At 40.6% G+C, this 55,089-nt stretch carries 46 protein-coding genes and 2 riboswitches (1 of these 48 cut by a window edge); of the genes, 6 read left to right on the top strand and 40 right to left on the bottom strand.

What is annotated here, in order from left to right:
- Nucleotides 1-399: 399 nt before the first annotated feature.
- The 10 genes from ACGTN9_RS11095 to ACGTN9_RS11050 form a co-directional block, all read right to left on the bottom strand.
- Entirely contained in the window at nt 400-1,209 is an 810-nt protein-coding gene (locus ACGTN9_RS11095) for a hypothetical protein (protein WP_499592746.1), read from the bottom strand.
- A 15-nt stretch (nt 1,210-1,224) separates the two neighbouring features.
- Entirely contained in the window at nt 1,225-4,623 is a 3,399-nt protein-coding gene (locus tag ACGTN9_RS11090) for a hypothetical protein (protein ID WP_499592744.1), read from the bottom strand.
- Nucleotides 4,620-5,498, bottom strand: a complete 879-nt coding sequence (locus ACGTN9_RS11085) for a DUF4007 family protein (RefSeq protein ID WP_499592742.1) — start codon at nt 5,496-5,498, stop codon at nt 4,620-4,622. The genes ACGTN9_RS11090 and ACGTN9_RS11085 overlap by 4 nt, the downstream gene beginning before the upstream one ends.
- An 89-nt stretch (nt 5,499-5,587) precedes the next feature.
- Nucleotides 5,588-10,699, bottom strand: a complete 5,112-nt coding sequence (locus ACGTN9_RS11080; protein ID WP_499592740.1) for an FtsK/SpoIIIE domain-containing protein — start codon at nt 10,697-10,699, stop codon at nt 5,588-5,590.
- Nucleotides 10,699-12,294 (bottom strand): hypothetical protein, encoded by a 1,596-nt coding sequence (locus tag ACGTN9_RS11075; RefSeq protein ID WP_499592739.1) that lies wholly within the window; start codon nt 12,292-12,294, stop codon nt 10,699-10,701. Before ACGTN9_RS11075 ends, ACGTN9_RS11080 begins: the two co-directional genes overlap by 1 nt.
- 11 nt (nt 12,295-12,305) lie before the next feature.
- Nucleotides 12,306-14,003: an ATP-binding protein gene (locus ACGTN9_RS11070; protein ID WP_499592737.1), complete on the bottom strand. Its 1,698-nt coding sequence runs from the start codon at nt 14,001-14,003 to the stop codon at nt 12,306-12,308.
- A gap of 484 nt (nt 14,004-14,487) precedes the next feature.
- Nucleotides 14,488-15,723: a cytosine deaminase gene (gene codA / locus ACGTN9_RS11065; RefSeq protein WP_499592735.1), complete on the bottom strand. Its 1,236-nt coding sequence runs from the start codon at nt 15,721-15,723 to the stop codon at nt 14,488-14,490.
- On the bottom strand, nt 15,720-16,976 hold the full coding sequence (codB, locus tag ACGTN9_RS11060; RefSeq protein ID WP_499592733.1) for a cytosine permease: 1,257 nt from the start codon (nt 16,974-16,976) through the stop codon (nt 15,720-15,722). Before codB ends, codA begins: the two co-directional genes overlap by 4 nt.
- Before the next feature lie 455 nt (nt 16,977-17,431).
- On the bottom strand, nt 17,432-18,691 hold the full coding sequence (locus tag ACGTN9_RS11055) for a GntP family permease (RefSeq protein WP_499592758.1): 1,260 nt from the start codon (nt 18,689-18,691) through the stop codon (nt 17,432-17,434).
- A gap of 60 nt (nt 18,692-18,751) precedes the next feature.
- Complete coding sequence (locus ACGTN9_RS11050) at nt 18,752-18,898, bottom strand: hypothetical protein (RefSeq protein ID WP_499592731.1); 147 nt, start codon at nt 18,896-18,898, stop codon at nt 18,752-18,754.
- Between the two features lie 239 nt (nt 18,899-19,137).
- Here ACGTN9_RS11050 and ACGTN9_RS11045 point away from each other — a divergent pair, with 239 nt between their 5' ends.
- Entirely contained in the window at nt 19,138-19,650 is a 513-nt protein-coding gene (locus ACGTN9_RS11045; RefSeq protein ID WP_499592729.1) for a GNAT family N-acetyltransferase, read from the top strand.
- Nucleotides 19,651-19,795: 145 nt separating this feature from the next.
- Here ACGTN9_RS11045 and ACGTN9_RS11040 read toward each other — a convergent pair whose 3' ends face one another.
- Both ACGTN9_RS11040 and ACGTN9_RS11035 read right to left on the bottom strand, forming a co-directional pair.
- A complete protein-coding gene (locus tag ACGTN9_RS11040; RefSeq protein WP_499592727.1) occupies nt 19,796-20,113 on the bottom strand; it encodes an ArsR/SmtB family transcription factor in 318 nt (105 codons plus the stop codon).
- Entirely contained in the window at nt 20,113-20,556 is a 444-nt protein-coding gene (locus tag ACGTN9_RS11035; protein ID WP_499592725.1) for an SRPBCC family protein, read from the bottom strand. Before ACGTN9_RS11035 ends, ACGTN9_RS11040 begins: the two co-directional genes overlap by 1 nt.
- Before the next feature lie 160 nt (nt 20,557-20,716).
- On the opposite strand from ACGTN9_RS11035, the gene ACGTN9_RS11030 reads away from it, so the two are divergent.
- Genes ACGTN9_RS11030 through tatC form a run of 4 tightly spaced genes read left to right on the top strand, consistent with a single transcriptional unit; the run spans nt 20,717 to nt 24,213 of the window.
- Nucleotides 20,717-21,469, top strand: coding sequence for a gluconate 2-dehydrogenase subunit 3 family protein (locus ACGTN9_RS11030; protein ID WP_499592723.1), 753 nt, complete (start codon nt 20,717-20,719; stop codon nt 21,467-21,469).
- A 19-nt stretch (nt 21,470-21,488) separates the two neighbouring features.
- Nucleotides 21,489-23,228: a GMC family oxidoreductase gene (locus ACGTN9_RS11025; protein WP_499592721.1), complete on the top strand. Its 1,740-nt coding sequence runs from the start codon at nt 21,489-21,491 to the stop codon at nt 23,226-23,228.
- A 27-nt stretch (nt 23,229-23,255) separates the two neighbouring features.
- Entirely contained in the window at nt 23,256-23,450 is a 195-nt protein-coding gene (tatA, locus tag ACGTN9_RS11020; RefSeq protein WP_499592719.1) for a twin-arginine translocase TatA/TatE family subunit, read from the top strand.
- A 22-nt stretch (nt 23,451-23,472) separates the two neighbouring features.
- Nucleotides 23,473-24,213, top strand: coding sequence for a twin-arginine translocase subunit TatC (tatC, locus tag ACGTN9_RS11015; protein WP_499592717.1), 741 nt, complete (start codon nt 23,473-23,475; stop codon nt 24,211-24,213).
- 82 nt (nt 24,214-24,295) lie between these two features.
- Here the strand turns inward: tatC and ACGTN9_RS11010 are convergent, their stop codons facing one another.
- The 28 genes from ACGTN9_RS11010 to ACGTN9_RS10875 form a co-directional block, all read right to left on the bottom strand.
- On the bottom strand, nt 24,296-24,997 hold the full coding sequence (locus tag ACGTN9_RS11010; protein ID WP_499592715.1) for an aspartate/glutamate racemase family protein: 702 nt from the start codon (nt 24,995-24,997) through the stop codon (nt 24,296-24,298).
- Nucleotides 24,998-25,153: 156 nt separating this feature from the next.
- Entirely contained in the window at nt 25,154-25,795 is a 642-nt protein-coding gene (locus ACGTN9_RS11005; RefSeq protein WP_499592714.1) for a hypothetical protein, read from the bottom strand.
- Between the two features lie 21 nt (nt 25,796-25,816).
- Entirely contained in the window at nt 25,817-27,196 is a 1,380-nt protein-coding gene (locus ACGTN9_RS11000; protein WP_499592712.1) for a selenium-binding protein SBP56-related protein, read from the bottom strand.
- Nucleotides 27,197-27,576: 380 nt separating this feature from the next.
- A complete protein-coding gene (locus ACGTN9_RS10995) occupies nt 27,577-29,136 on the bottom strand; it encodes a sodium:solute symporter family protein (RefSeq protein ID WP_499592710.1) in 1,560 nt (519 codons plus the stop codon).
- A gap of 292 nt (nt 29,137-29,428) precedes the next feature.
- A riboswitch (SAM riboswitch) is annotated at nt 29,429-29,536 on the bottom strand.
- Between the two features lie 356 nt (nt 29,537-29,892).
- Entirely contained in the window at nt 29,893-30,504 is a 612-nt protein-coding gene (locus tag ACGTN9_RS10990) for a hypothetical protein (RefSeq protein WP_499592708.1), read from the bottom strand.
- 342 nt (nt 30,505-30,846) lie between these two features.
- Nucleotides 30,847-31,203 (bottom strand): nuclear transport factor 2 family protein, encoded by a 357-nt coding sequence (locus ACGTN9_RS10985; RefSeq protein WP_499592706.1) that lies wholly within the window; start codon nt 31,201-31,203, stop codon nt 30,847-30,849.
- A 254-nt stretch (nt 31,204-31,457) separates the two neighbouring features.
- Nucleotides 31,458-32,051, bottom strand: coding sequence for a hypothetical protein (locus tag ACGTN9_RS10980; RefSeq protein ID WP_499592704.1), 594 nt, complete (start codon nt 32,049-32,051; stop codon nt 31,458-31,460).
- 257 nt (nt 32,052-32,308) lie between these two features.
- The gene (locus ACGTN9_RS10975; RefSeq protein WP_499592702.1) at nt 32,309-33,598 is read right to left on the bottom strand and encodes a TRAP transporter large permease; all 1,290 of its coding nucleotides are present in this window, start codon (nt 33,596-33,598) and stop codon (nt 32,309-32,311) included.
- Nucleotides 33,595-34,074: a TRAP transporter small permease gene (locus tag ACGTN9_RS10970; protein WP_499592700.1), complete on the bottom strand. Its 480-nt coding sequence runs from the start codon at nt 34,072-34,074 to the stop codon at nt 33,595-33,597. The genes ACGTN9_RS10975 and ACGTN9_RS10970 overlap by 4 nt, the downstream gene beginning before the upstream one ends.
- An 82-nt stretch (nt 34,075-34,156) precedes the next feature.
- A complete protein-coding gene (locus ACGTN9_RS10965) occupies nt 34,157-35,179 on the bottom strand; it encodes a TRAP transporter substrate-binding protein (RefSeq protein ID WP_499592698.1) in 1,023 nt (340 codons plus the stop codon).
- Between the two features lie 45 nt (nt 35,180-35,224).
- Nucleotides 35,225-35,863, bottom strand: coding sequence for a bifunctional 4-hydroxy-2-oxoglutarate aldolase/2-dehydro-3-deoxy-phosphogluconate aldolase (locus ACGTN9_RS10960; RefSeq protein ID WP_499592696.1), 639 nt, complete (start codon nt 35,861-35,863; stop codon nt 35,225-35,227).
- A gap of 17 nt (nt 35,864-35,880) precedes the next feature.
- Nucleotides 35,881-36,423: a 6-phospho-3-hexuloisomerase gene (gene hxlB, locus ACGTN9_RS10955; protein WP_499592694.1), complete on the bottom strand. Its 543-nt coding sequence runs from the start codon at nt 36,421-36,423 to the stop codon at nt 35,881-35,883.
- Nucleotides 36,404-37,045 carry a 3-hexulose-6-phosphate synthase gene (gene hxlA / locus ACGTN9_RS10950; protein ID WP_499592693.1) on the bottom strand — a complete coding sequence of 214 codons (642 nt, stop codon included), beginning with the start codon at nt 37,043-37,045 and terminating at the stop codon, nt 36,404-36,406. The genes hxlB and hxlA overlap by 20 nt, the downstream gene beginning before the upstream one ends.
- Nucleotides 37,046-37,061: 16 nt before the next feature.
- A complete protein-coding gene (locus ACGTN9_RS10945; protein WP_499592691.1) occupies nt 37,062-38,015 on the bottom strand; it encodes a sugar kinase in 954 nt (317 codons plus the stop codon).
- Nucleotides 38,012-39,052, bottom strand: a complete 1,041-nt coding sequence (locus ACGTN9_RS10940) for a LacI family DNA-binding transcriptional regulator (RefSeq protein ID WP_499592689.1) — start codon at nt 39,050-39,052, stop codon at nt 38,012-38,014. The genes ACGTN9_RS10945 and ACGTN9_RS10940 overlap by 4 nt, the downstream gene beginning before the upstream one ends.
- A gap of 249 nt (nt 39,053-39,301) precedes the next feature.
- A complete protein-coding gene (locus tag ACGTN9_RS10935; protein ID WP_499592687.1) occupies nt 39,302-40,315 on the bottom strand; it encodes a ThiF family adenylyltransferase in 1,014 nt (337 codons plus the stop codon).
- Nucleotides 40,315-41,085, bottom strand: a complete 771-nt coding sequence (locus ACGTN9_RS10930; RefSeq protein ID WP_499592685.1) for a thiazole synthase — start codon at nt 41,083-41,085, stop codon at nt 40,315-40,317. The genes ACGTN9_RS10935 and ACGTN9_RS10930 overlap by 1 nt, the downstream gene beginning before the upstream one ends.
- On the bottom strand, nt 41,082-41,285 hold the full coding sequence (gene thiS / locus ACGTN9_RS10925; RefSeq protein WP_093041247.1) for a sulfur carrier protein ThiS: 204 nt from the start codon (nt 41,283-41,285) through the stop codon (nt 41,082-41,084). Before thiS ends, ACGTN9_RS10930 begins: the two co-directional genes overlap by 4 nt.
- Nucleotides 41,269-42,402 (bottom strand): glycine oxidase ThiO, encoded by a 1,134-nt coding sequence (gene thiO, locus ACGTN9_RS10920; RefSeq protein ID WP_499592683.1) that lies wholly within the window; start codon nt 42,400-42,402, stop codon nt 41,269-41,271. Before thiO ends, thiS begins: the two co-directional genes overlap by 17 nt.
- Complete coding sequence (locus ACGTN9_RS10915; protein ID WP_499592681.1) at nt 42,386-42,997, bottom strand: thiamine phosphate synthase; 612 nt, start codon at nt 42,995-42,997, stop codon at nt 42,386-42,388. Before ACGTN9_RS10915 ends, thiO begins: the two co-directional genes overlap by 17 nt.
- 114 nt (nt 42,998-43,111) lie before the next feature.
- A riboswitch (TPP riboswitch) is annotated at nt 43,112-43,224 on the bottom strand.
- A gap of 149 nt (nt 43,225-43,373) precedes the next feature.
- Nucleotides 43,374-44,333 (bottom strand): 3-hydroxyacyl-CoA dehydrogenase family protein, encoded by a 960-nt coding sequence (locus ACGTN9_RS10910; RefSeq protein ID WP_499592679.1) that lies wholly within the window; start codon nt 44,331-44,333, stop codon nt 43,374-43,376.
- Nucleotides 44,334-44,354: 21 nt separating this feature from the next.
- On the bottom strand, nt 44,355-47,798 hold the full coding sequence (gene pyc / locus ACGTN9_RS10905) for a pyruvate carboxylase (RefSeq protein WP_499592677.1): 3,444 nt from the start codon (nt 47,796-47,798) through the stop codon (nt 44,355-44,357).
- 148 nt (nt 47,799-47,946) lie between these two features.
- A complete protein-coding gene (locus ACGTN9_RS10900) occupies nt 47,947-48,180 on the bottom strand; it encodes a ferredoxin family protein (protein WP_499592675.1) in 234 nt (77 codons plus the stop codon).
- A 63-nt stretch (nt 48,181-48,243) separates the two neighbouring features.
- Nucleotides 48,244-49,278 carry an amidohydrolase family protein gene (locus tag ACGTN9_RS10895; RefSeq protein WP_499592756.1) on the bottom strand — a complete coding sequence of 345 codons (1,035 nt, stop codon included), beginning with the start codon at nt 49,276-49,278 and terminating at the stop codon, nt 48,244-48,246.
- Nucleotides 49,279-49,357: 79 nt separating this feature from the next.
- Nucleotides 49,358-50,368 (bottom strand): VOC family protein, encoded by a 1,011-nt coding sequence (locus tag ACGTN9_RS10890; protein ID WP_499592673.1) that lies wholly within the window; start codon nt 50,366-50,368, stop codon nt 49,358-49,360.
- Nucleotides 50,369-50,412: 44 nt separating this feature from the next.
- A complete protein-coding gene (locus ACGTN9_RS10885; protein WP_499592671.1) occupies nt 50,413-51,438 on the bottom strand; it encodes an NAD(P)/FAD-dependent oxidoreductase in 1,026 nt (341 codons plus the stop codon).
- Nucleotides 51,439-51,468: 30 nt separating this feature from the next.
- Nucleotides 51,469-51,957 (bottom strand): aromatic-ring-hydroxylating dioxygenase subunit beta, encoded by a 489-nt coding sequence (locus ACGTN9_RS10880; RefSeq protein ID WP_499592670.1) that lies wholly within the window; start codon nt 51,955-51,957, stop codon nt 51,469-51,471.
- Nucleotides 51,954-53,231 carry an aromatic ring-hydroxylating oxygenase subunit alpha gene (locus ACGTN9_RS10875; RefSeq protein WP_499592668.1) on the bottom strand — a complete coding sequence of 426 codons (1,278 nt, stop codon included), beginning with the start codon at nt 53,229-53,231 and terminating at the stop codon, nt 51,954-51,956. The genes ACGTN9_RS10880 and ACGTN9_RS10875 overlap by 4 nt, the downstream gene beginning before the upstream one ends.
- 1,108 nt (nt 53,232-54,339) lie before the next feature.
- Here ACGTN9_RS10875 and ACGTN9_RS10870 point away from each other — a divergent pair.
- Nucleotides 54,340-55,089, top strand: the 5' portion of a protein-coding gene (locus ACGTN9_RS10870; protein WP_499592666.1) for a LysR family transcriptional regulator. Its footprint extends 132 nt past the window's final position; the window shows 750 of its 882 coding nt (coding positions 1-750); its start codon is at nt 54,340-54,342; the stop codon falls past the right edge of the window.

Raw genomic sequence — 55,089 nt, 5'->3', positions numbered from 1 at the left:
TAATTATACAGGAGGCCTTTCTCTATTCTATTTATAGTGGCAATGCATTCCGCAAAGGGTGGCTCTTTTCTCCGCAAAGACTGGCTCAAAACTCCGCATAAGTGGCTCATTTCAACTGCAATAATCATAAATTAGATAAAGGCCAGAATCGCCTTATTATTATTGATGAATTTGGTAATCAAACAAAAGAGTTACTTGACGAGTTTATAAAATCTCCTGTTCCTGTTTATAAAAAAATACAAAAAATAATAGAAGGATAAATTCTAAACAAAAATGGAGGTGTTTTTCAGTTATTAACCCAGTTAAATAAATATAAGCACTCTCCTCAAATACCGCTTAGAGGAAAGTGCTTATAATTTAAATCAAATTAAAGTAATTTCTAACATCAAAAATTATGGATTAAGAGAAAGAACACACACAAGGAATAGTGTCGTCTTGAATATCTAGATAATTTTCTACACCTTCAGCATCCATAATTTCCCGATATTCTTTTAAAGTGAACCTTTTACCTTTTCTTTTTAAAATTGATACATCTTTATCAAAGTATTTTCTAAAGCGTTCTTCCATTTCCTCTTGTTCTTTATATCTCTCAGGCCACACCTTGTAAAGCCGCGCATAATGCCCTAATCCACCTCGAACACAACGCCCTCCACAGTTAGCATGAGAAAAACCTAAGTCATACATTCTTGGTAACTTAATATTCCATTCATTTTCAATAATACTTTTTACATCGATATCTTCTCTATACGTATCGACCATCGGGAAGCGAGTTTCTACTGGCTCTAGTGGATGGTGAGCATAAAAGTTTTGTAAGTTTTCCATTCTATGTTTTTCATGCGGTCCAATTCCAAAATAAAGAATAGGTTCTAAGTTTTGCTCATCCCTTAAATCCTCTAAAAAGGTAAGTGTCTGGTACACTTTAAGCTCTTCGGAACATTTAGCCACTCTAGAATTACCTAAAAATTGATAATCATAAAAGACTTCCTCTGGTGTTCTTCCATCTATAACCTCTGTCATCTCTACTCCAATAAATTCAGAGACTTCATCCATGAATCTATAATTATCTTCATCTTCCCATAAAGTATTGGTAAAGAATAACATACTATTTTCTTTCCCGTGTGCCTGGACCATCTTGTACGCTACATATGCGCTCGAGGCGCCACCGCTAAACATAGCAATATGGACTGGCTTTCTATTTGTCTGTGTCATGCATTCCCCTCCTAGTTACTCTACAAATTCCTCCATCAATTGAAATACTAACGTTTCAATTTCATCATTAGAGACTGTCCGACCACCGTTCTTCAAAATACGATGAACATTTTTGTATAAGGTTTGCGTTTTCGGAGACATTTCAACTTGTCTGATAGTCTTTATTTTACCATTATAAGAAACCTCTATGCCCTCTTTTTGATAATCATAAATACTCTCTACATACCTGGTTACTTGTTCATAAAAAGCTTTAGCTGTGACATCGGACCAGTTTTTATATGAAACTCCAATCACTTCATTCGAAGCCATTTCAGCTAGTTCTGAATCGGTATTAGAGTTAATAATGGAGTAAATCAAAGGATTAGTCTTTTGTTGGAAACTATATTCCTTTTTAATCCATCTTAATAAAGAAGAGAAACTATCACAACTTAACTGTTTAAGTATATAAGTAACAATTTGATTAGCTTGTTCATCAGTAAAGGCTTCTAATTCTTTCTTATATAAATTAATGAAAGAACTATTCTCTAACCATTTTTCCTTTAGATAATCTAACGATTTATTAGGATCAATTTCTGCATAACGTATCGTTTCTTTAAACTCTACTACTGAAGGATTTATTTTTTCGGTAAGCTGTGCATATTTTGGTAAACTTCTCAACCATTCTAATAACGCACTTGTAACTTGAAGAAAGCGCGGCTTATTCTTCATCGATTCATGTATATAATATGAGAATAAATCAGAGATATACTCAAAGAATTCTTTAGACGTTTCGTCAAAACTATAATATTTTACATATATAGCTTCTGGTTCATCCTCTATCATTTCATATATAATCTCACCATTTAAACCTGCTATAAACATATCATTTTTATAAAAGACCAAATACTCCCATTTATCGCGAAGTAACCCTGTTAGCAAAACAGGAACAATAGGCTTTCTTATCCCATAAGGAGGTTTTGTCATCACATCAATTAGGTCTTTTAAGGTAGCGTCCTCTCTTTTTTCAATAATAGCACTTAGATTCTCTCGAATATCTTTCAAGCTATTATTCTTAATGTTAGTTAAGTCATCTACTTTCACACCATTATTTTTAAATATTGTGGCATATATAAGATAATCTGGACCGGTCCCTTGTATTCCTACATTTTCATATTCAGGTGTATTTAAGACTGCGTTAATTACATCGATAGCAGCTTTTTTCTGAACCCTATTTATTGTCCTACGATTAAAAGAATCATTTAATATTTCTGGAGTATCAGGATATAAGGCAAACATTAATTTGGAGAGGTTATTCTCTAACTGCAATTGATCAGTTATGGTGAAGACTTCGCCTTCTCTTACCCAAATTAATTCTTTAGCTAAGTTATCAAATTGTTTGATGTTCTTATATAATTTGTTTTTTAGCTCCTCGATCTCATATTCTAATTCTTCAATTACACCTGGATCCTCTCTAATTAAACTTTCTTCTTCAAGTAAGAGCTCACAAGCTTTCCAAAGCTTAACTTCTTTTTCTAATTTATAAAATGCGAGTTGGTTATCAATCACATAATACGTAGAGGGATCAGAAAAATCTTTAGCTTTATTTATTAAGTCTTCTGTAGAAGAAATAATAGGTATAAGATAGTTTATTGTCATATCTGAACTATATGGATCATTTACTATCTTATTTTTGCTATCGCTGGTAATTTCTGTTTCAACAATAAAATTAACTTTAGCAAACCTCGTCATGCTTTTTTCATGGTTGTATTCACTTGGTAAGAAAAATTTCTTTTTCAGTAAAGATAACAAACGTTCTTGTAACTCTGTATATGAGAGTCTTATTTCACTGTACTTTTCATCAATGGCCTGCTCTAAGTTAATACTACTGCCATCGTATATTTCCCAGTATCCTTGCACATAGTTAAAACGAATGACTTTTTTATCTCCGAGACTCCTTAACTCAGTTTGCACATCTTCACTAAATGCAAAAGACAGAAACTCAGTTGATACTTTAACTTTAGAATAACTCCCTGTTATCTTTAAAATAGACAATAACTTCAGTAAGTTATCTTCTTTAGATGATAAAGTGGTCTTATTTCTTACCCTATTATATAAGGTTAAATATTCACTAGAACTATCTTCTTGAGTTGCAAGCTTATCTATATCTTGAAAAAAATAATCAAATAATTGATAAGGCAAATAAATATTACTATTACTTTTAATGTGATTTCTAAGTCCACCACTAACATCACTTTCTAAGAAAGTAAATAAGGTTCTTTCATTCTGCCCAAAAACCTTTGAAAGCTCTGGTAATAAGAACGTTGCTACCGGATGCATGGGGTAAAAACCTTTTACAACTAGCCGCTCGATTTCTGTATTATTTAATTCTTTAAATAAAGGGTACTTCCGTACGTCCTCCTTTATCTCTTTGGTAGTATTAGCAGGTGGGCTCACTTTATATTGTTGAATAACTTGCTGACCAAGTCTTAAAAAGGTAGAACGATCATTGTCAATATAATAAACACCATATCTTTTTTCGATACGTTGAAATTCTTGTTGAAACTCTCTTGATAAATGAGCAAAGTATTGACGCAAATTTTTATGGGCGATAAATACATTATGTAAGTTCCCATTATGATCATTTGATAGCTCTGCTATATCCTGCAAGTCTTGCATCGTCTCGTTTATTGAGTCTGTATTTAAACTTTGAAGAAACCTACCAAACTCGTCATATACGACAATCAAACCTAAATTATTTCTTTTTAATTCATCTAATACATATTTAACCTGTCCCGTGAAGTCTTCTGTCTCATAACTTAAGAAAGAAGTACCAGCAGTTAACATAGGAAATACATTTTTAAACCAGTCAATTTCTTTAGAATTATAGCTCAATACTTCTAAGCGCCATAATTCAAAATCCTTATTATCCTCTTTTAACTTCTTTTTAAATTCTTTAAAAGTCTTTGGAAATTCATCTTCCCACATTTCAACAGTAGAGATTATCCTTGAAACAACTCCAGGTACAGTGATTGATATATTATTCTGCTTTAAGGTATTAAGAATGCTAGATAATATAGCATCTCTAAACCTACCCTCGTTACCATTTAGAAATACTGGTAATAACTTTTGCTTATTTTCCTTGATTTTAATTAATTGGGTATAGATAGATTCATCTACATTATCAAACTTATTAATTAATGTTTGATAAGCATCTTCCTCAATTTGTTTGGAGGCCATACCAGCAATAAGCGTACCTAATAATGACTTACCTGTACCATATGGCCCTAAGATAATATGAGATTTTTGACCCCCACCATTTATCCCCCGTAATAGTGCATTCATCGCTTCGGCATGAGAAGGTGTAGGGAGATAAGTATCAAATAACTCACTCTTAGCAAAATCAAATTTTACATTAATGCTTGTTTTTATGGTCATACCACAACTTCCACCTTTCTTTCATACTCGAACTTAAGAAATTCAAGTGCAGATATCTCTGGAAGCCTGATAGTATCCAAATTATTTGTGCGAGTGAATGTAATTGGATATTTTGGATGCTCAGCCAGTTTATTTAAGGAGTCTATAACACTTGCACGTGACATATTAAATACTTTCCCCCATAAGCCGTCATTTACCATTAGTTCATCAACCATAAGGGTATCTGTCCCTGCTTTTTGGGCATGATCTAAAAGAACATACATCAAAGCAGCATAACCTATGTCCTCCCCTACTTTAAAGTTTTTTCTTATTTTATTATTATTTAGTTCTACTAACTCTAGGGTATGAAGGGGGCTCTGGTTTACTTCTTCAGGATCTTGTGTATCTTGACCAGCAGTATAAAGTTTAATCATACAGTCAACATCTCTTTTTAGTGAATTCTCTGATACATTCAAGTCATTCTCAACGTTAACCCAAGTTGTTAAATCTTCTGTTATTTTTTCCTTATTCATTAATGTTTCATTATATAAATTAAAGAACCAGTACCATGTCGTTGCAGGTTCACTCCTACTTACAATATGATAATGAAGTAAAGATAAGGTATCTGTTAATTGTATATACGGATCATTTTTATTTATAAATTGTGCAAAGTCTGTTATGAAATGCCCCTTTTTCCTATCCTCTCTAATTCTTTCTTCTACTAGATTAGTAGCTATAGCCCAAAACCTTAAAGATTTTACCATATTTTTCCCTAAACCAACTTTCTCAAAAGCATTCTTCCTATAGAAAAACCGGTCATCTTGAGGTAAATTTTTAAAAACTTTATTAATCCATCTATCCCTAAGGTAAAAGCTTTGATGTTGTCCGAACGCCATGATTAGCAACCCTTTCTTGTTGGAGACTAGGCTCCAATAGTAAACTACCGCGGAAAAAGTGCACCTATTCATGAATAGGTGCACTCACCTTAACTTTTTGCTAAATATTTAAAGATAGCACCTTGAACTTTTGGTTCTAAGAATGGACTTTTCCCTCTAATTGAGGCACCGCTACTTCCTTTTAGTAAGAAGTCACCTTTTCCTGCTAGTTTTTCAGCCCCTGTTTCATCAAGTATTATCTTTGACGAAGAACCATCTGTTACTTTCAAGGCTAGACGTGCAGGTAAGTTGCTTCGTATCGTTGTATTTATAACTTCAGCTTTAGGATTTTGCGTACAAATGATCAAGTGCATCCCTGCCGCTCTTCCTTTTTGTCCTAAACGCTTGATTGATTCTTCTACACGTTTCGCCATTTGCTTGTCCTGTGATTGAAAGTCCGCAAATTCATCAAATACAATCACTTTATGAGCCATTCTATTATCTTCATTTACTTGCTCATTATAATCCTTAATATCACTCATATATTCTTTTTGCATTAATGAATATCTTTCATCCATTTCTGTACACAATTCTTCTAACCTTATAACAGATTGGTCTAATTCATATATGACCTCATTTGTATAAGGTATATTTTCATATTTGGCAAATTCAACTTTTTTAGGATCAATAAAAGTAAAAGTCACGTGTTCTTTTGGATAAAGGAGCATTAAGCCGATAATGATGGAATTTAATGTAACACTTTTACCACTACCTGTAGTACCCCCAACGAGTAGATGAGGAGTCATAGAATCAGCCATATCAATTTTTAAGACATTATTTAATGGATCAATCCCGATTGGAACTACCAAGTTCTTTTCAATATTATTATTTAAAGTCCCTCTGACTTTTTTCATAAATTGATCAAAATATACAATAGAAGGGGTTACGCGGTTTATATCGATGTAGAGCCCTTGCCTATGAACACCTACCGTAGGCTCCGTATCAAGTCTTAACCACAACTGTAAACTCTGCGCCTTCTTTTGAATAGTGGCAGGAGCTAGATTTGCTGGTATTTCCAAGTATATCCTTATTACACTAGATCCAATAACTGTATCTTTAATTTTAGCCGGTATACTATTCTTATTCAAATTTCTTACCAAAATTCTTTGATACTCATTTACTAATTCATCTAAATCTTCATCCTGATTATTTCTATCTAAAATAATATTTTTTAACGCCTCTTCTTCAGGATAACCCTTGTCTTCAGCAGCTATCACGTCAAGTTGACTTCTATCGCCTTTTACTTCTATTACGTCTTCTACCTCTTCATTGCTCTTTTGACCGCTTTCCTCATACTTTTCTTTTTCTTCATCTTCACGGTCTACTTTTTCGTCCAAAGTGTTACCTGATTTACCATTTGAATTATTACTATAACCTTTGTCCCCATCATTTTTCACATCTTGATCAGAATCTTCGTCTTCGTGTTCTTTATTTTTTAATTCGCCATAATTAGCTTCTTCTAATAAATCAGGAACCCCATATTTATCAAGAATATATTTTCGATTAAAGATGTTAAGGGTTACATCTTCTTCAACTTGGTCAGTAAACACGCCATCATCACTCATTTTTCCATCATAATTCTCAAGGAAAGAATCATATGAATATATGTTTATTTGAGAAGTGATAACAGTTTGAATATCTCCCATATTTGCTCTTTGGAGATCTTTAATCAGGTCTACTTCGAACTGCATATAGTCTTTATTTTCTATTAGATAATTAATGAATTCTTCTTTCCAGAACTCACTATCTGCGTTCGTTTCCTCAAAAGAAAACAAATCTTTATAAAGACTCATGCCCGCTTTTACTTGTTTTATCGCATCGATTTTTTCTCTATCGACTAGGGATTCACGAATAAATTTTAGCTCAACAAGATTAAAGTCCACGTTGATTTTATCATTGTTTTTATAAATGTTAGTAACGACTAGGTCTGGACGCCGCTTGTTAGACCCTCTGTTTCTCGAAAACCACGGCAGTTCATCACATGTAGAGACTATTTGAAGTTTCTGTTCGTCGGCTGAACTTTCAGCATACAAATTATCTTTAAGAAATATATAAGTAGCCATTAATTCATGCGAAAACTTACCAGGCCCTAATGCTTTTAGTACTAGTGAACCGGAAATTTCTTTCACTTCATCCACCGTTTGTTGAACCTCTCCATGTGCTGAAATTTGTTTTACTCTTAACAGCTGCTTAAGTTTCCTCTCCAAACGTCCATAGTATTCCGTTTCACTTTTGGCAGTATTTAATCGCTTTATATTTCGCGAAGATGAAACTAGTAATTTAAATTGCTTACTAGTACCTGCTTTAGATTTATAATGAATAATTTGTGCTTTTCCAGAAGCCTTTTGTAATAAAGATCTATCCAGGAACCTATCCATGATCATATTCCAGTTATAATTCTCATGCATGTAATCTATTAATGATCCTTCATTGAATTTATTAGCAGAAATAGTTTGACTTAGTATATAGAGGTCATCCTCTTCCGGTATTGCATTGGTATGTGCAATATATTGCATTTGATAAAAGTCAATTAATACCTTAGGTAAATGTTCGCTCTCTAAAGGTAATCGTTTAATTGCTTCCATTTCTTTCAATGGTTCAACAGTAGGTTTATTAAACCAGTTATCCTCAAGATTTATTTGTTTCCGATTAAATTCGAACTCTATTTGACCAGACTTTGAAAAGTAGTCAGCCAGGATTACTAGATCAGCATCCACCATATGATAATTTAATTCTTTTTCTATTTTGGATATACTATCTCCATTTATTACATTGACTTCTACTTTTGGAAATTTATTTTCATAAGTAGGCAATACAAATTCTTCATTATGCTCAATCCATGAATTAATTTCATCATGCAAAATTGCAGAATTTGTACTGTGTGCTGTAATTTTTAGTTTGTTTATACCAAGTTTACTTTTGAATAAATTCTTTATGGACTCCGTAATAATGTCTGAGTGATCTACATGCAAGAATAAAACATCTAGGCCATCTTTTGCGTATGGAAATACTTCTAGATAATTCTTCGTAACATTGACTAATTCATTTGAAATTTCTTTCGTATCATTTGCACTATAGGTAGACCGTTTATTATCCAATGAGAACAGTCCATTTCCCATCTCCTCAAAGACTTCAATAAAGTAATGACTATTGTCCCCTCTATTAAAGTAACGAGGAGCAAGCTTATGATATTTTTCTGTTGAAAACTCAAGAAATTCTTCTCGTTGTTTAACGTTCAATTCACCTTTTGAAGCTTGCTCCATCCAAACGTTAATATCGTTGCCCATTTGTTTGGTTTTATGAATATAACTCAGTAGACGAACTGGGTTGAATACAGTTACTAACCTTTCAACCGGATGTATAAATTGAGACGGTTTTTCTTCATAATAATCTAGTACACCTATAGTATTAATATAACTGAATAAATTCTGAACATTAGAAACTGATTCGTATATATTTGACAAAAGATCTTCTAATGAACTCTCTAATATTGAGTCATCGATATCATAAATACCACCTGCTATCATGGTACTCATAATTGAAGAATAGTCACTTAGGAAACGCAGGAATTTCTCATACGCATTAACAGTCTTTGTATCGAACTGGTTTAAGGTAGGGCTTACCTCCTTCTCGATAACCTGGACTAAGTCTTCTACTACCATATCTTCTTCAAGGAATTGCTTAATATGTGGAACCTTGTATTCGCTAATCAGGTCAAAAAACTGTAAGGCACTGCTTTTATTTAAATCATTGACAGTAAAGAGATTACTATCAATTTGTTGAGAGCCTTTATTCAAACAAACTCTAAAGGAAATATTCTCAACATTTTTTTCATTTCCAACTTTGTTACTCTCTTCATCAAATTTTAAGAAGGGAATTTTGTTATTGATATTTTTCAAATAAAAGTTTATTAAGCTAGAGCTATTCTCATCAACTTGTTTTGAATTAACTCTTACTAAAAAATTCAAGTTTTCTTCAGATGCCTCAAAAGCCTCCGAGTTATCTTCAATTAAAGTATATATTTCATAAAAGAGTCCATCCAATATATCATTATACTCAGAAGAGTGACGCTGTTTTTCCACATAACGTTTTAAGGATTTTAAAAGCTTCCCGTCAGATTCTAATATTTCTTGATAATCATCTATAAAACCCTCAACAAAATCAGGATCATTTTCATAATCGACCACCTGAGAAGCACGTTCAATTCTCTCTTTATCTTCTTTAGATAGATCTTCATCATCAAACTGATTTCTAACTTTTTCTCCTAAGGATTGTTTAACTGGCTTGAAGGCAAAGATTTGATTGATCACTTCATATTCATGATGCAGGAGGTTATCACTTTCAGAACTAATAAACTCAAAAACTTCTTGTCTTAAGTCATTTACATTAATTTCATTCCATATCTCATGCGGCCAATTTTTCTTTTCTTCATAATCTAAGAAGGTGTAAAACTTTTCCTGCAGTTTCTCTAAATCAATAGAGGAACCTTCATTTTTTTGTAAATGAGATAAAAAATAGTTACTTTTAAGACGTTTTATATGTTTCTTATCCACTTGAAGGTTACTATCTTTAAAGCAATTAAGATGAGGTAAATTTGATTGTACTTTGTTAATCATAGATACCTGTTTATCGTTTAATATAGCTGAGACAAAATTAGTTAAGCTCTGCAACTGAGGCTCAGAAACTTTTTTGTACATTTCAAGGAATGTTTCTAAAATTTTAATTTCTTCGCTAGCTATTTTATATTCCATTTGTATTAAGAAGAATAAGCTTTTTATACCTTCGTCACTAAGTAGAACGGATTCATCTAAGGAGAATAGGTTTTCTAAGCTTTGCGCTTCACTAGTAACATTATTTATTATTAAGAGTAAAGCTTCTCCACTTTTAGTATTGTTTCGTAACCATATACTAGTCTCATGTTCTTTATATGAGTACTGCGAAAAACCTTCTACGGGGGTAATAGTTCTTATAATGGGAGTATAGTAGTTACTAAGTTCATTGAAATTATCATTTAAATAATCTAATACTGCCTCTATGTTTTTTTCAGTTAAACCATTTATTTTTAAAAATAGTTTTTCACTATTATTTCGCGATTGTTCTTTAAAGTATTCTTGGAGTATAGTTTGGACCCATTGGCCAGTTAATTGCTGAGGTGTGACCATTATAATACCTCCTCGCTATGTGTTCCCTGCTTTATTGAATTATAAGGATTATGAATTAAAGCGGTAGCATCTGAATACTCCACTAATAAACCATTTTGTTTCAGTTTTTGGCGAAGTGCTTTCTCATTTTTCTTAAAATAACTAATATTTAATTTAGATTTTTCATAGATTCCTGAATCTTTAGCTTGTTGCTCTCCAATGATAAATCCATATTTTTCATAAAGTTCTTGCAGGAAAAAGCTGAACTCTTTGTCTTCATTTGGCAGTACGTTTATATAGACTAAAGTTTGTAAAAATGTATCTGACATAAAGTATCTATATTTAGACCCAGCCCTAAAGCCTCCAATACCACCGTCTCTGAGAAGAATTTTAATAATACTTGATTGATCTTTCTTTAAGCGGTCGGATACCATATCTTTCACTACTGGATACAACTGACCGTAAATGTCACTTTTATTATTACACTTTTTTAGCGAACTGAGTATTTGAGAGCGTTTAGGCTGACTAAGTTTACTCACCCCAAGTAGCTTTAGTAACTCGTTGCCATTTTGAGTTTTCCAGTATTCTAATTTTTCATCACTGTAATTTTCTCCCATAATTGCTTGGAAAGATTCATTAAACTTTTCATCAAATTTATGCTTAATCATTAATTCATTTTGAGCAAAAGTATCAGATGACTGCCTCAATAATTGTGGAAGTTGTCCATCCATACAGTCAAAGAAAAAATGTATATTAGTATTTTCTTTTATTTTAGCCCTATCATACATATAACGAGTTAATTGAAAACTTACTAAACTTGTAAGTAACTGAAACATCTCATACATATCCACCTTGATTGAAAGTAAGTTTTCTAGTTCATTAGCAAACTCTTTATATAAAGGATGGTCAATCACAGGCAGATAAGGATACTCACGGGTAGAAGAGGTCTTCACTAAGTAAGCTCCTTTATTCTCTTCTACATAGTCCTCTTCTAGGATTTGTTTGACATTCTCTACAATATGTTCTATTGATTTGTTTTGATTAAGTAGAGTTTTAAATCTTTCCGTAATAAAATGACGTTGTCTTAAATTGTTCTCTGTTCCATACTTGAGCATAAGAAAATATAGTTCCCCACCACGCGCAAAAAAGTTACGTTCAAAGTCTACAGCTTTATTTTTTTTACGTAATTCAAAAAATAGCAATGACTCGTGTAATGGAAATAAAGAACGAGCATACCATGATCTATCAGCTTTTTTACCATTGTTATTATAAAGTGGGACCTCGAGATTTCTAAAGAACTCTTGGATATAAGAGACTTTTTCAGGGTCATCTACTTCTCTCTTTAATTTTTCTTTTTTTTCTTGATCCACTTTCGCTATATCTCGTTTACTGCCTTCTTTAACTCCCTCAAAAACAAACTTTCTAAATTCCTCACTTTTATATCTATTATAAGATTCCTTTTCAAATTGATAACTAGTGCCCTTCATCACATTCAAAAATTCTAAAATATATTCTGGGCCCCGCTGACCATCAGTAAATCGATGCCCCCATATTTGAGCAGACAATTTACTAGAGAATTCTTTAACATCTTTAATATTATTAGAGTTGCTCTCCATAATGTTCACTCCTATTCAAAACTAATGGCATCAACAATGTAAAGTCCGGCTTCTTTATCTAAACGAAGTATTTCAAGTTCATCCTCTTCTGGGTCACTTGAATTAATTAATTCATTTTTAAAGGTATCGAGCAATATTTCTACGTCTTGCCTTAAAATATTATGAGTACCTCCACCTGCAATCCTCATTAAATACTCAAAAACTAGTAAATTAATTTCTAATGGTACATCATCTTCTTTTAGCTCTACATTTAAGTTCAGTTTAGAGGGGAGATGATCAATATCATTCCTCGTTTTCTCTAACTCTATAGAAATATATTTTTTATTATATTCTCCACTCACTAAAGCATTTTCACTAGTAGCCAATAAATGTTTTTGTTTTGGTGAAATTAACTTTTTAGAAAAGGTACGGTTTAATCCTGCAATTAATTTATTTTTTATTCCTGACGAAATTTCCTTATTCTCAAAAACCTCAAAATACTCAGGCAGGTATTCAAAAGCCAATAATTCTTTCACATCAAATAAATCATTCTTTTCTAGTTCAAAAAAAGTCTTTCTCCGCAACTTGCTTATCCATTCTTCTATAAAAGTTTTATTATCAATTTCATCATGATAGCGGTAAGTATGAAGTTGATTTACAAAGTAATTAAACTTCATATCTAACTGATTGCTAAAGAGTTTGTTATGCGAATTTTCTAAATAGTCATCCCCACTAATATCTCCATTTACAATAAAATCATCTATAACTGAGTGGGAATATTTCCCTGGATCCAGAATTTTTAACACTTTCAATGCTCGCATCTCATCAAAAGCGTCTTGTCTAGCATGTGCTCCATAGAAATTATCATAGTAAGCACTTAATCTTTGCTGATTTATTTCTTCACTATCTGATGTGAAGATATCTTCGCATACATAACCACCTGTTATTGTATAGGCAATGTGAATTAACATCTCTCGCATGGTAATATGTTCATTTAGAAAATCTAATGTTCTGTACTGAGAACTAATTTGATCTTTAATATGCTGTTGGGAGGTCTTAGTGTGGTTGTGAAATATAATGCACTTGTCTTTCATAGGACAAACTGCACAGCTTTCCCAATTCTCGTCCGAGTTCCAATCATCTAGTACACGTCTAACATACTCCGAAGAAGTAACATCTAATAAATTTATAACATCTAATTCAAAGTTATTATTCTTATAGTCGTTAAAACGATTTTTAACTTCTTTATATAATCTACCTAAAGAATTTCTTTGAGAAAGAAATTTATTGAGCTTACCCTCATTAGCAGCAATCAAATAATATGTAGGATCTTCGTAATTACTAATCATCTGATTTTGAAGGTTTGTTAAAATATCCTCAATTACTTCATCTTTTAATTCTGATAAGTCTTTCACAAAAATTAATTTTCCATGCGGAAAGTTAATTTCTATGAGCCCATCTGTAGGCCAGGACTTTAATTCTTCTTCACTAAAATGATTGTACACCGTTCTGCAAAGTCTAGTTTTTCCGTCTCCAGCATTACCAGTCAGAATAATACTTCTTGGCTCATTTGAGAATACATTTAACAAATAATTTTCCACTTTTGTTTCTATGGTGAAATTATAATTCACTGTATTTTCATCGTTTGTATACTCATCATAGATTTTGGAATGATTAGGTGAAAGAACATTGTATTGGTCCAAATAATACACAAAATCATTTTTATGCATAGATTTCACTCCTTCATATTTAACGGAAATATGTATATTAATTCTTAGAATAATTTAAATATTTAACACCATTCTAGCAAAAATTTGGTTATTTTGTAATTTATCAGCAAAAGTAGGGCTGAAATTAAGTAACCTTTAAAGATAACATTAACTCATACTCTTTATTTTTATTTTAGATTTATATAGATTTATACCTTAAAGAAAACATGTATCCTATTCACTATTTTAAACCAGTAATTGGGAAACACTCAAGGGTATATTTTACTTACATTACAGTTAAGTTACAACAATATTTCACGAGAAAAGAGTGGTAATAATTTCTATAAGAACGTTCTATAAAATTGATCGTCCCAGGTATTATAGAGGGGATTACTGAAATAAAGTCGTTTTCCGCCCCTGCTTTGCAATATATTAGGGCTCCGTCACTATCCCGCCATACAAAAAGACCGGCAGTCAGCCGGTCTTTCCTTATGCCATGATTCTATTAAAAATGTACCGTCGTTTCAGCTGGTTTTGTTTCCGATAAAACTTTTCCGTGGCGGATCGAGTAACGGACAGCCGCCTGCTTTCTTACCGCTTCGTATTCATCTTCAGCATCGAGAACAATCAAGTTTGCTGGTCGACCTTCGTCTAAGCCATACGCTTCGTTCAGGTTTAAAATCCTGGCACTATTTTCAGTAATGAAATCCATGCCCTGTTTGATTTGTTCATATCCCATCAGGTGGGAGAGGTGGAGCCCCATATGAAGGACCTGCAGCATATTGCCTGTTCCGAGCGGATACCACGGATCGAAGATGTCATCGTGACCAAAACCAACGTTGATGCCGGCTTCCTTTAATTCTTTTACCCTCGTTAAACCTCTCCGCTTTGGATAGCTGTCGAACCTGCCCTGCAGATGGATGTTGACGAGGGGGTTAGCGATAATATGAATGCCGGACATCTTCAACAGACGGAACAACTTCGATGTGTAGGCATCGTTATACGAGCCCATGGCGGTCGTATGACTCGCAGTCACCTTCTCCCCCATACCTCTTTCTAATGCCTCTGTTGCGACGACTTCCACAAACCGGGATTGTTCATCATCAATTTCATCACAGTGCACATCGACAAACCGGTCATATTCTTGAGCGAGATCAAAAGCAATTTTCAAAGATTCCACCCCATACTCGCGGGTGAACTCAAAGTGTGGAATAGCTCCAACCACATCTGCTCCAAGCTTCAAAGCTTCTTCCAGCAATTCTTTTCCATTCGGGTAGGAAAGAATGCCTTCTTGTGGAAAAGCAACGAGCTGAAGATCGACCGCTTCTTTCATTTCTTCTTTTACTTCTAACAGAGCTTTCAAGGCGGTCAGCTCAGGATCTGTGACATCGACATGGGTACGCACGTGCTGGATGCCGTTTGCGATTTGCATTGCCAGAGCCTGCTTTGCTCTTTCTTTTACATCCGCTGCAGTCAGCTTATCTTTCCGTTCTGACCAGCGCTGAATTCCCTCAAAAAGAGTACCGCTTTTGTTCCACTCCGGATCGCCAGCAGTCAGGGTCGTATCCAGATGAATATGCGGTTCGACGAATGGAGGGATGACAAGCGACCCTCCTGCATCGATGGTGGTTTCATCTTCCTGGTTTATTTGGTCTTGCGTAATCTTCTGGATGACTCCATTATCTATCTGGATCGACCAAAGGCCTTCTTTTCTCCGGAGTTTCGCTTGTTTAATAATCATACAACTTCTCCTTCTTCAACTTGGTGGTGTACGGTCTGTTCGGCGAACTTAGACAGGACGGTATAGACAAGTATGGAAGCAATCAAGGCATTCACTGGTGCAATGCCCGGTACCCATTGGGCGGCCGCGACACCTGCTGCCCAGGCGATGATTCCGGTCCATTTGACTTTTTTGAATGTCTGGTGTTCAAATGCAGCCATGTCTTTACGACGGTATAAATAATAATCGATTAAAATAATCGCTCCAATCGGCGGTAGAGCAGAACCGAGCATCGTCAGCCAACCGACGAAATTGTTATACAGCCACATCGCGGCCACTGTACCGACAATCCCGTTAAAAATGACCACTTTGTTTTTAGTGATTTTCGTAATGCTTGAGAAACCGAGTCCAGAAGCATAGAGTGCATTATCATTCGTTGTCCAGATGTTCATACCGAGTACGAGAATGGCTGGAATAATCAGACCTTGTGTGAACATCACTTCGGATATATCCGCTTTTCCTGTCGCCATCGCACCTACTGCACCGAATAGGAACATAAGCGAATTCCCGATGAAAAAGGCAATGACCGTGCTTGTGACGGCAGATTTTTTCGTTTTGGAGAAACGGGTGAAATCAGGGGTTAACGTACCAGCACTAATAAAGGAACCGATACAAATTGTCAGTGCAGCCGCTAGTCCAAGTGATTCAGACGGGCTGTGCGCCATCAGCTGCTCAAAGCCACCCATGCTTCCAGCCGCTTGAAAAACGGAAAAACTTCCAAGAATCGTAATCAGGGGAACTGCGATAAAGCTGAGCCACATCAGCGCCTTCATCCCGAAGAAAGCCGTAGCTGTCATTAATACGCCAGAACCAGCGATCAGCCAGATCATATCGATGCCGGTCACTTTCTGAACAGGAAGAGCGAACATGACCACTCCGACACCAAACCATCCGACCTGCGTTCCTCCAAGAAGCAAAGAAGCAAGGTAGGATCCTTTTTCACCGAAAGCATAACGACTGAGCAAGTGAGTAGAAAGGCCTGTTTTTGCAGAAATATAAGCAAGAGCACCTGTATAAGCGCCAAGAATTAGATTACCGAGCAGGACAATCGCCATAAACTGAACAAACGTTAAACCTGTACCAAGTGTTCCGCCTGACCACATGCTCGCTGAGAAGAAAGTGAGTCCCATCATAACCATCAGCATCTTCCAGAATCCGTGCCGTTCTGACTGAGGTACAGCCTTTAATGCAAAATCGCTATCTGTCATTTTCATATTCCATTCCTCCAGTATCTGTAATAGATACCGGTACCGGGAGCGGGAAAGATTGGGCATAAAAAAAACTTCCTGCCGTTTCCGACAAGAAGCCTTAAGATGCTGCATGAAAAAGGTACAACTCTCTCGGAATTGTATGTTTTTCACAGATCTTTCTTAAAACGCCGTCCTTGTCAGCCTCACGGGACTGAATTAAAGGTACCAGTATGTTGTTAGTCAACATTATGACAAAATACAGGGGAAGTTGTCAAACTGTTTTTTGCCTAACTCCCCTTCTTCTGCCACTAGAAGAATAGTTTTTCATAAATATTTGCTTCCTTAATGCACTGCTCCAAAATCCAATCAGAACATGGTTTAATCATCCGAAACGAATCAATATATTATCCCCCAACCTTAATATCGAAATGTTGGAGGATTTTCAGTTTTAAGTAAGAACTTTCCAGGTACTCCAGCTTTTAAAGTAAACCTCCATAAATAATCGTAGAAACAATCACGATTACAATCCCAATTAACGTTTCATATGGCAGTGCTTTCAGTCGTTCTTTCATATGCATGAAGAAACTATCCCGTGAAATGTGAAAGAGGGGACCATGCGGTAAATGATCAAAAGAAACGGCACCAGCATTGATCATCGTTGCAGCAGCTAAAGCGCTGACTCCATTATCTAACAATATTTCACCAAACACATTACTGGAAATTGCCGCAGAAGATGTTGCGGATGCTGTCGCTAACGCCATAAACGAACCTGATAGAGGTGCTATGAAAGAGATGGGCAAATCAAATGCATTCAAGCCGCTCATAATCATACTATTGAGTGAGGAATTCACGATAATGCCGGCTAATGTCCCCGTTGCTAGTATTAAAATGGATATACCAGCCATTTTTTGAAGCCCACTTGACATAAAAGACTTTAAATCTGTTGTTTTTCTCATCACGACCGCCCCAAAGAACCCTCCAGCTGGCAATGCAAGTAATGAATCAATTTTAATATCGAATAACGGTTGCAAGGATAGGAGAAAAATCGCAAACAATGGCCCTGAAATGGCTGCAAAAAAAGGAGGCTTATTCCTCTCATCTGTCTTTTCTTCCCTGTTTTTAGTGACCATTGAACCTTTATTATTTATTTTTTTGGCAATAAAATATGTAAACGCCGCTCCGACGACAGCTGGCACTAGTCCAGCAAACATGACGCTCGTTAACGGTAAGGAAAAGCTTTCAGCCGCTGCAATGGTATTCGGGTTAGGTGACATTACATTCCCTGCTCTCGCCCCACATACGACAGCGATTAAAACACTTAGCCTTGAAACTCCGGTTCGTTTGGCAATCATTAAAGCAATCGGGGCAACTGTAATAACAGCTGCTGCGATAAACACACCTACTGCCGTTAAAACTAATGTGGATACCGTAATCGCTAATAAAGCTCTTGTTTCTCCCATTTTTGTAACAATCGTATTCGCAATGACGTTGGCCGCGCCTGATTCTATTAAAACCCCAACCAAGACTCCTGCTGCTAAAATCCGTAATACGGCTGGTGTCAGTAATTGAGCACCTTCGATCATGAAGTCGAGGGTAGTTGTTATATGAAGGCCACCGACGATTCCGCCAGCTAAAGCACCTGCCATCATGGCATATGGAGGGTTAATTCTCCTTAATATCAAGATTATCGTTAACGCCATTGCTACTAACACACCTAAAATACTAACCTCTGAATTGATTAGCCTCACCTCTCTTTCCTAGTTCTTAATTAATGCCTGACCCCAAAAGATCAGACGCTTTTAAGTAGCCTCTACCCTTTTTTGATTTTTGGTGTATAAGTTTTTTTCCGGGCCATCATCAAAAGTGATAGCAATTTGCTTTTTATCTGCCTTTCCCTTGTAAATCATCTCTTTAGTTACCATACCAGTTATTTGTTTCGGATTCACTATCGAAGCAAGACCTAATAATAACGTTTCTTCCGAGCAAAAGTGCCTTACCCCACTGCAGTAAAGCGTCAACTCACTGGGGGTCAGGCACTTTAAAATAATTAAGTTTCAAACAACCTTTTGCAGCGGGACGATAGACCTCTTTTTTCCATTGTGATCCGATCCACACGTTTGTTACGAAATTCCGTTTTTTTGATGTCTTTAACGAAAATTCGTTATAATTGGAGGAAAGAAAAGGAGTGGATAATTTGCATATACGACCAATGAAACAGGAGGAACTCCCATTTGTCCGAAACCAACGGATCGGCTGCTACGAGGAATACAAACCGCTTGTGTCCGAAGAACACTGGAACGCCTTGAAAGGAACGCTTTCTTCCGAAAATGACTTGAAAGAAGGCGTGAATATCTATGTTATGGAAGAAAGTAGAAGCATCATCGGAAGCATTGTACTTTTTCCTGCTAATACGGAAGCTTATGAGTGGCTGGAAGAAGGAGCAGATTATCCAGAAATACGGATGCTTGCGGTCGATCCCGCGTCACGGAAAAAAGGAATCGGTAAATCCCTGGTGCTTCACTGTATCGAAACAGCAAAAAAAGAAGGTCATACCCATATTGGTCTACATACCGGTGATTTTATGAAAAATGCCATGGCACTTTATTCAAATATGGGGTTTGAACGTATCCCTTCCCAGGATTTCGAACCTGCTGACGACGGTGTTATCGTCAAAGCTTTTAAAAAACCACTCCAATAACCTGAGTCCAACTGGCTAGAAAGAAAGTGCCTGACCCCCAGTCTAGTAAAGCATTACCGCATTGGGGGTCAGGCACATTTTTATAGGCACTTTTTTATAAATGTTAACGAAATTATTTATAGAAAAAGAGCTGCTCAACAGCTCTTTAGTCCTCTTCAACCAAGGGTTTCAAATTAGCAAGTTTGTTATCCCAATACTGTTCAAAGAAGGAGACCCATTCCTTTACTTCCATCAGCTGGGCTGGCTGAAGAGAATAAATTTTTGCTCGTCCTTTTTTCTTGCTCTTTACCAGCTCTGCCTCTGAAAGCACATGTAAATGCTTCACAATTGCCGTCCTGCTTACAGAAAAACTGTCCGCAATTTCTTTGATGGAGGCATCTTTTTCTGCCAACTGCTTCAGCATCTGCCGTCTGGTAGGATCAGCGATCGCCTGGTAAACATCATGCCTGGCAGTAGCAGCCATTAGCCCTCGACCACTTTTCTTAATCTGTCATCCACAATTTTGTCCCAGCCATTATTCATCGTATTACGAATATCCATTTGCGGCCGATTGGCTGGAGCCATTACGTCATCAGCCGCCCCCCAGCCAGAATGAACTAAGGTAAATGCGGTTTTCCCATCAACTTCTTCCAGGTAAAAGGTGATTACCCAGCCTTGCTCTCCCCAAGTGAAGGAGACCTCATTCGGTTTGTCTACTTTCAGCACCTTACAATTTGATGTTTCAAACTGAGACTTGATGTAAAACTCATGTCCCTCCACTGGTTTAAAGTTATTGGGCATGAACCACTCTTCTATTGCTTCCGCGGTAGTGACTGCGTTCCAGACTTTGTCCACAGGAGCATCAAACGGAGCATCAAACACGACATTCTTTCTGATTTCAGGCACTGTCTTCCTTTGATTACTCATCTAACCTCTCCTTTATGTAACACCTTTTGGTTATGTGTTTAATATAACACTAATTGGTGTTATGTCAATTCCATTCAGAAAAAGTATAGATTCTTCCTCTGATGGTTACATTGGTAAAAACACATGCATAATTATCGCTTTTTTGGAAAGGGGCAGCAGTATGGCGGATGAAAATACAAAATCGACGATGTCGCGACGACGATTTATCAAAAATTCAAGTTATGTCGCAGGAGGCGCTATCGGTGGTGGATTTCTTGGCACCATCCTTGGCAGAAATGTCTTCACCGATAACCAGCAGGCATCTCCTGAGAAAAACCAGGATGCGAATGACTACAACCGGGCATTGATGTATTTCACCAGGCAAAAGGACTTCGATATTCTCAGTGCGGCAACTGAGCGTATTTTCCCGGAGGATGAAAACGGGCCAGGGGCAATCAAATTGGGGGTTCCCTACTTTATTGACCATCAATTAGCTGGAGCCTATGGCCATAACGACCGTGAATATATGCAGCGTCCATTCTATCCGGGTTCCGACTTCCAGGGTTACCAAACGCGGTTGAAACGGCATGAGGTGTTCATGGTAGGGATCCAGGCGATTGAAAAAGAAAGCCAGAATGGATTTGATTCGTCCTTTGTGGATCTCGAAGATAAACAAAAGGATGAAATACTGCAGAAATTCCAGGATGGTGAGGTAGATTTAAAAGGTGTCACCCCTACTACGTTTTTCGAATTGTTACGTTCGGCTACGCTGGAAGGCGCATATTCCGACCCGCTCTATGGAGGGAATGGCAATATGGAAGGCTGGCTGATGAAAGAGTACCCGGGCAACTACATGAGCTACATCAATGATATTGAAAAAGAAAAATTTATCAAAAAGGAACCAAAACCATTACGGGCGCATTTCGCTTCGTAACCATATGGGAGGGAATTAAATGGCTGAGAAGCTGAAGAAAGTAGATGTGGTCACTGTAGGAGTCGGCTGGACTGGCGGGATTATCGCAGCAGAACTGACCAAGCAGGGTGTCCAGGTCGTCGGGCTTGAACGGGGAAAGGCCCGTTCGACCGAGGATTTCCAGCATGTCCATGATGAGTACCGGTATGCGATCCGCTACGAATTGATGCAGGATTTATCGAGAGAAACTATCACTTTCCGTAATCATCGAGATGAACGGGCCCTGCCGATGCGCCAGCTCGGATCATTTTTGCTTGGAGAAGGGCTTGGCGGAGCAGGAGTTCACTGGAATGGGCAGACATGGCGATTTTTGCCTTATGATTTTGAAATAAAATCAAAGACCGAGGAGAAGTACGGACCAAATAAACTCGGGGATGATTACATCTTGCAGGACTGGGGCATCACTTATGATGAATTGGATCCTTATTTTTACAAATTCGAACAGATGGCAGGGATCAGCGGGGAAGAAAATCCGAAAGGTGCACCAAGAAATAACCCTTACCCTACCCCGCCGATGAAAGAAACGCCGATAACGAAAATGTTCAAGGATGCGGCTAAGAATAAAAATTTTCATCCTATCCATATTCCGTCCGGAAACCTGTCAGAACGATACGAAAATCCTGATGGACAAACGATAAATCAGTGTCAGTATTGTGGCTATTGCGAGCGCTTCGGGTGTGAATACGGCGCCAAAACATCTCCGAATGTCACGGTTATTCCGACCGCTAAAAAAACTGGGAATTTCGAACTTCGCACCCATGCGAATGTGACGGAAATCCTGTATGACGGAAGTAAAGCAACAGGCGTCAAATATGTCGACCTGCAAACGGGAGAGGAATTCATCCAGCCGGCAGATGTCGTGGTCCTGACAAGCTACGTCATGAATAATACCCGGCTGCTACTGCAGGCAGGCATTGGTAAGCCTTATGACCCTGAAACACGTGCTGGTGTGATTGGGAAAAACTATTGTTATCAAATCTTGCCGGGGGCAACCGGATTTTTTGAAAACAAGAAGTTCAACACCTATATGGGAGCGGGGTCTCTTGGGGCAGCCGTCGATGACTATAATGGCGATAATTTCGATCATTCCAAGCTTGATTTCATTCATGGCGGTGTGCTGGCCATTACACAGACCGGACAGCGGCCGATCAATAACAACGTGGTACCGAATGATACACCGAACTGGGGCAAAGAATTCAAAGCCCAGTCCATCAAGTATTATCACAGAAACCTTGCAATTGGGGCACAGGGAGCATCGATTCCCCATCGGAACAACTATCTGAGCCTGGACCCGGATTATAAGGATGTGTTCGGCTTTCCGCTGTTGCGCATGACATACGATTTCACGGAACAGGACAGGAAACTTCACGATTATTTGAGCGGTAAATGCGCCGATATTATGAAAGAAATGGGCGCTGACATTGTGGAGCCAAGAGAGATCAAGGACCATTACAGCATTGTTCCTTATCAGACCACTCACAATACCGGAGGCGTGATTATGGGGGCTGATCCTGAAAACTCAGCCGTCAATAACTACCTGCAAATGTGGGATGCGGATAACCTGTTCGTGATCGGTGCTTCCGCTTTTGCCCATAATGGCGGCTACAACCCTACCGGAACCGTGGGCGCTTTAGCATACCGGGCAGCGGAAGGCATCATGAAATACAGGGAAAATAAAGGCCAATTAGTCAAAGCAAAAGCAGCCAGCAAACGAGCGTAATCATTTTCTATAAAAGGAGAGACGACCATGGGACTGACTAACATAGGAATTCCGGGGCTGATCATCATACTTGTCGTGACACTTATCATTTTCGGACCAAAGAAACTGCCAGAGATCGGAGCCGCTTTCGGACAAACCTTATCGGAATTCAAAAAATCAGCCAACAGCCTGATGAATGACGAACCTGACGAAAAAAATGAGGATAAATCCCCGAAAGAATAACCAGGCATAAGGGGGAATGAGAATGCGGGAAGTCGAAGCCAAAATCGAAAACCACCCGACGGAAGAACAGACACTGGTCGAACACCTTTCTGATTTACGGAAAGCGGTCCTCTATTCTGCCATCTTCTTTGTCGTTTGCTTTGTAGGATTTCTGCTATCTGTTAATCATGTGATTCCACTGTTGACAGACGAACATAAATTAGTGATGCTCGGACCGCTGGATGTCATCCGATTCTATACCGGGATAGCCGCTAGTCTGAGCCTCGGGGTATCCGCCCCCTTTATCGGCTATCAAATCTGGAGGTTTGTCAAACCAGCACTCTCTGATAAAGAAAGCCGGACAGCTCTAACGTTCATCCCAGGGATTTTCTTCAGTTTCCTTGCTGGAATTGCGTTCGGTTTTTGGGTGATTTTCCCGACCGTATATGGATTTCTCCTGAATATCGGAACCACTAATTTCAGCATGATGATCACGGCAAAAGAATACTTTTCTTTCCTGTTGATGACTACGATACCTATCGGATTTCTTTTTGAAATCCCGCTCGTATTGATGTTCTTGACAGCCGTGGGAGTAGTAACTCCAGAAAAACTCGGCAAAGTGAGAAAATACGGTTACCTGTTGATGGCTGTAGTGTCCGCCCTGATTACACCGCCAGATATTATATCGCAGTTGATCGTATTGGGGCCCCTATTTGCCCTCTATGAGCTGGGTGTGTTACTTTCCAAGCTTATGGAACGCGAAAGAAAAGAAACAAATGTATGATTTATCGAATATATAAAAGACAGCCGCGCTTTCCGGCTGTCCTTTTTTGATAAGCAACGATGTGCATTTTATTTTACAAGTATCACTCATCACTAAACATATGCTCTACCATTTTATCGACATGGATCTCCATCGTATTGATAAGCGGAATAGCTACGTCCCCTTCTTTAAGAATCATTGGAAGCTCGGTACATCCAAGAATCAGTCCATCAATACCAAATTCCTCAATCATCTGATTAATCACCCGGATGAACTCCTCTTTTGTATCTTCCTTCACGATTCCATTTTCCAATTCATCTACGATTTTTTCATGCAGATATTCCTGCTGCTGTTCAGATGGGACGGTGATTTTTTTATTATGCTTCCAAAATTGCTCTTTGAAAAAGTCATGCTCCATCGTAAATTTAGTACCCAGGAGGCCTGCATTTTTTATTCCAAGTTCCTTAGTCTCCTCATACGTTGCTTCGACAATACTGATCATCGGAACATTTACCTGCTTGCTGATTTTATCAAAAACAATATGCGGCGTATTGGCAGCAATCACGATAAAGTCGGCACCAATAGCTTCCAGTTGTTTGGCAGCACTTCCAACATACTCAATCAGCTCATCCATTTGATTTTCAGAAATGAAATGGAAAATGTTATACATATTGATGCTGTTGATATAGAGTTCCGGGAGCTTCTGCCTGCTGTTCACACGCTGCTGGTACTTTTCAATGAAAAGTTTATAATAATCCACCGTCGACTCCGGACCTAAACCACCTATGATACCTGCACGTTTCATACTCACATCCCCTTCTTTTTTACTTGATTATTTTTATTGTCGCACGAACCATTGGCATGTACAATAAGCGAGTAATCTATTCATGCAAATAAGTGCCTGCCCCCACTATAGTAAAGCATAAACTCACTGGGGGGCAGGCACTTTAAATTTTAGGATTCAATGCATGTGACCAGGCATCTCTCCACCAACATCCACATTCATCAAGAAGAGAATCAGTCCAACAACGATTAACAAAACAGCCCATATCAGATCAAAATTAACGATATATTTTCGTATTTTCATCATTCCAATACGGTACACAATAAAGGCAACCACTGTCATTGAAGTAAGCATCGCAAGTTCATGAAATAAATAGAGCGGCAGAATATCAGCAATATGATCCGCACCTAAGATGAACGGAGAGAGCAGCAGTCCGGAACCATGGGTAGAGGCAGCGAGAAACGACCAAAGCAGCAGCTGTCCGTACCCTACCTTCAATCCCCCCGTCCATTTCACATGTCGAAAATAGCGAAACAAACGATAAATGCCATAGCCAAGCACGATGGAAGCGATGCTCAAATGGACGATATGCAACGGGAATTGAAATCGAGCGATCGTCTGCAGGAGGACGACCGCTCCATCCCCTAGCATTTGCCCCATGCCAATCGGAATAATCGCATAAATGAGCACCCGCCAGTCGTCTTTTTGAACAGCAAGGAAAACAGCGAAGAGCCAGCCCATCGCAGGATTCAGTCCGTGAAAGGCACCAAGCAGGGCAGCAATGGCAATCTGACTGCCCTCAGAAACCAGCATATCCATTTTATTTTCCTCCAATCAGGATCAAGGGTAACAGAACGTATCCGTGGAGCAGTCTCCACCATCGAGACGGATTTGGTGGGCCCTGCCTTTCTCTAACTGAATCAGGAAGTCTGGATCGATTTCCATTCCTCCTTCAGCAAGAATATCTACTTTTACCACCGCTCCTTGAATGCCTTCCGGATAAAATTGATCGTCCCAGGAACTATAGAGGGAGTTACTGAAATAAAGCCGTTTTCCGTCCCGGCTTAATTCCACCATCTGTGGTCCGCCGGTTATCTTTTTACCATTCGGATGTGCTTTTTGGTTTACGATTCCTCCAATCTCCACTTTGCCTGTCAACTTCGCGTTAAACGGGTCACTGACGTCATATTGCCTTAGTTCCCCAGTCCCCCAGCACGGGACATAAAGATAACGGTCATCAAGGGAAAGCACGATGTCGGTCACTAACGGCGGTACGGCACCAACGTCTTTAAGTGCTGGCGGAAGCTGATCCGGATCGGCCGGCTGGGCAGGGATTTCAATAATTTTCTTCACGTCCCATTTCCCATTCTCCTCATACCATGTCCAGACCGAGCTGGCCAGATTGGTGACATCGGTAACCACACTCACAAATCCATACGTTTTCTTCGGATTATGCGCCGGGCGTAGCTCTAATACCATCTGATGCTGATCGCCAAAATCAATTTCCTTCAGATGCTTTCTGGAACGGCTGTCAAAGAAATGCATTTTATGTCCGTACTTTCGCTGCAAGAGGGCATCCAGCTGTAATCCATTCTCAAAGAGATCCGGTGTAGCCCATTCACTGGTTACCGTCACATCATGGGCAATATGCCACCAAAAATCATAAGAAAAATGCTGCGGCCCGCGGTCCATTTCCCAGGCACCTAACACATTAAAGTTGAAGTGGTCTAACAGGAGAATACCGCCAGGACCACCGTCACCATCCCCGGAACCCAGGGCACTAATATAGATTCCATCCGGCCCGCAATGAACGGTATGCAATCGGCTGTAGCCCGTTCGTTCCTTGATTTCTTCCGGTTCAATCGTTCGGACAATACGGGGGCTCTTCGGGTCTGGCTGCGTATCGACAATATAGATACGGGAAGAGCGGATACCAGGCAGAATTAAATAACGTCTCTCAAGCGTGGGATGAAAAGCGGTAGGGCAAAGCGCAGAGCTGCATGCATTCCAACCAAAATGATGAAGTTCATCTTCCTCCTCCCCGGGCAAAAGCAATTGATGAATCAGTTGTCCATAGGTCTCTGAGTCAGGATCAAGATCAATGACCCCAAGGGCATCCGGCTGCAGGAGCGCAACATAAGCAAGCTTCTCTCTGGGAGCTTCCATGGCTGATTTAGCAGAAGGATAAAACGTGGGATCAGTACCAACCCACTTAGCCATAATTCGTTCACCTCTTTAATTTAGTCATACTTTGTAGTACAGAACTCAACCACCAATTAATACGAGTGGTTTAGTCGGTTTTAAGTTTATATAATATATGTAAAATTAAAGAATATGATACTTTTTTTATAATGATTTCTTTCATAACAACATAATCTTCAATGACTCGCTCATGATCACGATATCTTCACTTTGCTTTCTGGAGAGGAGCGCAGGATCATTCTAATCACTTTGAAGTATTACTAAGTAAATTAGAAGGGAGACATCCGTCATGGATGCCTCCCTTCTTGATTTCAGTGAGCACTACTTCCAGTAAGTGTGTTTTATCGAGACTTTCTTTACCTACCCATGTTTACGCTGGCAAGCTTTAAAAAATATTCTTACCCTATTTTAGATTGTCCAGCATTGTCTTGAGATTCTTCATGGGAACTATTTCTAACATCATTCATTACCCTTCTTGTTGAATCACTGATCTCTGCCTTAAAATAAGGTTCATATGCTTCAAGAGGAGCTTTTTTGGTAGAATAGACAGCGATTAATACCCCTATTAGTGACGCAACTACAGCAATTACAAATGGCACGGTATACCCCATAGCTTTAGCCACCACATACACCACTGCACCGATGGTAATGCCTGCATAGGCCCCTGCTCTGTTCATTCGCTTCCAATAAAGGCCCAGAATAACAACCAGGAAAAAGGCTGCTCCAAATCCTCCGTATATATAGACAAATCCCATTGCTAAGAACCACGGTGGTTTAATAGCTAATACAACTGCTACGGCTGCAATAGCAAAGATACTCAACCGCAGCCAATTCTTAAACTTTTTGTCACTGATCCTTTTGGAAGATATATTCAAGTACACATCATAATATAAGGAAGTTGCACAGTGCAGAAGCATGGAATTCGCCGTAGATATCGCTGCCGCACAAATCGCTACCAATGTGATTCCACCGATGATCGGCGGTGTGTATTCCTGAATTACTAGCGGAATAATATAGTCTGTCGTTTTTCCTGCAGGTATGCTGGGTATCAGAACTTTTGCCCCTAACCCGATAATGATTAATGGGCCCATGATGAAGATGAGCACAAGGATGGTGCCCATCACCTGCATAATCGCTACTTTTACATTTTTAGGAGCCAGCATCCGGGTGACCCAGTGCGGTGAGGATGGTGTTCCTAATGAATTAGAGATAAATATAGAAAACAGTGCCCCCAAGCCAAACGTTCCTAAAGGGGATAACAAAATTCCTTCTTCAAGTGGTGGTCCCCCCTCAATGGTAGGAGCAGTAGTCGTTGCAAGCGTTTCTACTATATTACCTAGTCCACCGGTGAGTGACCATATGACGCCACTCGCCAGTAATACACCGACTGTAATCAAGATGGTATTTAATGTATCTGTCGCAGCAACAGACCAGAAGCCACCCACACTTGTAATTAAAATAAATAATAAAAAACCGAATATCGCCAGCTTATAATCAATGCCTGTGATGCTGGAAAACACAATTCCAAATCCAGTCACCTGAATATTGACTAACAGCAAATAACCAATAAACATTAAAATGCCAACAATCGCCTGCAGCGTACTCTTTTTCTGAAAGGGTTCAAACCGATGCCTGATATACTCCGGGAAAGTTCTGGCCGGTTTTTCAGGCCTTCTAATTTTGTAAGCAACAATCGGAATTAAACCTCCACCAAAGCACCAGCCCGCTACCCAGCCTATCACCGCAGCTACACCTGAGCTGTATAAATACCCTGGAACCCCAACAACTGATGCAACACTCACCCAGGTTGCCGCAGTCGTACCAATTCCTAGTAATAATCCCATTCTATGTCCGCCAGTAGTATAATCATCGACCGATTCTGCTGTTTTAAGACTTTTTACATTTGCCCATATAAGAAAAATAATATAAAAACAAAAAACAATTACATACCAAATCATGCTTCAATAACATCCTTCCTGAAACTCTTATTTGTACTTAAACAATTTCCCATTAGCTCCCCATCTCTTCACGCCTGACTTCTCGACTTTATAGCAAAGAAACGTGCCTAACAGCAAAGAAAAAACCATTGTTCCAACCCATGTCATCATCGCAATTATCATATGGAAATTCCCCCTATCAATATATTTTTCTGCTCCAGCTTGTTTCCAGCCCTCCCTTTTTCAATAAAAAAACTCTTCCCTCACGAAGAGAGAAGAGTCGAATACAACCGTTTTAACGTTTGCCAATCGATTCTCATCTTCGGAATAGCTTTCGCCTTCCTCTGAAATTGGCACCGTGCAAAATTTGCCGGTTGCCGAGGCTTCATTGGGTCAGTCCCTCAACCTCTCCAGATAAGAATATTAGTAATGCTTATAAGTAAACTAGGCTTTATTCTATCATAATCAGGCCTTGCGTCAATCTTTTTTTAAATTTAGTAAATTCAATAATAAAAAAAGAGCTATCCCTAAGAGGACTCTTTTTTTGAAGCGTTTCTTTTCCATTTATTAACCAGCCCATAAATAAGACGTATAAACAAAACAATGAATGCTGCTTGCAAAAGGTTAATAAATACATCTGGTGAGGAATTCTGAAAATAATCGACTGCTATCAGCCAAATAGAAAGCAGAATGAAAAATACTATCCAGATTATGTTACTTCTCACTTACGATCACTCCCTATTTGTGAAGAAATATGTAAGAATAATTATTTTCATACTACCAAGGGTTATCTCCCTCTGTCCATAAACAGTAGGATAAATACCAGCTAAGTGTAGCAGCGATAGCAATAGCGTTTCCTCTTACCCCTGCATTAACTAATTTTTTAGCTGCTGAAAGATATTTCCCTTGTGTAATATAATCAATTGCCATTGTTAGGGCAGCAATCCCAATAAAATCTGTCCAGTTATTTCTGATTTTTTGTTCAATGCATCGATCGACGGGGTCATACGTGTGCGATTGTATTCCAAAGGTTTGTGGTTCTTCTATATTACATTCCAGGAACGGAGGCGCCTCAGCTTTTCCAGGCACTTCATTTTGTCTCTTGGCAGGTTTATTCATTGTATTAATCTCATGTTTTAATTTATTTAATTCAGGAGATTTGCCGAACTTTTCTTCTATCTTTTTAAAGTCCATTTGAATTGGCTTTCCGCTTTTACTTTTTATAGTAGCTTCTTCAAACATGAACTCCAACTTTTCAGCGAGCTCTTTTTCTTGTTCAGTAGCTGCAGTAACGTCATTATCTGTTGCATGGGCCATACGTGAAAAAGGTGTTGCAAATAAAGCGAACGCTAAAGTTAGCACAAGAGATTTAAATAACAATTGTTTCATTTCGATCCCCCTCTTATATTTATTGCTAAGACAAATATTAAAACAACTATTAGCTTTTCACTTATTCTAGTCATACTCATATCTTCTAGCAATCCCATCAGAATGATAGACTACTTTTCTACCACACTTTCAGTATGAATTGCCTACATATTAGAGAAGCAAGAATTGAGCACAATTGTTAAATCCAGACGAGGAGGGCTTTTCTGTCACCCTTATAACATGGATGGAGATGCAAACAATTTAGGAGGAGAAAGGAGTTGCGATTATTTACCATTGGACCATCAAAAAAGTGCCATCCCTACAGCGTTAACATGGCTGGGTTCTGGCACTTTTTGTTGATATTTAGCGTGGTATAGAGCGGTGAGTAATTGTTCCCTGATGGAAATACAACTCCCACCTTTCTTCCCGCTGCTTCCAAATCGAGCTCCGAAGTGTATTCCGGTTTTTAGTTTTGTTATGAATGAAATATGTAGTTAAGACGACATCTGGTCCTAACTGATGAAGTTCAAAATCAAATAATTCCAGTTCATCTAAATCCACGCCACTGGTAATACATTCTTCCTTATAGATCATTCTCCCTGAGCTACCAATTTCAAAAAAGTCATCCGCTAGAATTTTATCCAGTTCTGCTGAAGATTTACGTACCTCCAGATTCAAATGGCTCTTCTCTAATTCCTTTATTTGCTCTTTCAAATTCACTAACCACCACTCCCTTTCTGCTATATTACCATTTACATGGCAGCATTCAGGAGAAGGATGTTTCTTTCTGGGATGACTTGCCTGTTCAGGAAGAACGTCCATATTAACGAGTTTCTTCTATATTATATGAGGCAAATCGGAAATCCTTTAGCCGGGATTTCCGATTTTACTATTCTAAAAAAAGCGCCTGATTCCCACACAGTAAAGCTTGTTTGGGATCAGGCCTTTTCACTTAAGTTTTATTGATTCTTAAATCACCAATAATAAGGAATTCCCGGATAATACAACGGAGATGGTATCTGCCTTGACGCAAATCTGCCCCCTTGCTGACCCTGGTTCTGACCAGGACCAGGAAGCCCAGGCATCATTCCTCCGCCAGGTACACCTCCCTGACCATTACCCTGCCCAGGGAATGGAAGTCCCGGCATGCCTCCTTGACCGTTTCCTCCCTGTCCCGGGAAAGGAAGCTGTGGCATCATCCCACCACCAGGCATGCCTCCCCCTTGGCCATTTCCTCCCTGGCCGGGCATAGGAAGCTGTTCCAAAATATCGCCATATGGTATGTCAGGCTGCCCGCCGTTTTGTTGACCACTGCCATTATCTTGGCCGTTTTGCTGCCCTTGCCCATTAGGCTGACCTTGAGGAACTCCTCCCATACCTTGTGCTGGCACAGGGTAACAGGTTACGGTAACTTCTTCATCATTAACCGTGACTGTCCCTTCCAGCCCGCCTTCTATTTGAGGGGCACTGCCCTCAGGAAAGCATACCATCGGACCTTGTCCTTGCCCTCCATTTTGCTGTCTGTAACTGTACCCGCCCGGTTGATAAGGATTGTAATATTCATACATGTGTCATTCGCCTCCTTAATATACATCATCATCCTATTCATTTTTCTTTTCGTTCGGGTACATTTAGACAGGAATTGAGTCATCTGCCTATATGAGTATAGTAAAAAAGTGCCTGCCCCTACTGGGTGTCAGGCACTTTTCCTCCTTACGCTTACACATATCGATGATACAATTTCTTCGCTTCCTGCAAATCTTCCACACGATGGATACTCGTTCTTCCATCCTAAAAAAGACTAACTCCTTTATTCCATCACTTATCAGAATAATCCCGGACTTATTTTTTGAGGTAAATACATAGCTATTTCCGGGAAGAAAGTTATCCCTAATAAGACTACTAGTATAATAGCAATATAAGGCATTACTGCTCCGAATGACCGTTCAATTGAGAGATTCCCTATTTTAGCTGCGAGCAGCAGACACAATCCATAAGGAGGTGTCACAAGTCCCACAGCCAGAGTCATGACTGTTATAATTCCGAGTAAGACTGGGTCAATACCGAAAGATATCGCCACTGGCAGAATCACTGGAATAAATAAAATCATAGCCGGAATCGCATCCATGAAGGTACCGACAAATAAGAAAAATGCAATGATGATCAGCAGGAAGATCCATTTACTATCAATGTTTTCTGTGAAAAATTGATTCGCCCAGGCAGATAATTGATAATAACTCATCAATTCTCCCAGTGCACTGGCGGCTGCCAGAGCAAATAACGATAGCGAGCTGAGAGTGATCGTATCAACCAATATTCTCGGAAAGTCTTTAAGCTTCAAAGTTTTATAGATAAACATCCCTACAAAAACTGTGTACAAAGAAGCAAATGCTGCCGCTTCTGTAGCCGTAAAAATACCGGAGATGATGCCCCCGATCAGTATGACTGGTGTCAGCATTGCTGGGATCGTATTAATGAACTGCTTCGTGAAATTTTTCATGGATGCCCGTTGATAGGTGGGGTATCCTTTTTTCAGTGCAAACATGTAGATGAGGGTCATCATCCCAAGCCCCACTAAAATTCCCGGAATGATTCCTACGATAAACAAGGCACCGACGGAAACGTTGGTAAGACCCGCATAGATGATCATCGGTATACTTGGTGGAATGACTACTCCGATAGTGGAAGAGGCAGCTGTGATTCCCACGGCATTTTCTGTATCATAGCCCTGCTTTTTCATACTAGGTATCAGGATTTTCCCAACACCAGCTGTATCAGCCTGGGCAGCACCGGAAACTCCCGCGAACAGCATAGATACAAGTATGTTGGCATGGGCCAGGCCTCCGCGAATATGTCCGACCACAGATAATGAGAAATCAATCAGTTTTTGTGAAATTTGTCCGCTGTTCATCAAGTTAGCTGCCAGAATAAACAACGGTACAGCAATCAGCACAAACGAATCGAGGCCATTAAACATTTTCACAGGCACCGTAACTTCAGGTATATAAGGAACATTCATGATACCAATCAAGGCGATGATCCCGATGACAAATGCAATCGGGATACCTATAACCATAAGAATGATAAATAAACCGACTAATAATGGACCTATCATTCGACTGCCTCCTCTCTATCGAAATTTCTTATGTTGCTGATAATATTATTGATAGTGTAGATGACCATGGTGCCCCCCATGATCGGAACAGAAATCCAGACATAACCCATTTTCATGTCTGATAAAGAAACCCAGTTGTAATCCCAGAAGCTCTGGACGGCCTGGATTCCATAAAATAAAATTCCAAAGCTGAATGCTAAAAGAATCAAATCATTGAAGATGAATAGTGAATTGCGTTTCTTCCCTCTTAACTTTTTTAATAAAAGGTCAAATTTAAAGTGTTCTCTTCTATTAACCATGACGGCTGCTCCCATAAACACAGACCATATAAAAGAGTAATTGGCCACTTCTTCTGTCCAGACGACAGAAATCCCTACATACCTGGTAATGACCTGGATAAGAATAGCTGTAAAGAAGATACATAGAAAAATTATTCCAATTGTTAACTGCAGACGTTCCAGCCACTTGATGAACATGGGTTACACTTACCTCCTTTAAAGAAGTTAAAAGGAAAGGGCACACATAGCGCCCTCTGCTCCTTCCAACTTGAACATTCTTTTATTTCATTTCTCTTATTTTCTTCAGCATATCTTCTGCACCGATTTCTTTTGCGGTTTTATCCTGGATCGGCTTGGCAAGCTCAATGAAAGGTTCACGATCGATTTCATTCACTTTTGCTCCATCATCAATCGCTTTTTGCTTATATTCTTCCTCTTGTTTCTTCACAGACTTTCTCTCTGCTTCTACAGATGCTTCTGCCGCTTCCATAATGATTTCTTTTTGTTCATCTGAATAAGAATCGAATTTCTTACCATTCACCAGCAAGAAACGGGTAGTGTAGTCGTGTGCTGTTTCGGTAATGAATTTACCATTCTCTGTCTTGTGGTGATTTTGTTGCACGAAATAAGGATAAGCATTTTCCGCTGCATCTACTACGTTTTGCTGTAAGGCTTGATAGAGTTCTCCCCATGCAACGGATGTCGGTACGGCACCAGTCTGCTTCCAATAGTTCGCCACAGCCCCGGAGGTTTGTGTCCGGTATTTCATGCCTTTGATGTCTTCCATAGACTCTAATGGTTTCTTCCCATAATAATGACGGACGCCTGCAGACCAATAGCCGAGCAGTTTAAAGTCATTATTGGATTTTTCATTGATGATATCAGCCATTTTGTCCCCAACTTCTCCATCTACGACACTTTCCCAGTGATCGTAACTGTCAAAAACGTAAGGAAGCGCGAATAAATCAATTTCGTCAATTCCTGTCTTACTCATGAAACCTGGAGAAACCAATACTACATCCGCACCGCCGAGCTTTAATTTCTCTACTAGCTCAGACTCGCTCGTCCCCAAAGTTCCAGCATGTACTTCTACTTCAATTTTGCCGTCAGACTTTTCTTCAGCTACCTCTTTAAACTTCAACAAACCTTCTTGATACGGATTTTCAGGAGAGGTCTGGTTATGGGCAGCGACAATCTTAATGGAATCGCTCTCGCCCCCTGCCTCGTTTCCTTCCCCACTACAACCAGCAAGGGTAAATACCCCAACTATCATGATAAATAATAATGACATTAATTTTTTCATAATCATTCTTCTCCTCTCAATGGTTGAATTCGCTTACATACAGGATTAAAAATTGCAATCAGATAATCGTTTGACATAGTTCGCAGCACGGTTGGCAAGTGACTCATAATCCGTCTCATTCTTCAATCGCTTTGGATCCACAAGTTGACTGCCGATTCCAACTACTTCTGCTCCCTTTTCGAAATAATCTTTCATATTCTCCATGTGAATACCGCCGGTAGTCATCAGGGGAATATGCGGTAGAGGCCCTTTAATGTTTTTGATATAATCTGGACCGGCTACGCCAGCTGGAAAGACTTTGACCATATCTGCCCCATGTTCATAGGCTGTCAGGATTTCTGTCGGAGTGAACGCCCCCGGTATACACGTGATGCCATAACGCTTGGACATTTTTATGGTGTCTGTGTTGAGTGTCGGAGCAACGATAAACGCCGCTCCAGCCAAAATCATGGTCCTCGCTGTTTCGGGGTCAAGGACCGTACCAGCCCCAATCAGGAGATCGTTTCCAAAAGCATCTGTGACTTTTTCGATAATCTCGGGGGCACGATGGGTCTCTGCTGTTATCTCAATTGCATGAATCCCTCCTTTATGTAACGCCTCGGCTATTGGCAGAATGTTATACAAATCAGCATTTCTGATTACTGCTACAATCCGTTTCTTTTTCAAACTTTCCGTTATTGCCACACGTTTCACTCCCTTCTCTATTCCATATTGGCATGACGTTCGGTCATTTGTTCATAGCTGTCATCCAAGGTATGAATGATAATAGCATCCAACACGAGATGAACGGATTGATCAAATTGGTTCCCAAGCGGTTGAATCGTCTTCGGCTCCCCTGCGCGACGCTTCTTTGTTGCTGCCGGAATGATCAGGATACCATCGGAGTCATTCGCAATTTCTGCATCAGGGTTAGTGGTAACTAAAAATACTTTCGCTCCTGTTTCTTTCGCCTTTTTGGCGTACTGGACAATCGAACCTGTCGACCCTGATCCCGATATAGCAATCAGTAAGTCTCCTTTTGAAATACTTGGAGTGATTGTCTCGCCTGTCACATATACATCGAATCCTCCATGCATTAGGCGCATCGCTATCGCTTTCCCCATCAACCCGGACCTTCCTTCTCCGGATATAAAAATGCGTTTACTGGATTTAATTTGATCAGAAAGTGCAAGGGCTTGCTTTTCATCCACTCGCTCCAGTACTTGAGAAATCTCTCTGGCAACCTCATTGATTATGTTTCGCATAGTCTTCGATCACCTCTTTCATCTTTAAGGCAGCTTCTTTTCGGTTTTCATGTTTGGTAATTCCGGAACCGACAATGACCGTGTCAGGGTTGTACTTCATAATCCTAGGGAGTGACGTTAAGTTGATGCCCCCTGCAACGGAGTACTCCATTCCGGGAATATCCTGTACGAGTGAGAACAAGTCTCCTCCCATATCCCCTGTCTGCTGCATGTCTTTCCCAAAGTGTAGGCTGACGAGATCGACGCCAAGTTCCTTCAGCTGTTCAATTCTGTTTTTGTCCGTCACACCAAGCAAGTCCACCATTACACGCGTTTCATACTTCGTTGCTACTTTCAGCATATCCGTAATAGTCTTGTCCGCTGAAAAAGCCATCACCGTCGTGATATCAGCACCTGCCTCAAAAGCCTGTTCTGCTTCATGGCGCCCAGCATCACATGTTTTCATATCAGCTACGATTGTTTTTTCTGGATAAGCCTCGCTTATTTCTCTGACTATTTCCATTCCATAAGCTTTGATTACGCCAGTGCCTACCTCAATCCAATCAATAGCATCGCTTGTTTCCTTAATAATTTGAAAGCATTGTTCCTTTGTCAGCCGATCGAGTGCTAATTGCAGGTTCACGGTTTCACCTCCTAATCTATCTTTCTAGTAGTTCTTTTTCTCCTAGCTGTACTAAGACCTCTTCTAAATATGGAAGTCCCTCATTATCTCCCACTACACTCACGACCATCGATCCGATCGTATTAGCGAATCGTAAAATCTTTTTCAATGGCCAGTCCTGCAGGTATCCATAAACAAATCCGGCATCAAATCCATCCCCTGCTCCGACCGTATCAACTACCTTAACCGGCGGGATAGATGAAGACTCGAGGGCTTCTCCTTTCAAATAACCAAATGCCCCTTTTTCACCGCGTTTGATTGCTAAAGCAGTTATATCGTGGTCTTTACATCTTGTGATGACTTCTTCCGCCTTAGATGTGCCAAATAAAATCTCTGCTTCTTCCTCGCCTGTCAATAAGATATCTACATAAGGCAAAAAACGAGTCAATGCTGCTGTCGCCTCCTGCCGGCTCCATAATTTGAGACGGATATTGGGATCCATAGAGACAAGCGCACCATTGTCCTTCCCGAGTTTAAGGAGATATTCGATGAGATCAATATTCTTTTCCTGATCGATTGCAGCGAAAACTCCGGTAATATGAATGAGCCTCGTATTTTTTACAACTTCTTCATCAATCGTTTCTTTCGTTAGCGTATTAGTTGGCGAATTATTCCTGTAGTAGAAAGTGCGACCGCTTCCATCTCCCTTGATCTCTTTAAAGTTCAGCGAAGTGGGGTAACCATCGACTAATCTTACAGAAGATATATCGACTCCTTCTCCACGAACAAAGTTATGAATATACTTGCCGAACTCATCGTTCCCAAGTCTGCTGATCCACCCGGTACTTAAACCGAGTCTTGCACAACCGATGGCAAAATTCATCTCAGCTCCGCCAACTTTCCGCTTGAAAGAATCTGCGTACCTCATTGGTCCTTTTTGCGATGGATCAAATGTGATCATCGCATCGCCTATTGTTATTACATCTTTCATCCCTTATCCCTTCCTTTGGCAGTAGGGCCATACCCTACGGAATCTCTCACTATCAATTCTGGATCGAAACGATAATCGTGAAGACCATTTTTACTTTCTTTATCTATTATTTTTGTAAGTAATATATCAGCTGCTTTTTTCCCCATTTCAAATGTAGGCTGAGCTACCGTTGTTAGTGTGGGAGTATAAAAGCTTGCAAATGAAACATCATCGATTCCGATTACCGCTAGATCAGAAGGAATTTTCAATCCGTTATTTTTGACATATTTCAAAATCTCGATTAAGGCTAAATCATTCCCCGCTAATATAGCGTTAGGCGGCTGTTCAAGGGCCAACATTTCTTCAATTCCATCTTGGATTTGCTGCAGTTCCAAGCTTTTTACATACTCTTCCTGGAGGGTCAGGCCATTGTCTTCTAGTGTTTGTCGGTAACCCTCTATTCTTTCTAACCTAGGTGTGATATCCCTGATGATAGAAGTTGTTACAATACTAATTCTTTCATAACCCCGATCTATAAAATGTTGGACTGCAAGTCTCGATGCTTCCTGGTTATTCAACATGATGGATGACACTGGAACATCACTTACCGATCTGTCTACGAAAACCACTGGGTAATTGGCTGCTAACATCTTTTGGTAAAGGTCTTTATTACCGCCGGTCGGGAAAATGATAATGCCATCCACTTGTTTCGCTCGTAGCATTTCTATATAATTTTTTTCTTTCTCCGGATGATCATCTGCATTACATACAATTAGGTGAAACCCCTGTTCATTGCATGCATCCTCTATGGCACGGCTCACCTCTGTCGAGAAATTATGCAATATGTTAGCGACAATCACCCCAATTGTCTTCGTAGATTTTTGTTTTAAACTTCTGGCTACAATATTTGGCTGATAGCCCAGCTCTTTGATAGCAAGTTCAATCCTCTGTTTTGTTTTCTCTCCCATATAGTCGAAACGTTTATTCAGATACTGAGAGACAGTACTTTTAGAAACATTTGCGTGTGAAGCCACATCAGCTATAGTGACTGATTTCATAACAATCTCTCCAAGCTTCTAATTCAATTTCCGTTAACTAAACCGGTTTACTAAATCGATTTAGTAATAGTATAGATGTTATGTAAGCGTTTTACAACCCTCTCGTTTAAATTCCATTTTTAACCTTTAAAAATAAGATGCAACATACAATATCGAATTTTGTTTTTTTGGAAAAAAAGTAAGTTAAGATATGCCTAAAAAAGTGCCTGGTCCCACTGTAGTAAAGCTGGGATCAGGCACTTTTCCTCCTTACGCTTCCACATATCGATGATACAACTTCTTCGCTTCCTGCACATCACCCACACCATGAATCAACGTTCTTCCATCCTTAAAAACGACGAATCTCTTTTCCTCCATTTGAAACCGGAGGAGTACCTCATTTACCTTGGCTTCCCCGGCAAGCGGTTTGATCCGCTGGGCTAATCGCTCCAAGTTGACGTTTTCTTTCCGGCCCGGTCTGACTTGAACCGTGTCCCTACCGCATAGGATGGCGGTGCGGATGCCTTTTTCCTTTTTTAAGTAAGAAAACTGAGCGGCATCAGAGCAAGAAACACATTGTGGGTCTTTGAGTTTTGCTACATCAATCGCACTGTACCCTCTTCCCCAGATATCAAAAGAAACCAAATGCGTTGACATCGGGTGACCGGTAAGGAACCTCAGGCATTCTCCCGTCTGATAGGCTGCAGTCACTTGGACAGCAGGCCCGATAATACCAGCTGTCTCACAGGTTTCTCCATCCTGAGGTAGCTGGTCGATCAGACATTGGAGGCACGGTGTTTCACCCGGCAGAATGGAAAGCGAGAGGCCATGGCTTTTGACACAACCGCCATAGATCCAGGGGATTTTATACTTGGCAGCAGCATCATTGATGATGAAACGAGTGTCAAAGTTATCGGTTCCATCGATCAGCATGTCGATATCTTTCAACAGTAACTCTGCATTTTCCGCATCAAATTCCTCTGCAATTCCTTCTACTTCTATACTGGAGTTTATCGCTTTCAGCCTGGCTTCCGCCGCTTTCGCTTTCGCCCTCAATCTCGCAGCATCTTCTTCTGTGTAAAGCTGTTGTCTTCCAAGGTTGCTCCACTCAATATAGTCGCGGTCGATGATGGTGATCTTACCTATCCCCGCCCTCGCCAGCATTTCGGCATTGGCACAGCCTAAGGCACCCGCTCCAACGATGAGTACATGTTTCTCACCTAACAAAGCTTGTCCTTCCTTTCCGATCGGGGCAAAACGTTCCTGGCGCGAGTACCGTTCCATCAGGTGACCAGCCCGCTTTCCGGACTGCTTTTTATTCCGTATGCTTTCTTCTCGATTCTTCCTGCCTCATACCCAAGTCTCCCTGCTTGAATAGCGAGCTTCATGGCCTCCGCCATCTTGACAGGATCATCAGCACCAGACACGGCAGTATTCAACAGGACACCATCAGCCCCAAGCTCCATCGCATGGGCGGCGTCTTTTGGAGATCCGATTCCCGCATCGACGATAACCGGGATTTCCGACTGTTCCATGATGAATTGCAGGTTCATCTCATTGATGATTCCCCGTCCGGAACCGATTGGAGAAGCCCCTGGCATAATGGCATGAATGCCTGCTTCCTCTAATCGCTTCGCTAACACGACATCGTCCGAGGTATACGTGAGTACAGTGAATCCTTCCTCTAACAGCTGTACGGAAGCTTTCATCGTTTCAAACGGATCTGGTAATAGTGTCTTGTCACAGCCAATGACTTCGACTTTGATCATGTCACATAAACCGGAGGCACGGGCAAGGCGTGCGATTCTGACTGCTTCTTCCGCTGTCTTGGCACCAGCCGTGTTCGGAAGCAGGCTGTATTTTTCAAGGTCTAACTCTTCCAGCAGGTTTGGTTCATCTTTATCAAAAATATCCATTCTTCTCACAGCAAACGTTAGAATTTCCGTTTCCGAAGCGGCCACCGCCTCTTTTTGTACCGCAAAACTCGGATATTTCCCTGTGCCCAGCATCAATCTTGAACGAAATGTATTTTCACCAATCGTTAACATGTTCATCCTCCTCCAACAAAATGTACGATTTCAATCCTGTCTCCGTCAGCAAGCGTCGTTTGTTCATAATTCCCTTTAGGTACAATTTCTTTATTGTGCTCCACCACGGAAATCTTTTTCTTGATGTCATAGGAATCAAGCAAATCCGATACCGTGGTGACGTTACCAGGTAAATCAATGCTTTTTCCATTAAGATGAATATTCATAATTGGATGCTCCTTTCCTATCCAGGCGTTCCGGTGAAAGCAACTCCCGGAAAGCCTGGTGTACGTCTTGCTTCGTGATCAGATCTTTCATCATCTGCCCCGTAGCAGGCGCTAGTAGAATGCCATTTCGATAATGCCCGGTAGCAAAGTAGAATCCCGTGAGTGTCGGGTGCTCCCCGATAATCGGCAAACCATCGACAGACCCCGGCCGTACTCCTGACCAGAATTCCTGCATCGGTTCTTCTTTCAGGTTTGGAAAAACAGCAAACACACGATTCATCAAATCTGCCAATCCTCCTGCCGTTGTATCAGAACTTAATTCATTAGGCCTGGACGTCGCTCCTACGATATAACGCCCATCCGGTTTAGGAACAATATAAAAATCCTTAAAGAACAAGGCTTCCTTAAAATAATGCCGGCTTGGTTTAATCGAAAAGCATTCCCCCTTCACAGGTACGATCGGGTCATCTATTCCTGCCGCTTTAAACCATCGCCCACTGTCCGCTCCAGAAGCAGCCACGACCTGGCTTGCTGTTACAGAAGCATTTTCTAATTGGACAGTGAAAATATCATCTGTTTTTGTCACCCCAACGACACTCGTGTTTTCCAGTAAGTCGCCGCCATATACAAAAGCCGCCCGCTTCAACGCTTCACACGTGGCTATTGGTTCGACATGGCCATCCCTGGTCATATATAATGCCCCGGAAACCTCTGGCGGTAGAGCAGGAACTTTATCCCTTACCTGTTCTGTTTCCAGCCATTCCAGGCTGGTAAAGGCATGCTTTTTCTCCAACAGCTCTTGTTTATGGACTTCATCCATCGCGACTTCCATCATTCCAAACGGAGAAAGCCCGATATCGATTGCTGTTAATTCATGAAGTTCTTTCCTTAAGCCCTGATATAAATCTCTGCTTTCTTCACAAAATTGATGATAGGCGCCTGATGCCTGGTGCTCCGTATGAACACCAAGCATCCCTGCGGCTGCTTTCGTAGCTTTGTTGCCACTCACCTGCTTGTCGATGACGACAGCGTGGACTCCGCTCTTGTTTAAATAGTAGGAAATTGAATGACCGATGATGCCACCGCCAATAATCACCACATCATAATATTCCTTCATGAATCGTTAGCTCCTTTACATACCGTTTTACAGCTTTAAGCGGTTGTGCATCCTCGAATATCCCTGACATGACAGCAACTCCCGCCGCTCCTGCTTCCAGTATTTCCTGTAGTCTAGCGGGAGTGATGCCACCAATCGCGATCACAGGAATATCAATCGAAGAAGTGATAGCTTCAAGCTCCTCGATGCCCCTTGGCTCCATTCCTTTTTTGCTGTTCGTAGCATAAACATGACCAAACATCACATAATCGGCACCTTCCTCCTCCGCCTGTCTTGCCGCTTGAAGCGAATGTACCGAAACCCCGACCTTCATAGAAGAAGAAGCCTGTTTCACCTTTTTTACCCCGGAGCCCTTTTCTTTGAGATGAAGATTCGGAACACCGGTCTTGCAGGCAACGTCTAGTCGACTATGAATACAAAGCTTGTCCCTATCAATCCCACTTGCGATTAACTTCTCCACCATTAACTGATAGTCAACCTCAGCCATGTGAGGTTCTCTTAAAATAATGGAATCTACCAATGGAGCAAATTCCTCAATGACCGCTGCCAACGGCCCCGCTTCCAGCCTTCCATTCGCCACTGCCACAAGTTTCATACCAGCACACCCTTTTTAGGCACAAAAAATACCACTTCCCCCGGAGGAAAAGTGGTATGTCCCATTTACTTTAGTTGACCATCATAAAAGAAACATAGATTTGCTCTTTCAAGACGCCCATCGTCGTCACTTTCCTCCGCTGGTGTTTCAAGCCAGATCAGGTTCAGAGGGTCCCAAAGTTATACTTTGATCTCAGCCTTTAAGGAAAGGCACCCCTAGTGAATATTTTTATGCAGTTTTTGGTAAACGCTTCATTTCTTACTTTACATTAATTTCATAGAATCGTCTAGTTAATTTTCTGATTTTTCCGAGTACATTAGTCATTTCTTTTTTGCCATTTTCCCTTTACAACTCCCAAATAGAGCTTCGAAATGCATCACGAAAACGAGTTTATATTATGCTGATCACTTTTTTGCTGTAATAATTTCAGGAGCTCCAGAAAACGGTCGTCCCGTGTATGAATGGCTTGTTCACCATGATCATCATATTCGTAAAAACCTTTATTCGTTCTAATCCCAAACCGTTCATTTTCCACCATTTCATTTAAAAAGGAAGGAACTTCTCTTGTGTTAGATAGATCTTCTAATATCTTTCCAACCATGGCTTGTGTTGTTTGCAGGCCGGCTAAATCCTGACTTTCCATCGGTCCGCAGAAAGCCCATTTAAAGCCCATGCTCCCTTTCATGGCTATATCAATATCTTCTGCCGTAGCCACTCCCTCTTCCATTAAGTGGAACGCTTCGCGAAGCATAGCTACTTGAACGCGGTTGACGATAAAACCAGATATTTCTTTTTTTAAAACTACTGGATTTTTTCCGATTTCTTTCATTAGATCATACGTTGTATCTACCACATGTTCCTGTGTTTTCTCTCCTTTAACAATCTCCACAATTGGAACCAGTTGTGGCGGGTTGAAAAAGTGAGTAATGACAAACCTTTCCGGATGCTTCGCTTTTTGAGTTAATTCCTCGAGTGGGAAAGTGGAAGTGTTAGAAGAAATAATCGTATCGTCTGAGACAATACGTTCAATAACTTCGTAAGTCTCGAGTTTCTTTTCAAGATCTTCCGGAATGGATTCAAAAATAAAGTCAGCACCTGGGATCGCTTCATGTAAATCTGTGGTATACGTAATACGGGCTAACGTCTGGTGCATTTCGTTTTCCGTCAGCATCTCTTTTTCAACCATAATTTTTAAGCTATTCGTCATAAGTGCTCTTGCATCTTTCAATGATGACTCGCGTCTGGCCCGGATTTTTACATTTTTTCCTGCCTGGGCAAATAATTGAGCGGCACCATGCCCCATAACACCCGCTCCAAGTACCGTGATATTTTTCATCATTTCACTCCCCTTCTTGTATTATTCGAATTCAATCATTAAATCGCCTACATGAATGGCTTCATTACTTTCCACATAGATATCCTTGATTTTTCCATCAAAAGGAGCCTGGACGGTGGTTTCCATCTTCATTGCTTCCGTGATCATTAAATGATCTCCTTTTTTCACCTGTTCCTCTTTTCCTGATAGAACCTTGATAACTGTTCCTGGCATCGTTGCACCGATGTGTTTATTATTCGATTTATCTGCTTTCGGACGCGCCTGGACAGTGGCTTTGACGTTTTCGTCCTTGACGACTACCTCACGTGGCTGACCGTTCAGCTCAAAGAATACGGTTCTTGTTCCGTCTACTTGCGGCTCACCAATAGAAATCAATTTGACGATCAGCGTCTTCCCTTGCTCAATATCCAGCTCGATTTCTTCTCCAAGTCTCATCCCATAGAAGAAAGTAGGGGTATCCAAAACGGACACATCGCCATATTGCTCGATGAATTTTTGATGATCCATGAACACTTTTGGATACAGCGCATAGCTGATCATATCAAAACTAGTGACTTGTCGATCAAGGGAATGGAACAGGGTTTCTTTCAGGTTATGGAAGTCAACAGGCTCCAGCAGTTCACCTGGACGTACATTAATCGGCTCGCGTCCTTTCAGGATGATGCGCTGCAGTTCGGCAGGAAATCCGCCATATGGCTGACCCAGGTACCCTTGGAAAAACTCTACTACACTATCCGGGAAGTCCAGTGATTCCCCTTTTTCATAAATATCGTCCTCATTCAATTCATTTTGGACCATATAAAGGGCCATGTCCCCGACAATTTTTGACGATGGAGTCACTTTGACAATATCTCCGAACATATCGTTGACGCGACGATACATGGTCTTCACTTCGTCCCAGCGTGAGCCAAGCCCGACTGCTTTCGCCTGCTGCTGAAGATTACTGTACTGCCCTCCAGGCATTTCATGTTCATATACCTCTGTGTGCGGAGCGTTCATGCCGCTTTCAAAGTCCTGATAATATTTTCTTGTATCCTCCCAGTAGCGCCCCAGTTTTTCGTAAGCGCTAATATCAACGTTCGGCTTTCTTTCATATCCTTCTAAAGCGTAGTATAGGCTGCTGGCACTCGGCTGAGAGGTTAATCCTGCCATCGATCCTGCAGCGACATCGACGACATCAACGCCTGCTTCAACGGCACGGGCATACGTAAACAGGCCGTTTCCGCTGGTATCATGGGTATGGAGATGAATCGGTATATCAATCGTTTCTTTCAAGGTTGAAATCAATTGATACGCTGCCTCCGGCTTCAACAAGCCAGCCATATCTTTAATCCCGAGGATGTGCGCTCCGGAATCCTGCAGTTCTTTCGCTACCTTTTGGTAATAGTCGAGGTCGTATTTTGGACGGGCGGAATCGAGGATATCCCCGGTGTAGCACATCGCTGCCTCAGCTACCTTGCCACTTTCCCTTACCGCATCAATGGTCAGCTTCATTCCATCGATCCAGTTGAGACTGTCGAAAATACGGAAAACATCAATGCCCGCATTGGCACTTTTATCTACAAATTCCCGTATTAAGTTGTCCGGGTAGTTTTTATATCCTACTGCATTGGAAGCCCTGAGAAGCATTTGGAACAGGACGTTTGGTGCCTTGTTTCGCAGCTTCAATAACCGCTCCCATGGATCCTCATTGAGGAACCGGTAGGATACATCAAACGTAGCGCCTCCCCACATTTCCAGGGAAAACAATTCCGGAAGCAGACAGGCTGTCGGCTCCGCGATATTTTCCATATCTTTCGTCCGGACCCGTGTCGCCAGCAAGGACTGGTGGGCATCGCGGAAGGTTGTATCTGTCATCAGTACTTCTTCCCGTTCCTTCAGCCATTCGGCCAGTCCCTCTGCTCCTCGTTCCTCTAATATCTGCTTTGTCCCGTTCGGTATCGACTCGTAATGTTTAATCTTAGGAATTCTAGGCTTGGAATACGCTGGTTTTTTCCGATTGCCATTCCCTTCAAATCCGTTGACGGTCCGGTCCGCAATATAGGACAGCATCTTCGTTCCACGGTCTTTTCTTTTCGGAAAAACAAACAATTCCGGTGAGCGGTCAATGAATGTTGTATTGTACGCTCCTGTAATGAACTGTGTATGCTGAATGACGTTTTCTAAAAATGGGATGTTTGTCTTAATCCCACGGATTCGGAACTCTTTTAAGTTACGAACCATTTTTTGAGCAGCCTGATCAAAACTCAATGCCCATGTCGACAGCTTCACCAGCAAAGAATCATAGTATGGGGATATAACCGCTCCCTGAAATCCGTTTCCGGCATCAAGCCGAACGCCGAACCCGCCCCCTGTCCGGTAAGCCATGATCTTTCCGGTGTCAGGCATAAAGTTGTTCAACGGATCTTCTGTGGTGACCCGGGATTGGATCGCGTATCCATGGGTATGAATCTCTTCCTGTACTGGGATAGCAATTCGATTGCCATGCAGGCTGTATCCCTCTGCTACAAAGATTTGTGTCTGGACAATATCTACTCCTGTGATCATCTCTGTGATCGTGTGCTCCACTTGGACACGCGGATTTACTTCAATAAAGTAAAATTCATCCCCCGTAACCAGGAATTCAACCGTCCCTGCATTGATGTATTTCACATTGTCCATCAATTTGACGGCTGCCTGGCAAATTCTCTCTCGTAATTCATCCGTCAGGCTTACACTTGGAGCCACCTCTACTACTTTCTGATGGCGCCGCTGGACCGAGCAGTCTCTTTCATATAAATGGACAATATTGCCATCAGCATCCCCGATGATTTGAACTTCAATATGTTTTGGTTCTTCTATCAATTTTTCTACATATACTTCATCACTGCCAAAAGCAGCGCGTGCTTCAGAGCGTGCTCTTTCGTACGATTCATCCAATGTATCGGAACTCCGGACCACGCGCATGCCGCGGCCGCCACCGCCCATGGCTGCCTTTATCATTAAAGGATAACCGTGTTCATCTCCAAAGTCGCGGATTTCCTGAAGGCCGCTAACGGGGCCATCACTTCCTGGTATCACAGGAATATCTGCCTGTACCGCTTGATCTCGTGCTTTTACTTTATCCCCAAACATATTCAAATGCTCGCTCGTCGGCCCGATAAAGATGATCCCTTCCTGTTCACAGCGGCGGGCAAAGTCAATGTTTTCGGATAAGAATCCGTAACCAGGATGAATCGCATCAACGCCGACACGCTTGGCGATTTCAATAATCCCTTCGATATCCAAATAAGCGTCGATCGGTTTCTTTCCTTCCCCTACTAAATAAGCTTCATCCGCTTTATACCTGTGGTAGGAACCCGTATCTTCCTGGGAATACACTGCTACGGTGCGTATATCTAATTCCGTACATGCCCGGAAAACACGAATAGCAATTTCCCCGCGATTTGCTACTAATACTTTATTGATTCTCTTGACGTCAGCCATTGTCCACTCTCCGTTTCCTTTGATGTCTGGTATATTATTTTTTGACCATTAAATAAAAAAGGGAATGTTGTGTTGTATGCAACATTCCCGAAAATATCTATAGAAATGACAGTTGGGGATCCATGGGAGCAACGTGCCCCCACGCTCCCTAACCGAAGAAGTTTTCGGCTTTTTCCAGTTGTTCTTCCTCTTCGGGTGGTAACTCATGTTCATCGAAGATTGCCTCGACTGGGCAAGCTGCTACACATGCACCACAGTCGATACATGTATTCGGATCAATGAAATATTGTTCCTCCCCTTGCTCGATACAATCAACCGGGCAGACGTCGACACACTCTGCTGCCTTTTCATGCTGGCAGGGACTCGTTATTACAAAAGCCAAGATGATCCTCTCCTTTTCTTTCTATGTTGATGACGGTTTCTAATCTGTCTCAATCATCCAGTTTTATTTCGTACTAAATTCCTCTTTAACTGATTTCGTATATTTTTCTTTATTCAAATTTAAAAATTCTAAAGCATTAAGCCCAAGTATCTTTCCTTTTTCCGCGTCGCTTAATGTAGACAATTGGTCGACCACTTTACCGGATGGTGCTTCACGTAATAAGAAAGGATAATCGGAGCCAGCTATGATCTGGTCAGCACCAAACTTATCGATCATAAACTGTAAATTATCTTCCTCGTATACGAGTGAATCATAATAGAGTAGTTTCGCATAATGACTTGGCGGCTTCTCCGTCTTTCTGATTTGCGGCCATACATGCCAGCCTTTATCCATCCTTGGTAATAAATACGGTAAAGAACCGCCACCATGGGCAAAACATAATTTTAAGTTTGGATACTTATCCAGCATCCCGCTCATAATGATACTTCCGGCTGCCAAAGCTGTTTCTGAAGGCATCCCTACCATATACATAAAGTTATGGCGTGGCATTCGTTCTCTTCCTAACGTTGCCCATGGGTGAATAAACAATGGCACTTCCTGGTCATTTGCCGCCTTGAAGAACCGCTCTAATGACTCATCATCCAGATTCTTGCCCTCCACGTTACTTCCTATTTCGATCCCTTTTAATCCTAGTTCGTTGACCGCCCGTTCCATTTCTTTTATAGCTAAATCAACATCCTGTAATGGGACGGTAGCTAACCCAATGAACCTGTCCGGGTGTTCACGTGTAACGGAGGCAATGAAATCATTCTGGAACTTTGCCATTTCCAATCCTTGTTCCGGGTCGGCCCAATAACTGAACGTAACCGGTATCGGGGATAAAACCTGGATGTCAATACCTTCTTTGTCCATATCGCTCAACCGCTTCTCTGCATCCCACGTCTGGTCCGTTATCTCCCGGAATTTATTACCTTTGATCATGATATTAGCACCACAATCACACGTTTTCTCTAAAACTGGCCAGCGATCATCGCCATATTTTTCTGCTAAATTCAAAAATTCCTCTGAAATGATATGTGTATGAAAATCAATGTTCAGGTTTGGTTTCACAAATGAACTCTCCCAGCCTTGATAGTTTTAGAATAAAGAGACTAGCAAGCTAGTCTCTCCATTTCCATTACTCGCCTATTTTCGTTCCATAAGTCAGATAAGATTGAGGTGGTGTGCTTCCCCACATTTCCAGACCTAACTGTCCAACATCGGAAGACCATTTGATCGGTTCCCAATCTGGAGAAAACATCAGGATGCCGCCTGTCCAGATTTCAACACGGTGACCTGAAGGTTCAAACACATAGATGAATTGTGCGCCACTGGTACCATGCTTACCAGGACCCCATTCAATCTTAATGCCGTTTTCCGCCATAATATTGGAAGCACGCAGCAGTTCATCCGGAGAATCCAGGTAATAGGCTAAATGGTGAAACGCTGCTCCATCCTGGTTGGAGTTTCTCATCAACGCGATTTCATGCGCGATATTGGTTCGGCTCAACCAGGAACCTAGACGGACATCCTCCTGGTTCTGAATATAATAACGGTGGTGAATACCGAGTAGATCTGTCCACCATTGCTGTTCTTCTGCAACATCATTAACCATCAGGTTAACGTGATCAAAGCGGCGAGGGGATACACCTTTAGCCATATACTTACTTGGATGACTTGGTAAGTTTGATTTCAAAGCCGGGTCATCGGTGACAAACAATTCTTTTTCCCAATATAATTCAACAGGGATACCTGCAGGGGATTTAAACTGAAGCGTGTCACCCAACGCTTTCTTTTGACCGCCATCAACCCATTGATAGTCAATATTCATTACTTGTAGTTGCTTTTCGAACAGTTCCAGGGACTCTTTCGTGCTTACACGCCATCCCATACGGTTGACTTCGGAAATATTGGACGCCTTCAGTACAAGCGTGTGGTGGTCAAAGTCCTGCCACGCTCTTAAATAAGCACGATCGCCATCCGTTTCAGTTAATACAAGCCCCATGACTTCGGTAAAAAACCAGAGCGATTTTTCGAAGTTAGTTACACTGATTTCAACGTGGCCGATATGGGCAACCGTACGTAAATACGTTTCCAGCCTCTCCTGTGCGGATTCCTTACTGATGATATCTTCTTTTACTTTTGACATATGAAGTTCCTCCTCTTTTATAAAAACAGCCCTTTTATATTAAGTTAAGTGACTACTTTTTCTTTCTTCTTCTTATCCTTCCTGCTCATGATCGATGTGCTATGAGCAGCGTGCAGGGATTCGTTTGGATTGATATAAACCTTTGCGTTACTCACAGCAATCGGAGCTTCCCCAAATCCGGTTGCCATTAACTTGACTTTACCTGGATAGGTTGAAATATCTCCCGCGGCATAGATGCCGGGAATATTCGTTTCCGCTTTTGAGTTTACAACGATCGAGTTCTTTTCTATTTCAAGGCCCCAGTCATTAATAGGACCGAGATTGGATATAAAACCATAGTTGACCAGGTATTCATCTGCCTTTAATTCCATAAATTCTTCCGTTTTGGCTTTTTTCAGTTTTACGCAATCTATTTTTTCATCCCCCAATAATTCACAAGGACTATAAGGAGTTAGAATATTAACAGATGAATCCTTTAATAAATTGACACTATGTTCATGAGCTCTGAATCGGTCTCTTCGATGGACGATGTTCACGGATGAAGCGATATTCTCTAACATAAGCGCCCAATCTACCGCAGAGTCTCCTCCGCCGCAAACGACTACATCTTTATCTTTAAAATCATTGATATCCTCGATACTGTAATGAAGATTTTTTCCTGTATATTGTTCTTCTCTTTCTAAATTCATGTTCCGCGGTTTAAAGGCACCATTCCCAGCTGTTACAATAATTGTTCTCGAATAATGCGTCTGTGTATTTGTCTTGATTGTAAAAATATCATTTTCCTTTGTGACCTCTATGACTTCTTCACCCAGGCAAACTTCATTTTCAAACTGGTCCATTTGCTCTTTCAACTGAGTTACTAGATCTTTGGCTTTCACCTTAGGAAATCCGGCGACATCATAGACGTGTTTATCCGGATATAATGCAGCCAGCTGGCCGCCCAGTTGCGGCAGGCTCTCAATGATTTTCACACTTGCCTGGCGCATCCCCGCGTAGAAGGCAGTAAACATACCTACTGGACCTCCGCCTACAATGGTAATGTCGTATACTTCGTGTTCTTTACTCATACCATTCACCACCTCTCCCTTAGGAATCTATTAAAGAATTAAACTGATTTTTCCATGCGGTCGTAAACTATCCAGATATAAGACCACTTTTTTACTTTTGATAGCAAGTTCGCCATTTTGCTCAACAAGTTCATACGTGCTTTTACCAATAAACGTATCTAACACTTCTCTTTTCGAGCGGTGGGTCGTAAAGTTGCACTCCACCGTAATCACATCAGACTCAAGACCACTAACCAAAATATTATGGTAGTTTCGAAGCGTGGTGGAATGTGGGTATTCCACATGGGCTTCTTTCTTCAAAAGGCGTTCTGCCCGCTCCTGCAGTCGTGACCGATTATCATGGACGTAAAATAGCGATTCCGTCGGACTGGCATCAGGCTCCCCTATCGGAGGAACCTTATACGTGCCCTCATCGGTAAATAATGCCGCCCATTCATTTAACTTCCATTCATCCAGCAATTTGGCTTCGTTATATAGGAAATCAACGACATCTTGCCGTGTTAGTGCTGCTACTGTCATGTCTGAGCAACCTCCTTCTTCATGGACTCCTCGATTCTGACCTTATACTGTCTCCAGAAGCTCCTCATTTGGATTTCATCTGTAGCCATGGCATTTTCTTCTCCTCTGACCATGCCTTTGGAAATATCATTCCATTGCACTTCCTGGTTATTGTTATAAGCTTCCTGACATAGTTCCAATGCTTCGTTGTCATCAGGAGTCGCAAAACCGCCTGGTCCGAGGAATTCTAAAAAGTTATTATTTCTTGCCATACGATGCTCTTCGTCTTCCCCTTTAGGAGCCAGTGAATAGCCGGATACTTCCATATATCCCGGGCTCGATGGGTAGAAAGTTCGTGCAGTAATCGCCATAATGTCGTTAATAACCAGATTAGGGAAAATGATAATGTTGCGGTTATAGTTAGCGATGCGATCGGCACGTTCTTCTCCGAACCTTTCTACCAATCTTTCTTTCATTTTCTCCATATCCTGTTTTAAATCTTCGCTCCAAATAGGTGTCCACTGAGCAACCGGTCTTCCCCACGGTGCCACATATTCCATCACAGCATGACCATTACCCAGGTCTTTGCCCCTTCCTTCCAGCTTCACACGTTTTAAACCAGGATCCTGGGCTTGTTTAATATCAAAATACGTCTTATGGGTAGGCATTCCGTGATAGAGATCGACGCTATTTTCAGCTAATAGCTTCCAGTTTGCCCGGACACTGTATTGCTGTACTCCGCCCAGAACTTCCAGCCCGGCTTCTGACTGATCTGCCGCCAGGTCTATATATTCCTTGGCATTCCCTAAGTATTCCTCCAGGGAAATAGCCTGATCGTCGAAGTTGACGAATATGAAACCACGATAGCTTTCCACTCGGTTAACCGCTTTCATATTTTTCGAACCATCGCAGTTAAAATCATCTGGGAAGCCATCTTTTCCCGGCATACCATTCAATTCCCCATCATTTTTAAAGCTCCAGGCATGGTAGAAACAACGGAATACCCTGGAATTACCTTCGTTTTCCCTTGCTACAAGGGCACCACGGTGGGGGCAAGTATTATACAATACTCTAATTTCCCCATCCTGACTGTGGACTAGGAGTAAATTACGTCCGCCTACTTTTTTCCGCTTGTAATCCCCTTTTTCAGGAATCTCAGTATCATGTCCAATAAACAACCAGCATTTATTAAAAATTTCGGCACGTTCTCTTGCAAGCATTTCTTTTTCCGTAAATACACTTCTGTGAACAAGAAATTCATTTTTCTCCCGATTATCACGGATTAATTCTTCCATTTAATTCACCTCATTTTTAGATTTCTAAAGCATCATGTAGATCACCGGTGTAATAGTTAACTTTCTTTTTTGTTAGCGCTTGCATTTATTCGAAAGTTTTTTTGAGCTTGTCTTCTCAAACTTAAGGCTTCTTTTTCTCACTTACACCTTGTAATCACATACACAATTTTTCATTTCCTCCTCAGCTGGTTGTCACTAAATTCATGTTGTTTAAATTGCTTACTTTTCATTATAAAAGTCAGAATTTTTAGATACCAATTGAATATTTCTTTACTTTCCTGCGAATAGTAAAAAATATTTTATACAGCAGTTTCTAAAATACAGAATTATCTGTAATCACAGTTGACAACTTGTCTTTTTTATCAATATAATCATCGTATGCTAATCTCTGAGGGGAAACTTTCCCCCATTAACTAGTGGAAATAATAGATTTTCAGGGTATTAATCCCTAAACTCTCTCCATTTTTAGTAATCTTTGAAAGCGCTTTCTGTGATAACGGTTTTTTATAGTCTTTGTTAAACAGTTAATCTTCTTTACTTGAAGATTCCGTTTCAAGATAGTTAGATCCGTTACTAAGAGAGGATTAGGATGGGCTGGGAAACGACTCGCTTTCCTGTGGGGACCTGGCAAGCTTCCTCGGGCTGCGCCCTGTGGGATCTCGCCTAGCCCCTTCTCCCGCGGGAGTCTCGCAGTTTCCCTTCCCATCCAGCTGTTATAGTAATAAACGGACACATCTAAAAGAGAGAAAGTGCACAACTAAAAACTTCACCTTGATGCATTTACAAAAGTAAATAGAGGCAACATCTTCTTTTTTATTATCATGGAGCAGTTTTCATAAGTGTATTTCGAGAACTTTTTATGGCAAGGGGCGTAGGGGAACGGGGAGACTCCTACGGGAAAAGAGTTCCAGGTGAGACCCCGCAGAGCGTCAGCTCGAGGAGGCTCAGCGGACGCCCGTGGAAAGCGACTCGTTCCCCTACGCCCTTTCTCCCGAATAATACCCGGAAGTAAAGTCTTCGACTTTACATTTAGTTGAATAGGCCTCTTATGAAAAATCAGCATCGTTAAACAGAGCCTTTTAATAAGGAAGATTTAGGAGGAAACCAGATGAATGAATGCCAATTACATACGTTTCTTACCGTTGTCCAACATAGAAGCTATTCCAAAGCCGCTGAAGTTCTTAATGTCACCCAACCGACCGTTACCTCACGAATAAAGGCTTTAGAAGAGATCCTGCAATGTCAACTCTTTAAAAGAGTCGGTCACGAAATCTTTTTAACCGAAGAAGCCAATTTGTTCATAGAATACGCCAAAAATATCCTATTATATATCAATCATTCCAAGGAAATCCCCAACATGGTTAAGGCTCCAATCATAAAGGTTGGCTTCTCTCCCGGATACTCGCATTCATTTATTGTAGAACTTTTAAAAACGATTAAATCGATAGGGGATATTGATGTTCAAGTGATAGAAGGTTATGATTCTGTCAGTTTAAATGAACGGGCTTTATCAGGAGATGTAGATTTAATCTTTACCAGAAATGCTCTATCCAATAATCCTGACATTATTTCCGAATACTTATTTGATAATAATCTGGTTGTTGTCCTGCCAAAAGAGCATCCATTATGCCAAAGACAAACCCTTCATGTAAAAGACTTAAGTGGGGAAACGATCATCAGTTATAGAAGAAATTCCACCTTATGGAATCTAATTGATAAGCAGCTCAATGGCGCTCAGAATATTACCCGTATGGATGTCGATAATAACGAAATGCTGCTAAATGCTGTTGCCAATGAGATTGGAATTGGAATCATTCCTAAACTTGGGGTTGATCGAAGATACGAAGAAGAAGTAGAA

The sequence above is a fragment of the Halobacillus sp. B23F22_5 genome (genome assembly GCF_043497085.1).
Taxonomy (GTDB): Bacteria; Bacillota; Bacilli; order Bacillales; family Halobacillaceae; genus Thalassobacillus.
The sequence above is the reverse complement of the archived record's forward strand: the minus strand, read 5'-3'. Positions and strand labels throughout refer to the sequence as shown.

What these genes read in the sequence shown, in the direction of transcription:
- ACGTN9_RS11095 (WP_499592746.1), bottom strand. Translation starts at nt 1,209, where the DNA reads ATGACACAGACAAATAGAAAGCCAGTCCATATTGCTATGTTTAGCGGT.
- ACGTN9_RS11090 (WP_499592744.1), bottom strand. Translation starts at nt 4,623, where the DNA reads ATGACCATAAAAACAAGCATTAATGTAAAATTTGATTTTGCTAAGAGT.
- ACGTN9_RS11085 (WP_499592742.1), bottom strand. Translation starts at nt 5,498, where the DNA reads ATGGCGTTCGGACAACATCAAAGCTTTTACCTTAGGGATAGATGGATT.
- ACGTN9_RS11080 (WP_499592740.1), bottom strand. Translation starts at nt 10,699, where the DNA reads ATGGTCACACCTCAGCAATTAACTGGCCAATGGGTCCAAACTATACTC.
- ACGTN9_RS11075 (WP_499592739.1), bottom strand. Translation starts at nt 12,294, where the DNA reads ATGGAGAGCAACTCTAATAATATTAAAGATGTTAAAGAATTCTCTAGT.
- ACGTN9_RS11070 (WP_499592737.1), bottom strand. Translation starts at nt 14,003, where the DNA reads ATGCATAAAAATGATTTTGTGTATTATTTGGACCAATACAATGTTCTT.
- codA (WP_499592735.1), bottom strand. Translation starts at nt 15,723, where the DNA reads ATGATTATTAAACAAGCGAAACTCCGGAGAAAAGAAGGCCTTTGGTCG.
- codB (WP_499592733.1), bottom strand. Translation starts at nt 16,976, where the DNA reads ATGAAAATGACAGATAGCGATTTTGCATTAAAGGCTGTACCTCAGTCA.
- ACGTN9_RS11040 (WP_499592727.1), bottom strand. Translation starts at nt 20,113, where the DNA reads ATGGCTGCTACTGCCAGGCATGATGTTTACCAGGCGATCGCTGATCCT.
- ACGTN9_RS11035 (WP_499592725.1), bottom strand. Translation starts at nt 20,556, where the DNA reads ATGAGTAATCAAAGGAAGACAGTGCCTGAAATCAGAAAGAATGTCGTG.
- ACGTN9_RS11030 (WP_499592723.1), top strand. Translation starts at nt 20,717, where the DNA reads ATGGCGGATGAAAATACAAAATCGACGATGTCGCGACGACGATTTATC.
- ACGTN9_RS11025 (WP_499592721.1), top strand. Translation starts at nt 21,489, where the DNA reads ATGGCTGAGAAGCTGAAGAAAGTAGATGTGGTCACTGTAGGAGTCGGC.
- tatA (WP_499592719.1), top strand. Translation starts at nt 23,256, where the DNA reads ATGGGACTGACTAACATAGGAATTCCGGGGCTGATCATCATACTTGTC.
- tatC (WP_499592717.1), top strand. Translation starts at nt 23,473, where the DNA reads ATGCGGGAAGTCGAAGCCAAAATCGAAAACCACCCGACGGAAGAACAG.
- ACGTN9_RS11010 (WP_499592715.1), bottom strand. Translation starts at nt 24,997, where the DNA reads ATGAAACGTGCAGGTATCATAGGTGGTTTAGGTCCGGAGTCGACGGTG.
- ACGTN9_RS11005 (WP_499592714.1), bottom strand. Translation starts at nt 25,795, where the DNA reads ATGGATATGCTGGTTTCTGAGGGCAGTCAGATTGCCATTGCTGCCCTG.
- ACGTN9_RS11000 (WP_499592712.1), bottom strand. Translation starts at nt 27,196, where the DNA reads ATGGCTAAGTGGGTTGGTACTGATCCCACGTTTTATCCTTCTGCTAAA.
- ACGTN9_RS10995 (WP_499592710.1), bottom strand. Translation starts at nt 29,136, where the DNA reads ATGATTTGGTATGTAATTGTTTTTTGTTTTTATATTATTTTTCTTATA.
- ACGTN9_RS10990 (WP_499592708.1), bottom strand. Translation starts at nt 30,504, where the DNA reads ATGAAACAATTGTTATTTAAATCTCTTGTGCTAACTTTAGCGTTCGCT.
- ACGTN9_RS10980 (WP_499592704.1), bottom strand. Translation starts at nt 32,051, where the DNA reads ATGTATGAATATTACAATCCTTATCAACCGGGCGGGTACAGTTACAGA.
- ACGTN9_RS10975 (WP_499592702.1), bottom strand. Translation starts at nt 33,598, where the DNA reads ATGATAGGTCCATTATTAGTCGGTTTATTTATCATTCTTATGGTTATA.
- ACGTN9_RS10970 (WP_499592700.1), bottom strand. Translation starts at nt 34,074, where the DNA reads ATGTTCATCAAGTGGCTGGAACGTCTGCAGTTAACAATTGGAATAATT.
- ACGTN9_RS10965 (WP_499592698.1), bottom strand. Translation starts at nt 35,179, where the DNA reads ATGAAAAAATTAATGTCATTATTATTTATCATGATAGTTGGGGTATTT.
- hxlB (WP_499592694.1), bottom strand. Translation starts at nt 36,423, where the DNA reads ATGCGAAACATAATCAATGAGGTTGCCAGAGAGATTTCTCAAGTACTG.
- ACGTN9_RS10945 (WP_499592691.1), bottom strand. Translation starts at nt 38,015, where the DNA reads ATGAAAGATGTAATAACAATAGGCGATGCGATGATCACATTTGATCCA.
- ACGTN9_RS10940 (WP_499592689.1), bottom strand. Translation starts at nt 39,052, where the DNA reads ATGAAATCAGTCACTATAGCTGATGTGGCTTCACACGCAAATGTTTCT.
- ACGTN9_RS10935 (WP_499592687.1), bottom strand. Translation starts at nt 40,315, where the DNA reads ATGGAACGGTACTCGCGCCAGGAACGTTTTGCCCCGATCGGAAAGGAA.
- ACGTN9_RS10930 (WP_499592685.1), bottom strand. Translation starts at nt 41,085, where the DNA reads ATGAACATGTTAACGATTGGTGAAAATACATTTCGTTCAAGATTGATG.
- thiS (WP_093041247.1), bottom strand. Translation starts at nt 41,285, where the DNA reads ATGAATATTCATCTTAATGGAAAAAGCATTGATTTACCTGGTAACGTC.
- thiO (WP_499592683.1), bottom strand. Translation starts at nt 42,402, where the DNA reads ATGAAGGAATATTATGATGTGGTGATTATTGGCGGTGGCATCATCGGT.
- ACGTN9_RS10915 (WP_499592681.1), bottom strand. Translation starts at nt 42,997, where the DNA reads ATGAAACTTGTGGCAGTGGCGAATGGAAGGCTGGAAGCGGGGCCGTTG.
- ACGTN9_RS10910 (WP_499592679.1), bottom strand. Translation starts at nt 44,333, where the DNA reads ATGAAAAATATCACGGTACTTGGAGCGGGTGTTATGGGGCATGGTGCC.
- pyc (WP_499592677.1), bottom strand. Translation starts at nt 47,798, where the DNA reads ATGGCTGACGTCAAGAGAATCAATAAAGTATTAGTAGCAAATCGCGGG.
- ACGTN9_RS10890 (WP_499592673.1), bottom strand. Translation starts at nt 50,368, where the DNA reads ATGTCAAAAGTAAAAGAAGATATCATCAGTAAGGAATCCGCACAGGAG.
- ACGTN9_RS10885 (WP_499592671.1), bottom strand. Translation starts at nt 51,438, where the DNA reads ATGAGTAAAGAACACGAAGTATACGACATTACCATTGTAGGCGGAGGT.
- ACGTN9_RS10880 (WP_499592670.1), bottom strand. Translation starts at nt 51,957, where the DNA reads ATGACAGTAGCAGCACTAACACGGCAAGATGTCGTTGATTTCCTATAT.
- ACGTN9_RS10875 (WP_499592668.1), bottom strand. Translation starts at nt 53,231, where the DNA reads ATGGAAGAATTAATCCGTGATAATCGGGAGAAAAATGAATTTCTTGTT.